Below are 57,627 nucleotides of genomic sequence, written 5' to 3'. Positions count from 1 at the left end.
AGGCGGGGTGGGTCCGGTTGCGAGGGCGTGAGCGCCATCGATGGCGCGACCGAGCCACAGGGACGTATTTACGGCGTCCCCCGCAACCGGACCCACCCCGCCATCCCACGGGAAGCCCGCTGTTGCAGTTGCAGTTGACGTTGCTTGAGGCGGGTGCAGGGCGCAGCCCTGCCGATACCCCTCCCCCCGGCCGGGCTGGCAGAATAGGCGTCTCTGCCGTTATCCGAAGCCGACGATGCGCCTCTCCCAGTTCCACCTGCACACCACCAAGGAAACCCCCAGCGACGCCGAGCTGACCAGCCACCGGCTGATGCTGCGCGCGGGCATGATCCGCAAGCTGGCATCGGGCCTGTACACCTGGTCGCCGCTGGGCCTGCGCGTGCTGCGCAAGGTCGAGCGCATCGTGCGCGAGGAAATGGACCGCGCCGGTGCCGTGGAATTCCAGATCCCGACCATCCAGCCGAAGGAACTGTGGGAGCAGACCGGGCGCTGGCAGAAGTTCGGCCCGCAGCTGCTGAAGATCAAGGACCGCAAGGACCAGGTGTTCTGCTACAGCCCGACCGCCGAAGAAGCCGCCTGCGACTTCGCGCGCAGCGAGCTGTCCAGCTACAAGCAGCTGCCGGTGAACTTCTACCAGGTGCAGACCAAGTTCCGCGACGAGATCCGTCCGCGCTTCGGCGTGATGCGTTCGCGCGAGTTCCTGATGAAGGACGCCTATTCGTTCCACCTGCACGATGAGTGCCTGGTGCGCGAGTACGAGAACATGAAGTCGGCCTACAGCCGTATCTTCACCCGCCTCGGCCTGGACTTCCGCATGGTGCAGGCCGACTCCGGCGCGATCGGCGGTGATGCCTCGCAGGAGTTCCACGTCATCGCCGATTCCGGCGAAGACGCGCTGGTGTTCTCCACCGGTTCGGACTACGCGGCCAACATGGAAGCGGCGATCGCTGCCGATCCGGCACCGCGTGCGGCCGCCAGCGAAGCCATGCGCAAGGTCGATACCCCCACCCAGAAGACCTGCGAGGATGTCGCGGCGCTGCTCGGCATCGACCTGCAGCGCACGGTGAAATCGGTGGCGCTGATCGCCGGCGAAGGCAAGGCACAGCAGTTCGTGCTGCTGCTGGTACGCGGCGACCATGAGGTCAACGAGATCAAGCTGGCCAAGGTTGCCGGCCTGGACGAGCAGCGCTTCGCCAGTGAGGCGGAAATCGCCGAGCACCTGGGCAGCGTGCCGGGCTTCCTCGGCCCGGTCGCCCCGGCCAAGGCCATCCGCGTGGTGGCCGATCGCGAAGTGGCGGCGATGTCCGACTTCGTCGTCGGCGCCAACGAAGCCGGTTTCCACCTGGCTGGCGTCAACTGGGGCCGCGACCTGCCGGAACCGGAAGTGGCCGACATCCGCAACGTGCGTGCCGGTGACCGCGCGCTGGACGGTGGTGAACTGAAGATCGCCCGTGGCATCGAAGTCGGCCACGTGTTCCAGCTCGGCCGCAAGTATGCCGAAGCGCTGGATGCCACCGTTCTGGACGAGAACGGCAAGGCCGCGGTGATGGCGATGGGCTGCTATGGCATCGGTATCTCGCGCGTGGTGGCTGCCGCGATCGAACAGAACCATGACGATGCCGGCATCATCTGGCCGGACGCGATGGCGCCGTGGCAGGTGGTGGTGTGCGTGATCAATCCGAAGGGCGACGCCGCCGTGGCCGACGCCGCGGCCAACCTGCTGCAGGAGCTGCGCGATGCGGGCCTGGACGCGGCACTCGACGACCGTGGCCTGCGCCCGGGCGCAATGTTCGCCGACATGGAACTGATCGGCATCCCGCACCGCGTGGTGGTCAGCGAACGTGGCCTGGCCGCCGGCACCTACGAGTACCGTTCGCGCCGCGCCAGCGAAGCGGAAAGCCTGGACAAGGCCACCCTGCTGCAGCGCCTGCAGGGTTGATCAGGAAAAGACCGGGGCATGCCCCGGTCTTTTTTTTGCCTGACGCCCATTTGAGCAATATTGCAGCGGACATAATCCGGTCAAAATCGACGCAATGCAGCCGGGATGCTGCCAGGCCATGACCGGTCTGCATTTGTGCTGGGATTAATTCATCTTTATTCTGTCCCGCGACGCCAGGGACTGGCTCGTCCCGTCCACTTATTAGTTTCCGGAGTAACCGTAAATGAGCATTGACCTGACCGGCCTGTCGGCACGCGAGCTGGGCGCCCTGATCCGCACCGCCAAGAAACAGCAGACCATCGTCGCCAAGCGCCGGCCGATCACCAAGGTCCGGGCACAGCTGACCAAGCTGGCCAAGACCGAGGGTTACACCATCGAGGAACTGTTCGGCGACGCCCCGGCCCCGCGCGCGCGCAAGGTGGCCAAGGTTGCCAAGGTACCGTCGAAGACCGCTGGCCGCAAGCTGGGCAAGGTTGCGCCGAAGTACCGCAACCCGGCCAATCCGAAGGAAACCTGGACCGGCCGTGGCAAGCAGCCGCGCTGGATGGCCGAGCTGACCGCCAAGGGCAACAAGAAGCCGGAAGATTTCCTGATCAAGAAGGCCTGAGGCCGGATCGGGATGCAATGAAAAACGTCGGCGAAAGCCGGCGTTTTTCATTCCCCGGAAAGAAAAGGTGTGTGGACCAACGGTCCACACCCACAGGAAGCAGCCCAGAGGGCGATTACAGGGTTTTGCGGGCCGGCATCAGCAGGTTGCCGAACAGCAGGCCAGCGACCAGCGCCATCACCACGTTGAGCACGGTGAGGAACACGCTCTGGCCGGCGCCCACGTCCTGCTGCTGGACCAGGGTCAGCACGCCGCGCAGGCTGGTGCTGCCGGGCACCATCATGATGATGCCGGGCAGGCGGATGATTGCGCCCGGGCGGCCGACGAGGCGGCCGAACAGATTGCCACCGGCGGTCAGCAGCATCGCCGACAGGAAGATGCCAGCCGGCGCTCCCCAGGCGTGGCCACCGAACTTGGAGATCGCATAACCAGCGACCGAGGCCGCGATCACCCACGGATAATCGCGGCGGTTGGCCTTGAACAGCATCGCGAAGGCAAACGCCGCGGTCAGCAGTGAGCCCCACTCCACCCACGGCCCCTGCGGCCGCGTGGCGCGGATCACCGGATCGAGGCCGAGCACATCGGCCAGGGTCACCGCGATCATCGCGCCGACGCTGAGCTTCATGATGGTGGTCAGCGCGCCGGCAAAGCGCGCGGTACCCGACACCCAGTGCTGGCTGGCCAGTTCATTGACCGCATTGGTCAGCGACATGCCGGGCAGCAGCACCACCAGCGAGGCGATGATCACCGTGTTGAGATTGAGCGCGCCGATGAAGGACGCGACCAGGGTGGCGACCAGGCCGGCCAGCAGCGCGGCCAGTGCCTCGGCGGCTTCGCGGGTGGCCGGGCGACGGTCGGTGACCATGCCGAGCAGGCCGATCATCAGGCCGATGACACCGGCGGTGGCAATGTCCAGCCACGGCAGCTTCCACATGCCGGCCACACCGGCCGCGCCGAGGGTGAACGAAAGGATGGTGCGCAGCTTGCCGCGCCGGCCCGGATCCTTGTCCAGCTGGCGCAGCGCGGTGTGGCCCTGGGCGATGCTCATCCGCCCGTTGGCCACTTCCTCGGCGATATGGTCGGCCACGCTGAGCTTGTGCAGGTCGTTCTCGCCGGGGGCCAGGCGGATCACGCGGGTGATGTCACTGGAGCCGATCGCCTGCGCAGGGTCGCTGAAGCTGAGGATGATACCGGTGGGATTCGACCACGGTTCACAATCCAGATCGAGCTGGCGGGCCAGTGCCACCACTGCCGTTTCCAGGCGCTGGGCCGTTGTGCCGTAGCTGTGCAGGCGTCCGGCGATCTCGGAAACGAAGGCCACGCGCTGCGCGTAGGTGGCCTGGGGCGTGGGGATCGTGTGAGCGTCTGCGGACATGCGCCGTAGTATTACCTAGGCTGGGCCTTACCGGAGAAATTCATCCGAGTTCGACGCGATGCCCAATACAGAACGGTTATGCTGCGACCCGAATGGCCCAAGTGACCCCGAACCACGCCCCCCAGCTCGAACAGGATGCCCATGACCCGGGCGTGATCCGCCTGTCCGGCACCTGGACCTTGAAGACCGCGCTGGCCGCGGCCGAAGTCCTGCGCGGCGTTCCCGACACGCTGACCGGCATCGATGCCACCGCCATCGAGAAGATGGATTCGGCCGGCGTGCTGCAGGTGCTGCGCGTGGCCCATCGCGCCGACCTCGGTGAGGACGCACTGAAGTTCCGCCCGGACCACCAGGCGCTGGTGTGCACCATCGAGGAAGTGGCCGACGACCGGCCCAAGCCCAAGCGCGACTTCGGCGTGCTGGCTGCACTGGAACGGCTGGGTGTCAGCGTCCATGCCACCGGCCACAACATCAAGGCGCTGTGCAGTTTCCTCGGCGAGAACCTGGTCAAGGCCGCGCGCCTGGTCAAGGAACCCCGCCGTTTCCGCCTGACCGCCACCGTGCACCAGATGGAGCAGGTCGGGCTGGATGCGGTACCGCTGGTGGCACTGCTGTCCTACCTGGTCGGCGCGGTGATCGCCTTCCTCGGCTCGACCATCCTGCGCGATTTCGGCGCCGAGATTTACGTGGTCGAGCTGGTCAACATCGCCTTCCTGCGCGAGTTCGCGGTGCTGCTGACCGCGATCGTGCTGGCCGGCCGCACCGCCAGCGCCTTCACCGCGCAGATCGGTGCGATGAAGGCGCGCGAGGAAATCGATGCGATGCGCACTCTGGGCCTGGACCCGATCGACCTGCTGGTGCTGCCACGGCTGCTGGCGCTGCTGGTCACCCTGCCCCTGCTGACCTTCATCGCGATGGTCGCCGGCCTGGCCGGCGGCATCACGGTGGGTGCATTCGACCTGGATATTCCGCCGCAGATGTACATCGCGCGCATGCACGAGACGATGGAAGTGCGGCACATGCTGGTCGGCCTGTCGAAGGCGCCGGTGTTCGCGCTGGTGATCGGCCTGATCGGCTGCCTGGAAGGACTGAAGGTCGAAGGCACGGCGCAGTCGGTCGGCGAACGCACCACCTCCAGCGTGGTGCAGACCATCTCGCTGGTGATCATCATCGACGCCTTCGCGGCGTTGTGGTTCATGCACATGGACTGGTGACATGAGCACGCATCCGACGCCCGAAGAAATTCCCATGCAGGACGACAACGGCCACGAGCTGGCCATCCGCGTGCGCGGGCTGGTCAACCGCTTCGGCAGCCAGACCGTGCATGAAGACCTGGACCTGGACGTGCGCCGCGGCGAGATCCTGGGTGTGGTGGGTGGTTCGGGTACCGGCAAATCGGTGCTGATGCGTTCGATCCTCGGCCTGCGCGTGCCCGATGCCGGGCAGATCGAAGTGCTCGGCCGCGACGCGCGTGCCGACGATGCCGAGAGCCGCCTGCACATCGAGCGCAACACCGGTGTGCTGTTCCAGGACGGTGCCCTGTTCTCCTCGCTGACCGTGGGCGAGAACGTGCAGGTGCCACTGAAGGAGCACCATCGCGAACTGCCCGAGCGCTGGCACTACGAGCTGGCGCTGCTGAAGGTGAAGCTGGCCGGCCTGCCCGCCGATGCGATCAACAAGCTGCCCTCGCAGTTGTCTGGTGGCATGCGCAAGCGCGCCGGCCTGGCCCGAGCGCTGGCGCTGGATCCGCCGCTGCTGTTCCTGGACGAACCGACCGCAGGCCTCGACCCGATCGGTGCGGCTGCATTTGACCGCCTGATCAAGACCCTGCAGGAAGCGCTGGGACTGACCGTGTTCCTGATCACCCACGACCTGGACACGCTGTACGCGATCTGCGACCGGGTCGCGGTGATCGCCGACCGCAGGGTGGTGGCCAACGCGCCCTTGCCTGACATCGAGAAACTGGATCATCCGTGGATCCAGGAATACTTCCACGGACCCCGCGCGCGTGCCGCGCGTGGCGAACAGATCGAGAGTGCCTGAGCCATGGAAACCAAAGCCAACTACGTGCTGATCGGCGCGTTCACCCTGATCACCGGCCTGGCCCTGCTGGCCTTCGGCCTGTGGGCCGCCAAGTACTCTTCCGACCGCACCTGGCAGGAATACCGCGTGGTGTTCCGCGAAGCGGTGACCGGGCTGTCGGTGGGCAGCCCGGTGCAGTACAACGGCATCGCGGTGGGCTCGATCACCGAACTGAACCTGGTACCGGACGACCCGCGCCAGGTGGTCGCGCGCATCCGCCTGAACTCCAACACGCCGGTCAAGACCGATACCCGCGCCAAGCTGGCGATCACCAGCCTGACCGGCCCGTCGATCATCCAGCTCAGCGGTGGCACGCCACAGTCGCCGGCGCTGACCACGGTCAACAAGGACCCGGCGCCGATCATCCCGACCACGCCGTCGGCGCTGCAGAACATCACCGACGTCGCCAACCGCATCGTCGAGCGCATGGACCAGATCCTCAGCGACCGCAACGTGGCTTCGATCAACGCGACACTGGCCAACCTGGAAACCATCAGCGGTGGTCTGGCCGACCGTGACCAGGGCACGCAGGCGCTGCTGCTCAGCGCGCGCGACGCCGCGCGCAGCCTGGACACCACGCTGAAGACCACCAACGGCACCATCGAGCGCCTGGACAAGAACCTGGTGCAGCAGCTGCCGGGCATCATCGACAAGCTCGACGGCACTCTGGCCAAGCTTGATTCGGCCGCCGGCAACGCCGATTCGATCCTTGGCGAGAACCGCGCTGCCATCAACAGCTTCGCCAACGATGGCCTCGGCCAGCTGGGCCCGACGCTGACCGAACTGCGCGGCCTGATCCGCGACCTGCGCCGGGTCAGCGACCGCCTCGAGAACAACCCCGCGCGCTATCTGCTGGGCCGCGACGCACCGAAGGAGTTCGAACCCAAATGAGCCCGACCACCCTTCCGCGCCTGCTGCTGGCCGCTTCGATGGTCACCCTGCTGGGCGGCTGCTCCATTCTCGGCAGCAGCGAGAAAACCGCAGTGACGCTGTACTCGCCCTCGGTGCAGGTGAAGGCGGACCCGGCGTGGCCGCAGGCCAGCTGGCAGCTGGTACTGGCCAAGCCCAGCGCCGCGCGCATGGTCGACAGTCCGCGCATCAACGTGCGGCCGACGCCGTCGCAGCTGGAGATCTACAAGGGCGCCAGCTGGGCGCAGCCGGCTACCGACATGATCGAGGACACGCTGCTGCGCGGCTTCGAGGATTCCAGCCGCATCCGCGGCGTGGCCCGCAGCACCGCCGGCATCCGCGCCGATTACAAGCTGTCCACCGACGTGCGCCGCTTCGAATCGGATTACCAGGGACAGGCCACGCCGACGGTGGTGATCGAGGTCAACGCCAAGCTGATCCACGTGGCCGACCAGCGCGTGGTCGCCGACCGCACCTTCCGCCAGGCGCAGCCGGTCGGCAGCACCGACGTACCGGCGGTGACCGCGGCCTTCGAGCGCGGCCTGCAGCAGCTGGCACAGGAGATGGTGGGCTGGACGCTGACCAGCGGGCAGGCCGACCAGCCGACCATCGCACACTGATCGATCAGCGCGGCGTGATCCAGCGGAACGTCAGGTTGATCCGCTCGCCCTGCACCCGCGCCATCTTCGGCAGCGCGTGCTGATAGAACTGCTGGGTCTGACCGGCCATCACCAGCAGATCGCCGTGGCCGAGCAGATACTCGGCCTTCCGCGCCGGGTCATCGCGCCGGCGCAGCAGGAAGCGCCGCGCCGTGCCCAGGCTCAACGAAGCAATCACCGGGGCCGACCCCAGCTCCGGCTCGTCATCGCTGTGCCAGCCCATGTAATCACCGCCGCCGCGATAGCGGTTCAGCAGCACGCTGTTGAAGCGGCCGAGGCCCTCCACCCGCAGGCGATCACGCATGGCCTGCAACGCGGGTGGCCAGGGATGCGGCACGAATTCAGCCCCGGAATAGCGGTAGCGCGCCTGCGGATCGCCGATCCAGCAGCTCAGCCGCGGCGAATCCACCCAGTTGCCGAACATGCGGATGCGGTGGACTTCCCAGAGGACTTCGGCCTGCAGCACGGACAGGAGCCGGTCTGCATCGGTCGCGGCCAGCCAGCCCGGCAGGTGCTGGACATCGGCATCGGGCAGGTCGTGAGGGAAAAGCATGGCGCTACCTGAGAATGGGGCGTCCCTGAGCCGGGCCGCCCCGGACCTTCAACCGCGAACGAACGCCACGCCCGTCTTTTCCTTCAACTCGTCATCGCTGACGCCCGGCGCCGCTTCCACCAGCAACAGGCCCTTGTCGGTGACGTCGAACACGGCCAGATCGGTGATGATGCGGTCGACCACGCCCACACCGGTCAGCGGCAGCGTGCATTCGGTCAGGATCTTGTGCTCGCCGTTCCTGGCGGTGTGCTCCATCAGCACCACCACGCGCTGCACGCCGGCCACCAGATCCATCGCGCCGCCCATGCCCTTGACCATCTTGCCGGGCACCATCCAATTGGCCAGGTCGCCCTTGTGGGTGACCTGCATGGCGCCGAGGATGGCCAGGTTGACGTGGCCGCCGCGGATCATCGCGAAGCTGTCGTGGCTGCCGAAGTAGCTGGCACCGGCGCGTGCGGTCACGGTCTGCTTGCCGGCGTTGATCAGGTCGGCATCGACTTCGGCATCGGTCGGGAACGGGCCGATACCGAGCAGGCCATTCTCCGACTGCAGCCATACGTCCACGCCTTCGGGGATGTGGTTGGCAACCAGGGTCGGCAGGCCGATGCCCAGGTTCACGTAGGCGCCATCAGTCAGTTCGCGGGCGGCGCGTGCCGCCATCTCATCGCGGGTCCACGCCATGTCAGTTGCCCTCCGCGCGGATGGTGCGCTGTTCGATACGCTTTTCTGGATGCGGGTTGTGCACGATGCGGTGCACGTAGATGCCCGGCAGGTGCACCTGGTCCGGATCGATGGCGCCGACCGGCACCACCTCTTCCACTTCCACGATGCAGACCTTGCCGGCCATCGCGCAGGCCGGGTTGAAGTTGCGCGCGGTCTTGCGGAACACCAGGTTGCCTGCTTCGTCGGCCTTCCACGCCTTGACCAGCGCGACATCGGCACGCAGCGCGGTCTCCATCACGTAGTGCTTGCCGTCGAACTCGCGGGTTTCCTTGCCCTCGGCCACCACGGTGCCGTAGCCGGTGGCAGTGAAGAACGCCGGGATGCCCGCGCCGCCGGCACGCAGGCGCTCGGCCAGGGTGCCCTGCGGATTGAATTCCAGCTCCAGCTCGCCAGCCAGGAACTGGCGCTCGAATTCCTTGTTCTCGCCCACGTAGGACGAAATCATCTTGCTGATCTGGCGGGTTTCCAGCAGCTGGCCCAGGCCGAAACCATCGACGCCGGCATTGTTGGAGATCACGGTCAGGCCCTTGGCGCCGCTGTCGCGCAGCGCGGCGATCAGTGCCTCGGGAATGCCACACAGGCCGAAGCCGCCCACGGCCAGCGTCTGGCCATCGGCGACCACCCCTTGCAGGGCCTCCGCCGCACTGGCGAAGCGCTTGCCGCGCTTGCCGGTGGAAGTCGATTGCTGCATTGCTGTACTGCCCTGCACGTTGAGGATGACCGCATTCTAGCTGGAGGGCGGCGAAGGGCCTGGATGCGCCGCAGCATTGACGGAGCACCAGGCGGGCATTGGGTAGAATGGGCGATTCCACGCAGAAGGGTGCTTCAGCGCCTACGCCCCTCGATCTACGATGACGCCGACCTTCACAGACGAAGACCTGTTCCGCTGGATCGACGAATGGACACTGCAGAAAAGCGAGCAGTGCCTGGGTGGCGTGCGCAACCGGCAACTTCGCGATGGCCTGCTGACGGCCGAGGTACAGGGTTCGGCCAGGCATCCCTACTACGTGGAGATCGATCTGACGGCCAGTACGCGCACCGCGCGCAGCCGCCTGCAGAGTGCCTGTTCCTGCCCCGTCGGCCGCACCTGCAAGCATGTGGCGGCGGTGCTGGTCTCGTACATGCTGGATTCGCTTGCCATGGACGACGAGAGTCCCCTGACCGAACAGGACCTGGCGCAACCGCCGCGTCCTGAACTGCTGGCGGAGCTTTCGCGTTGGCAGAGCGCGCGGATCCGGCCGGCCCAACCACGCCGGAACGGTGTCATCTTCGAACTGTCCACCTACAACCACCACCCCGCCGTGCTGGTCCGGCGCGTCAAGTACGGGGCCGATGGTGCGATCAGCACGGGCAAGTGGATGGATATCACCGCGGACCTGCTGCTGGATCCTCCGGCCTATCTCACGCCGACTGATCTGGCGGTGATGATCCAGCTACGCACCCAGCGGCAGCCCGCAACGAAGGACGAATGGATCGACTTCGCGGCCACCCTGCAGTTGATCGTCTCCAGCGGCCATGGCTGGGTCTCCTGCGGTACGCACGGCGACGTGCCGGCCCGGTCAGGAGCTCCACGCCGCGGCGAACTGGGCTGGACCGTTGGCATGACGCAGGGCGCGACGCTGCTGGAACCCACGTTGAGCGTGGAGGGCGGCGCCAGAGGCGTGGTCCTGGGCCGGAGTGCGTGCTATCTGGACCCGGTCACCGGCGAGGTCGGTCCGCTGCTGCTGGATGTCAGGGCCGAGGACGCCGACGCCTTCCTGAGCCTGCCCAATCTGTTACCCAACGAAGAAGCGGTGGTCGCACAGATGCTGCAACAGATCGACCCTGCCCTGCCGCGCCCCGGTGCAAGCGACACACTGCCCACCCTGCAGATCAGCGCGATGATCCCCGTGCTGCGCCTGCATACGATTGAGTTCCGGCCGGCGTGGCTCGGCCGCCGCGACCCGTCGCAATGGGCCGATATCGCGACCGTGGCCTTCGAGTACGACGAGCACGTGCGGTTCCTGGATGATCCGAGCCTGTTCGCACTCGATCCGGAGGGCCAGCTCGCCCTTCTGCCCCGTGACCTGGCTGAGGAATCACGGCGCGAGGCCGAGCTGCGCACGGTGGGACTGCATCGCGACACGGACCCGCGGGCGCCATTGGACGGCGCTGGCCCGCAGTTCCAGCTGCGCACCCATGACTGGACACGGTTCCTGCTGGACGATGTGCCGCGCCTGGAAGCCTTGGGCTGGAAGGTGGAGACGGACGACGATTTCCGCCATCGCATCACCCGGGTGGATGAGATCGACCTGGACATCCAGGCGGACCCGACGGATGCGGGCTGGTTCAACCTGGGTCTGGACATCCAGGTGGAAGGCCGCAACGTATCGATGGTTCCGCTGCTGCAGCAGGTGCTGCAGTCCGATCCCCGCTGGATGCGTGGCCAGCTGGACGCCATCGGCGACGACGAGAACGTCCTGTTGATGGCAGGCGACAACACCCGCCTGGCACTCCGGGCCGCACGACTGAAGCCGATCATGGCCCTGTTGGCGGACCTGTTCGCCCAGCGTGGCGCGCCGCTGCGCTTGTCAGCGCTTGACCGTGGCCGCCTGCAGGCACTGCAGGACACGGCGCGCCTGCAGTTCCGGGGCCGCAAGGATACCCAGGCGCTGGTGCAGCGGCTGATGCAGGCACCCGCACTGGGCGAAGTGCCGCCACCAGCGGGGCTGGTGGCAACGCTGCGTCCCTACCAGCTGGAGGGCCTGTCGTGGCTGCAGTACCTGCGCCAGCAGGGGCTGGGCGGGGTGCTGGCCGATGACATGGGGCTGGGCAAGACCCTGCAGACACTGGCGCATCTGCTGGTCGAGAAGGAAAGTGGCCGCCTGGACCGGCCGGCGCTGCTGGTGGTGCCGACCTCGCTGCTGCACAACTGGCAGAGCGAAGCGGCACGCTTCACCCCGGGCCTGCGCGTACTGACCCTGCACGGACCGGCACGTGAGGTGCTGTTCGAGGCGATCCCCGAGCACGATCTTGTACTGACCACTTATCCCCTGCTGTGGCGCGACGAGCAGGCGCTGCAGGCACATGCCTACCATCTGCTGATCCTCGACGAGGCCCAGCAGGTGAAGAATCCGAAATCGCGTGCGGCGGTCACCCTGCGCACGCTGCAGGCCCGCCATCGCCTGTGCCTGACCGGTACGCCGCTGGAAAACCATCTGGGCGAACTGTGGACGCAGTTCGATTTCCTGCTGCCCGGCCTGCTCGGCAGCGAGAAACAGTTCAACCAGCATTGGCGCCATCCGATCGAACGCGGCAGCGACCACCGCCGCGCCACGTTGCTGGCGCAGCGTCTGCGCCCCTTCATCCTGCGCCGGCGCAAGGACCAGGTCGCGTCAGAGCTTCCGCCCAAGACCCTCATTACCCGCGCGGTGGAGATGGAGGGTGGCCAGCGTGATCTCTATGAAACCGTGCGTGCCGCGATGGAAAAGCAGGTGCGCGAAGCCATCAGCGGCAGCGGGCTGGCGCGCAGCCATATCGTGGTGCTGGATGCCTTGCTGAAGCTGCGCCAGGTCTGCTGCGATCCGCGCCTGCTGCCGGGCGACGCCCCTGCACGCAATGCCGGCTCGGCCAAGCTGGAGCTGCTGCGCGACATGCTGCCGTCGATGGTCGAGGAAGGCCGGCGGATCCTGGTGTTCTCACAGTTCACCGGCATGCTGGCGCTGATCGCGCAGGCGCTGGAGGAGCTCGGGCTGGCCTATGTGACGCTGACCGGCGACACCCAGGACCGGGCCACGCCGGTGCAGCGTTTCATGCAGGGCGAGGTACCCGTGTTCCTGATCAGCCTGAAGGCGGGTGGCGTCGGGTTGAACCTGACTGCTGCAGACACCGTCATCCACTTCGATCCCTGGTGGAACCCGGCGGCCGAAAACCAGGCCAGTGACCGCGCCCATCGCATCGGCCAGCAGCAGCCGGTGTTCGTCTACCGGCTGATCGCCGCAGGCAGCATCGAAGAACGGATTGCCGAGCTGCAGGAACGCAAGGCCCTGCTGGCGGAATCGATTCTGGAAGGCGGCGGCAGCACGGGTCCACGCTTCAGTGAGGAAGACGTCCAGGCGCTGCTGGCGCCGTTGCCGGGCCTGCCGGCCAAGCGCACCCGCCGGCCAGGCCGACGATCGCCGCAGGCCTGATCCGTGGCGCCAGTCAGGTGGCGTTCTCCGATGGAAACGATTCCCAAACGGGACTGGGACTACAATTGAGGGCTGAGCTCACAAAGGATCTGATCGATGCCCCTGCCCGCCTTCAAGGCCTACGATATCCGCGGCCGCGTGCCGGAAGAACTGAACGAAGACCTGGCGCGCCGCATCGGCGTCGCCCTGGCTGCGCAGCTCGCTCCCGGCCCGGTGGTCCTCGGCCACGATGTGCGCCTGACCAGCCCGGCGCTGCAGGATGCACTGGCCGCAGGCCTGCGTGGTACCGGCCGTGAGGTGATCGACATCGGTCTGTGCGGTACCGAAGAGGTCTACTTCCAGACCGATCACCTCGGCGCAGCCGGCGGTGTGATGGTGACCGCCAGCCACAACCCGATGGACTACAACGGGATGAAGCTGGTCAAGGAGAACGCGCGCCCGATCAGCTCCGATACCGGCCTGTTCGCGATCTCCGATGCGGTCGCCGTCGATACGTCCGAGGCCCAGCCGCCACGCGCCGGGCAGACCGCCCAGCATGACAAGAGCGCCTATATCCAGCATCTGCTGAGCTACGTCGACGCCGCCAAGCTCAAGCCGCTGAAGCTGGTGGTCAATGCCGGCAACGGTGGTGCGGGCGCCATCGTCGACCTGCTGGCACCGCACCTGCCGTTCGAGTTCATCCGCATCTGCCACGAACCCGATGGCAGCTTCCCCAATGGCATTCCCAACCCGCTGCTGCCGGAAAACCGCGCCGCCACCGCCAATGCGGTGCGCGAACACGGCGCCGACTTCGGCATTGCCTGGGACGGTGACTTCGACCGCTGCTTCTTCTTCGACCATACCGGCCGCTTCATCGAGGGCTACTATCTGGTCGGCCTGCTGGCCAAGGCCATCCTGGCACGCAATCCCGGCGGCAAGATCGTGCATGACCCGCGGCTGGTCTGGAACACCGTGGAAATGGTTGAACAGGCAGGCGGCGTGCCGGTGCTGTGCAAGAGCGGCCACGCTTTCATCAAGGAAAAGATGCGCGCCGAAGATGCGGTGTACGGCGGCGAGATGAGCGCCCACCACTACTTCCGCGAATTCGCCTATGCCGACTCCGGCATGATCCCGTGGCTGCTGATCGCGCAGCTGATCTCCGAGAGCGGCCGCTCGCTGGCCGACTGGGTCGAAGACCGCATGGCGGCCTATCCCTGCAGCGGCGAGATCAACTTCAAGGTGGCCGATGCCAAGGCCGCCGTGGCCCGCGTGATGGAGCACTTCGCCGCGCGGTCGCCCGCGCTGGACCATACCGATGGCATCAGCGCCGATTTCGGCGACTGGCGCTTCAACCTGCGCAGTTCCAACACCGAGCCGCTGCTGCGCCTGAACGTTGAAGCCCGCGGCGACGCAGCGCTGATGCAGGCGCGCACCGACGAAATCTCCCGCCTTATCCAGCAGTAATCAAGGAAGATCATGAGCAACATCCAGCCCGTCATCCTGTCCGGTGGTTCCGGCACCCGCCTGTGGCCACTGTCGCGCGAGGCGTATCCGAAGCAGTTCCTGCCGCTGGCAGGCGAACTGACGATGCTGCAGGCCACCTGGCAGCGCGTCGCGCCCATTGCCACCCACGGCCCGTTGGTGATCGCCAACGAAGAACACCGCTTCGTCGCTGCCGAACAGCTGCAGCAGGTCGGCGCCGAGCCGGCTGCCATCATCCTGGAACCGGTTGGCCGCAATACGGCGCCGGCGATTGCGGTCGCAGCCCTGGAGGCCACCCGTGACGGTGCCGATGCGCTGCTGCTGGTGCTGCCCTCGGACCATGTAATCACCGATGAGGCTGCGTTCCGTGCAGTCGTGCAGGCTGCAGCCAGCGCTGCCGAGGCCGGCAAGCTGGTGACCTTCGGCATCGTGCCGACCGGTCCGGAGACCGGCTACGGCTATATCAAGGCCGCCAATGGGCAGGGCCTGCGTGCGGTCGAGCGTTTCGTCGAAAAGCCCGACCTGGACACCGCCACCGGCTATGTGGCCAGCGGCCAGTACTACTGGAACAGCGGCATGTTCCTGTTCAAGGCCTCGCGCTACCTGCAGGAACTGGAGCGCTTCCAGCCCGACATGCTGGCCAGCAGCCGCCAGGCCTGGCAGCAGGCCCGTCGCGATTCGGATTTCACCCGCCTCGACAAGGAGGCGTTCGCCACCGTTCCCTCCGATTCCATCGACTATGCCGTGATGGAAAAAACCGAAGACGCCGTGGTGATTCCGCTGGATGCCGGCTGGAACGACGTCGGTTCGTGGACCGCACTGCGCGATGTCTCGCATCAGGATGGCGATGGCAATGCGCACCAGGGCGACGTGATCGCGATCGACTGCCGCAACACCTATGCCTATGCACAGCGCCTGGTGGCACTGGTCGGCCTGGATGACGTGATCGTGGTCGAGACCGACGATGCGGTGCTGGTCGGCAAGGCCGACCGCATGCAGGAGGTCAAGACCGTAGTGGCGCAGCTGAAGGCCGACGGTCGCAGCGAGGCCACCTGGCATCGCAAGGTCTACCGCCCGTGGGGCGCCTACGATTCGATCGACAACGGCGAGCGTTTCCAGGTCAAGCGCATCACCGTCAAGCCCGGCGGTACGCTCAGCCTGCAGATGCATCACCATCGCGCCGAGCACTGGATCGTGGTCAGCGGCACCGCCGAGGTGACCCGCGGCGACGAGGTGATCCTGCTCAGCGAGAACCAGAGCACGTACATCCCGCTGGGCGTGACCCATCGCCTGCGAAACCCGGGCAAGCTGCCGCTGGAGCTGATCGAGGTGCAGTCCGGCAGTTACCTGGGGGAGGATGACATCGTGCGTTTCGAGGACACGTACGGGCGTAGTTGATCCGACGCCCTGCGGCGGGTGCCGACCGTTGGTCGGCACGTCGCCTACCGGGTCAGGCAATCTCCGCCATCACCCGCTTGAGGCCGTCCTGCCATGTCGGCAGCACGATGCCGAAATCCTGCTGCAGCTTGCGGTTGTCCAGCACCGACCAGGCCGGACGCTTGGCCGGGGTCGGGTATTCGGCACTGGGAATCGCCTCGACGGTCGGCACCTTCGCCAACACGCCGGTCGCCAGCGCTTCGGCGAAGATCGCCTCGGCGAACCCGTGCCAACTGGTCTGGCCGCTGGCCGTCAGATGCCAGGTGCCGGACAGCTGCCCCGGATGCTGCAGTGCCTGCGCGGTGACATCAGCGATCAGCGCAGCCGGTGTCGGCGTGCCGATCTGATCGGCTACCACACGCAACTGGTCGCGCTCGGCACCCACCCGCAGCATCGTGCGCAGGAAATTGGCGCCATGCGAGGCGTACACCCACGCCGTGCGGAAGATCAGATGGCGGCCACCGGCAGCGCGCACGGCCTCTTCGCCATCACGCTTGCTGGCGCCATACACACCCAATGGCGCGGTCGGCTCGTCTTCGCGGTAGGGCGCGCTGCCCTGGCCATCGAACACGTAGTCGGTGGAGTAATGCACGAAGGGCACGCCGTGCGCCGCACACCAGCGCGCGATCACGCCCGGCGCCTGCGTGTTGGCAGCGAAGGCGGCCTCGGCATCCTGCTCGGCGCGATCGACCGCCGTGTAGGCGGCCGCGTTCACCACTACCGACGGCTGGAGACGATCCAGAAGGGCCGGCAGAGTGTCAGGCTGGCCGAAATCAGCCACCTCGCAGGCGCTGCCATCAGGCAGCTGACCACTGCGGGTGGTGGCAACCACTTCACCCAGCAGCGTCAGCGCGCGCAGCAGCTCCTGGCCGACCTGGCCATTGCCGCCGAACACCAGAACGGTCATGGCACGTAGACCGGCAGACGATCTTCAGCGATGTCCTTCAGGAACGGCGCGTTCTCGTCCTTGGCCGACAAGGTCGGTGCGCTGACCGGCCAGTCCACCGCGATATCAGCATCGTTCCAGCGGATACCCGCATCCGCCTCCTTGACGTAGACATCGGTGCACAGGTAGCTGAACAGCGCACGTTCGGAGAGCACGGCAAACCCATGCGCGAAGCCTTCCGGAATCCAGAACTGCTTCCTGTTTTCCGCACTCAGCACCACCGCTTCCCACTGGCCGAAGGTCGGCGAGCCACGACGGATGTCCACGGCGACGTCATAGACCTCGCCCTCCAGCACGCTGACCAGCTTGCCCTGCGGGCGCGGCCACTGGTAATGCAGGCCACGCAGCACGCCCTGTGCGGACGTCGATACGTTGCTCTGCACGAAACGGTCCGGCAGGCCCAGCGCAGCGAAGCGCTCGGCATTCCAGGTTTCGAAGAAATAGCCACGCGCATCGCCAAACACGGCCGGCTCGATGATCTTGCAGCCGGGAAGCTTGGTTTCAATCACTTTCACGGAACGACTCCACGCAGGGCGAGCTTGTGCAGGTACTGGCCGTAGCCATTCTTGATCAGCGGTGCAGCCAACGCTTCCAGCTGTTCGGCGCTGATCCAGCCCTTGCCGAAGGCAATTTCTTCCGGGCAGCACACCTGCAGGCCCTGGCGGGTCTGGATGGTCTCGATGAAGTTGGAGGCTTCCAGCAGCGACTGGTGGGTGCCGGTATCCAGCCAGGCATAGCCACGGCCGAGCGCTTCCAGGTGCAGGTTGCCCTGGGCCAGGTAGCGCTTGTTGAGATCGGTGATCTCCAGTTCGCCACGCGGCGACGGCTTAAGTTCGGCCGCGTAATCGCTGGCGTTGCCGTCGTAGAAATACAGGCCGGTCACCGCATAGTTCGAGCGCGGGTTCTCCGGCTTCTCCACCAGGTCGATGACCTTGCCGCTGGTGTCGAACTCGGCCACGCCGTAACGTTCTGGATCATTGACCCAGTAGCCGAACACGGTCGAGCCATCCACGCGCTCGTCGGCGCGCTTGAGCACTTCGCGCAGGCCGTGGCCGTGGAAGATGTTGTCGCCCAGCACCAGGCAGCTCGGCTTGCCGGCCACGAAGTCGCGGCCGATCAGGTAGGCCTGGGCCAGGCCATCGGGGCTGGGCTGCACCGCGTACTGGATGTCCATGCCCCACTGCGAGCCGTCACCCAGCAGCTGCTGGAACAGGGCCTGCTCGTGCGGGGTGTTGATGATCAGCACTTCACGGATGCCCGCCAGCATCAGCACGCTGAGCGGGTAGTAGATCATCGGCTTGTCGTATACCGGCAGCAGCTGCTTGCTGACGCCCTTGGTGATCGGATACAGCCGGGTGCCGGAGCCGCCGGCGAGAATGATGCCCTTGCGCTGGGTCATGGTGTCTCCTGGGTTCAGGCCGCAGTGCCGATGCGCTGCAGGCGGTAGCTGCCGTCGAGCACGCCGTTGACCCAGTTCTGGTTGTCCAGGTACCAGTCGACGGTGAAGGCGATGCCCTGCTCGAAGGTGTAGGCCGGTTCCCAGCCCAGGTCGTTCTTCAGCTTCGACGCATCGATCGCGTAACGGCGGTCATGGCCCGGGCGGTCGGTGACGTAGGTGATCTGGCTGCTGCGCGGCAGGCCATCCTCACGCGGGCGGCGCGCATCGAGCAGCGCGCAGATGGCCTGCACCACTTCGATGTTCTGCTTTTCCGAGTTCCCGCCGACGTTGTAGGTCTCGCCGACCTGGCCCTTGGCCAGCACGGTGCGGATCGCCTCGCAGTGGTCGGACACGAACAGCCAGTCGCGCACCTGCTTGCCGTCGCCGTACACCGGCAGCGGCTCGCCGGCCAGCGCCTTGGCGATCACCAGCGGGATCAGCTTCTCGGGGAAGTGGTAGGGGCCGTAATTGTTCGAACAGTTGGTGGTCAGCACCGGCAGCCCATAGGTGTGGTGGAACGCACGTACCAGGTGATCCGACGCAGCCTTGGACGCCGAGTACGGCGAATTGGGCGCGTACTGGGTCGTTTCACTGAATTTGCCGGTCTCACCCAGCGTGCCGTACACCTCGTCGGTGGACACGTGCAGGAAACGGAACGCCGCGCCCTGTTCGGCCGGCAGCGCCTTCCAGTAGTCGCGGACCGCTTCCAGCAGGCCCAGGGTGCCCACAACATTGGTCTGGATGAAGGCGCCGGGACCATCGATGGAGCGGTCAACGTGGCTTTCGGCGGCGAAGTTCACCACGGCATCCGGCTGATGCTCGGCCAGCAGTCGGGCGACCAGTTCGCGGTCGCCGATGTCGCCTTGGACAAACAGGTGGTTCGGGTTGCCATCAAGGCTGGACAGGGTCTTCAGGTTGCCGGCGTAGGTCAGCACATCGAGGTTGATGACCTTGACGCCGCGCGCGACGGCCTCGAGAACGAAGTTACCGCCAATGAATCCGGCGCCGCCGGTGACAAGCCATGTGGGCACTACCTGTTCTCCTGATCGAAATTCATCCAAGGAGCGCCCACGGGCGCCCCAGCGCAGCGTGACAGGATACATCCCGATGGCCTTCACGACCGCCTGCGTGACGTGAACACGCGCTCGCGGGGTGCATTTTTTGCGGCGCCGCAACATAACCATACGCATTCGCATGGTCACCTCAAGCCAGCTAGAATCGGGGTCCCACCCCCGAACCGGTTGCTGCTCCAGGACCGGACGTTCTCCCCGTTATTGAAGGACCCCGTACCAGATGAAAATCCTCGTCGCGTACAAGCGCGTGGTGGACTACAACGTCCGCATTCAGGTCAAGCCGGACGGTTCCGGCGTGGTCACCGACGGCGTCAAGCTGTCCCCCAACCCCTTCGATGAAATCGCCCTGGAAGAAGCCCTGCGCCTGCGCGACAAGGGCATCGCCAGCGAAGTCGTGGTTGCCACCATCGCCCCGGCCGACGCTCAGGCGCACCTGCGCAACGGCCTGGCCATGGGCGCCAACCGTGCCATCCACGTCGTCACCGACCAGGCCATCCAGCCGCTGACCGCGTCGCGCACCCTGCTCAAGCTGATCGAAAAGGAGCAGCCGGATCTGGTGATCCTCGGCAAGCAGGCCATCGACGACGACGCCAACCAGACTGGCCAGATGCTGGCCACGCTGTGGGGCCGCCCGCAGGCGACCTTCGCCAGCAAGCTGGAGATTGCCGATGGCAAGGCCACGGTGACCCGTGAAGTCGATGCCGGCCTGGAAACGCTGGAAGTGGATCTGCCGGCCGTGGTCACCACCGATCTGCGCCTGAACGAACCGCGCTTCATCAAGCTGCCGGACATCATGAAGGCCAAGGCCAAGCCGCTGGAGACCCTGCAGCTGGCCGACCTCGGCGTTGAAGCCGCCGACACCTTCAAGACCACCCAGTACGCCGCGCCGTCCAAGCGCAGCAAGGGTGTGATGGTCAAGGACGCGGCCGAACTGGTTGCCGCACTCAAGCAGAAGGGGTTGCTGTAATGAGCAGGATTCTCGTCATCGCCGAGCACCACGACGGCAAGCTCAATGCCGCCACCGCCAAGACCGTCAGCGCCGCCGCCGCCATCAGCGGTGCCAGCATCGACGTGCTGGTGCTGGCTGCCGACCCGGCCGCCGTGGCCGCTGAAGCCGCGAAGATCGCTGGGGTCGCCAAGGTCCTGACCGTCGCCAACGCGGCCAACGCGCAGGCCATCGCCCAGGTGCTGGCGCCGCAGATCGCACAGCTGGCCAAGGGCTACACCCACGTATTCGGCCCGTCGACCACCTTCGGCAAGGACCTGATGCCGTGCGTGGCCGCCCTGCTCGGCGTCAACCAGGTCTCCGACCTGATGAGCGTTGAAGGCAGCCACAGCTTCAAGCGCCCGATCTACGCCGGCAACGCGATCATCACCGTGGAAGCGCCGGCCGACCAGATCGTGGTCGCCACCGTGCGTGCCGCCTCGTGGCCGGAAGCCGCCCAGGGTGGCAATGCCGCCGTTGAAGCAGCAAGCGTCGACGCTGCCCTGCCGACCCACACCCGCTTCGTCGGCCTGGCCGCCGGTGCCAGCGACCGTCCGGACCTGCAGAGCGCCAAGCGCGTGGTCTCCGGTGGCCGTGGTGTCGGTTCGGAAGAGAACTTCAAGGTCATCTTCCAGCTGGCCGACAAGCTCGGTGCTGCCGTCGGTGCCTCGCGTGCCGCCGTTGACGCCGGCTACGTGCCCAGCGACCTGCAGGTCGGCCAGACCGGCAAGATCATCGCGCCGGAACTGTACGTGGCCGTTGGCATCAGTGGTGCGATCCAGCACCTGACCGGCATCAAGGATGCTGGCACGATTGTCGCGATCAACAAGGACGGCGACGCGCCGATCTTCGAGATTGCCGATATCGGCCTGGTGGGGGATCTGTTTGCGATCCTGCCGGAGCTGGAAGCGGCACTGGGCTGAGCAACGCACGAATACCTGCTGTTGAAAGTCAGGCCCCCGGCTGAAGCGACTGCTTTGCCGGGGGCTTCTTGCTTGAGGGACAGATGATTTCACGGGATTGCTACAATCATGAACGAAGCCTGCAGTTCATGACCCTATTTGTAAATGCGGTGGCGGCCATCGGGCGATCGGGCGATCGGGCGATCGGCAGCATCGAATCCCGGCCCGCACGACCACCCAACGAGCTGTGTCGCCGCTGAACACACCACGGCGATACACTGAGTTGGCAGGGGCAGCGCGCGGCCCGCGTGGAACCAGTCGGTGAAGCTATAATTGGCGACTGCCGGCACTGATCGTCGCGCGGTCGGAATGCTGGGGCACGCGCGCCCTCATACCCCCGCAGCTGGGCGATGCGGTGCCATTCATGTGCCGAGGCAGGGCGCGCAAGGGACTTCAGTACGCCATGACAGATGCGACGTCGCACTCAGTGTTGATCGGGCCAGACAAGGAACTCCGCCCGGAGATTTCGGTGGTGGCGCCGGTCTATGGCTGCAAGGGCTGCCTGGAAGACCTGGTCGACCAAGTACAGGCAGCGGTGGCGACACTGGGCGTGGAATTCGAAATGATCCTGGTCGATGACGCCAGCCCGGACGGGGCCTGGCCTCGCATCACCGAACTGGCCGCGACCCGCCCCTGGCTGCGCGGGCTTCGCCTTTCGCGCAACTTCGGACAGCATTCGGCCATTTCTGCAGGCATCGAACATGCGGCCGGCCGCTGGACCGTGGTAATGGACTGCGACCTGCAGGACGTGCCAGCGGAGATTCCGGCGCTGTACCGCAAGGCCAACGACGAACAGCTTGATGTCGTTTTCGCCCAACGCGTCGAGCGCCAGGATGCGCCGCTGAAGCGCTTTTCCTCCTGGGCCTTCTTCAGCGTGCTCGGCTGGCTGACCGGAGTTCCGCAGGATCCCAGCACCGCCAATTTCGGCATCTACCACCGCAAGGTCATCCAAGCAGTCTGCCAGATGCCCGAACGCGACCGCTCGTTCCCGCTGATGGTCAAGTGGGCCGGTTTCCGCACCGGCAAGCTGCCCGTACAGCACCAGGCCCGCGCCGAGGGTGAAACCTCGTACACCCTGCGCAAGCTGCTGGCCCTGTCCACCAACATCGCGCTGGGCTATTCGGAAAAACCGCTGCGCATGGTCGCCGGCACCGGCATCGCCTGTTCGCTGGTGGCCTTCGTACTGGTGGCCATGAGCCTGCTGCGCTGGTGGGATGGCGACATCGAAGTAGCCGGCTACACCTCCATCATCGGCTCGGTGTGGCTGATCGGCGGCCTGGTGATGTTCTGCCTGGGCGTGGTCGGCCTGTATGTGGGCCAGGTGTTCCGCAACGTGCAGAAGCGGCCTTACTACATCGTCGCCGATGCGGTGAACGATGCACAGGAAGCCCGATGAACCTGCACATCGACAACGGCGAAGGACGGATCACCGCGCGCCTGACCCCCTGGGACGAGCGCGCCCTGGGCTTCGTCACCGCAGAGGTGACCGTACTGGACGTCGCCACCTTGGCACATGCAGCGCCATTGCTGGTCGAACTCGAGCGTTGGTGCGCCACCCACTCGGTGCGCTACCTGTTCGGCCGCATCGATGCCACACAACCGGTGGCCAAGGCGGTCCTGCTCCAGCACGGATTCGCCTTCGTTGAGACCTCATTGACCGTTTCGCGCAGCGGCTTCGCCAACCTGCCCCAGGTTCCGCGCGGCATGCTGCCGACGCTGCGTCCCGCGACCGCTGGCGATGTGGCCGAGCTGCGGCAGATTGCCGCCACCGACTTCGCGCACGGCCGCTTCCTGGAAGATCCCGCCATCGATCCTCAGCGGGCCGCGGTACGCACCGCCAACTGGATCGAAGACATGGTCACCGGGGGCCTGGCCTACGTGGCCGAATCGCGCGGCCGCGTCATCGGCTTCCATGCCGAACGTGTTGCTGCAGACCGCAGCAACTGCGAACTGCTGTTGACCGGCGCTTCAGGCCCTTACGCCATGCTGGCCCTCCCGTTGTGGATCACCGCGCTCGAGTCGTTGGGCGCGCGTGGCATCCCGCACTGTACGACCCTCGTTTCCGCCGCGAATACGGGCATCATCAATCTGTATGCCCGGCTTGGCTTCCACTTCAACAGCACCCTGTTTGGGTTCAGGAAATTCCTATGAACGATACCGTTACCGAAGATCAGGTCGTTGCCGTATTCGCCCGCGTGCTGGGCATCGCCGCCGACAGCGTGAGCGACGATCTGCGTTACAACACCATCCCGCAGTGGGATTCGATCGCCCATATGTCGGTGGTCGCCGCACTGGAAGAAGCCTTTGGCGTGATGATCGACATGGATGAAGTGATCGACATGAGCTCGGTGGGCAAAGCGCGCGAAATCCTGCGCAAGCACGGCGCAGCCGTTTGAGCATGGCCGGCGCCGCACCCGTCATCCTGGTCACCGGAGCATCGCGCGGCATCGGTCGCGAGATCGCCCTGCAGCAGGCCTCGCGGCAGGCGCAGCTGGTACTGGTGGCCCGCGATGAAGAGGCACTGGCGGGGCTGGATGCACAGATCCAGGCGCTGGGTGCGCCGGCTGCGCTCTGTGCCGCGCTCGACCTGACCGACGCCGATGCCATCGCGGGGCTGTTCAAGCAGATCTTCGCCCGCTTCGGCCGGCTGGACGGGCTGGTCAACAATGCAGGTGTGCTGCACGAGGGCCTGCTCGGCATGATCCGTTCCGAGGACATCGACCAGGTCCTGGCTGTCAACGTCAAAGCACCGCTGATGGCGATGCAGTACGCCTCGCGGCTGATGGCGCGTGCCGGCAAGGGCAGCGTCGTCAATCTGGTCTCGATCATGGGTGTCAATGGTGCCGCCGGGCTCAGCCTGTACGCTGCCAGCAAGGCTGCACTGGTCGGCGCCACCCGCTCGGCCTCGAAGGAACTGGCCCCACGCGGCATCCGCGTCAACGCGGTCTCGCCGGGTTTCATCGATACCGACATGACGCGTGGCATGCCGGAGGCCGCGCACGCCAAGCGTGTCGCGTCCATTGCGATGGGGCGCGCCGGCACCCCTGCAGAGGTGGCCGAACTGGTTGGCTTCCTGCTCAGTGATGCTTCCGCCTATGTCACCGGGCAGGTAATTGGCATCGACGGACAAATGGTGGTCTGAATGCCGTTCTGGAACCTTGAACAACACGGGTCGCGGATCGCGCTGATCGATGGCGGGCAGACGCTGGACTTCGCGTCGCTGGCCCGCCTTTCCGACCAGCACGCCGCGCGGCTGCCCGAAAGACGCGGCATGGGTTTGCTGTGCATGCCCAGCCATACCGAGGCCGTGGCGCTTTACCTGGGCGCTCTGCGCAGCGGGCGTCAGGTTCCGTTGCTGCTGCAACCCGACACCGATCCGGAGCTGCTGGCGGCGCTGGTGGCGCATTACCAGCCTGACTGGGTCGCCGCCGCGGTTCCGGCGCCGGATGGCTACCAGACCGTGCACCAGGGCCAGGCGCTGGCCTTGCATCTGCGCGGCGCTGGCCTGGCCAACGAGGTACCGCACGCCGATCTGGCGCTGCTGCTGAGCACCTCCGGCAGTACCGGCTCGTCAAAACTGGTGCGATTGTCCGCTACGGGCCTGGACACCAATGCCAATGCCATTGTCCAGTACCTGGGCCTGCGTGCCGATGATCGTGCGATCACTACGCTGCCGCTTGCTTACTCGTTCGGCATGTCGATCCTCAACAGCCACCTTGCCGCTGGCGGCTCAGTGGTGCTGAGCGATGACAGCCTGATGACCCGCGAGTTCTGGGACAGCGCCCGTCGCCATGGCATCACCTCGTTGTCCGGCGTTCCGGCCACCTTCGAGATACTGCGGCGCATGGGCCTGGCCCGCCTGCAGCTGCCCAGCCTGCGCATGCTGACCCAGGCCGGTGGTCGCCTGCGCGATGAGCTGGTCGCCCATTTCGCCGAATCCAGCCAGGCCCATGGCCTGGAGTTCTTCGTGATGTACGGCCAGACAGAGGCCTCTCCGCGCATCAGCTATGTTCCGGCTGCACGCATCATCAACAAGGTCGGCAGCATCGGCGTGCCGGTTCCTGGAGGCCGCATGGAAGTGGATGCCGCGAGCGGCGAACTGGTCTATTCCGGCCCGAACGTGATGATGGGCTATGCCACCACGCGTGCCGACCTGGCCAAGGGTGACGAGCTGAAGGGAGTGCTGCACACCGGCGACCTGGCCCGCGTCGACGAGGACGGTTTCCATTACATCACCGGGCGCGCCAAGCGCTTCCTGAAGATCTCCGGCAACCGGGTCAACCTCGACGAAGTCGAGGCCATGCTGTCGGCAGTGCTGAGACAGCAGATCGTATGCTCGGGCAGCGATGACGATCTGGTGGCCTTCAGCCACGGTGCCCAGGTCGCCGAGCAGGCGCAGGTACGCCAGCTGGTGCAGGAACGCTACAAGCTGTTCGGTGGCCACGTCCGTACCCTCCACCTGGATGCGCTGCCCCTGATGGCCAGCGGCAAGGTGGATTACCAGAGTCTCCGGCAGATGGCCGGACAAGGAGCTGCAAGGTGACCCTGCCTGCCACGCCGGCTGCCAACGCGGCCGCTGCCCTGGATGTCGATGTCTTCGGCCTGGACCGCAGCCAGAAGCGTGCCTGGCTGCTGGACGGCCTCAATCGCCTGACCCGCCACCATCAAGCGCGGTGCGCGCCGTATGCCGGCATCCTCGACGGCCTGTGGCCGGCCGACGACGCGGCCAGCCTGGAACAGGTACCGTGGCTGCCGGTACGCATGTTCAAGCTGCTGGACCTCAAGAGCATCGACGACGACAAGGTGTCGCGCACACTGGTGTCCAGTGGCACCACCGGCGCTGCGGTTTCCCGCATCTTCCTCGATGCCGACACCGCGCGCGCGCAGACCCGCGCACTGACCCGCATCTTCTCCCATTTCGCGGGTAGCAGGCGCCTGCGCATGCTGGTGGTCGACGACTCCAGCTTCCTGCGTGATCGCAGCCGCTTCAACGCGCGCGCCGCAGGCATCCTCGGCTTCTCCAATTTCGGCCGTGACCATCTGTATCTGCTGGACGAAGATCTGCAGCCTGACTGGGATGCGCTGCAGCAATGGCTGCAGACCCATCCCGATGAACCCGTACTGCTGTTCGGCTTCACCTTCATTGTCTGGCAATCGTTCGTGCAGGCCGCGCGCCAGGCGGGCAGGCAGATCCGTTTCCCGGCCGGCAGCATGCTGGTCCACGGCGGTGGCTGGAAGAAGATGGACGAGCAGAAGGTCGACAACGCCGCCTACAAGGCCGCACTGTCGGAAACCTTCAGCATCGAACGCGTCCACAACTACTACGGCATGGTCGAGCAGGTCGGCTCGATCTTCTTCGAATGCGAGCATGGGCATCTGCACGCCCCGGCCTACGCCGATGTGATCGTGCGCGACCTGCAGGATCTGGCGCCGGTGCCGCATGGCACCACCGGCGCGATCCAGGTCCTGAGCCTGTTGCCGGAAAGCTATCCGGGCCACAGCCTGCTCACCGAAGACCTCGGCGTGATCCATGGTGAGGACGACTGCGCGTGCGGCCGTCCCGGCAAGTACTTCGCCGTACTCGGCCGCATCAAGAACGTGGAAATCCGCGGTTGCAGCGACACCCGCACGGTACCCAACGCATGACCAGACTGCTCTTCTCCATCCACCCCGACGCCTCGCTGGACGCCGAACTGGAGCGCTTGGCGGCGCTGCCTCCCCTGTTGCCGTTCAGCGCGCCACTGCGCGAGTTCGTGGCGGATTTCTCCCGTCGCGTGTTCACCCTGCCGCAGCTGCGCCAGCATCCCGAGCTGGCCACACTGGGCCACTGGTTCCGCGGCGCAGCCGTCAACCAGCTGTCGCAGCGGACCGGCACACGGGCGACCGAGCTGGATCTGGCACGTGGCCTGGTCTTCCATCTTGCTCCGGCCAACGTGGATGTCCTGTTCGCGTACGCCTGGCTGATGTCGGTGCTGTCAGGCAACACCAATGTGGCCCGCCTGTCGCAGAAGCAGAGCACCCAGCGCGATGCGCTGGTCTCGATCCTGCACGACATGCAGCATGAAGGCCTGCATCCGCAGGTGCTGGAACGCGCAGTACTGCTGACGTATCCGCATGACGATGCGATCACCACGGCCATCTCCCGTCACTGCCATGCGCGTATCATCTGGGGCGGCGACGCAACGGTCGCCAAGATCCGTTCACTGCCGATCGCGCCACTGGCTCTCGAGCTGGCCTTCCCGGACCGGTTCGGCGTGGCGGTCATGCGCGCAGCCACGCTGGTCGGAGCCAACGATGCCGATCTTCAGGAACTGGCCCACCGCTTCTGCAACGACGTGCTCTGGTTCGGCCAGCAGGCCTGCTCTTCGCCGCGCACCCTGTACTGGGTTGGTGATGAGGCAGAGACCGCAGCGGCCAAGGCTCGTTTCTGGCCGATGGTACGCGCCCAGGCCTCCAGCCTGGACGACGAGCCCGCAGCGCTGATGGCCCGGGTGACCGATGCCAACCTGCTGGCGGCCACCGGGCATGGCGTGCATTCCGCCGATGCCATCGGCCTGTATCCGCTGCGCCTGGAAGCCTCGCGTGCCGATGGTGCGATCCGCGAGATCCAGTCTGGCCACGGCCTGGTGGTGGAGATCGAGCTACCCACGCTGGATGCGTTGGCGCCACAGCTCGACGACCGCGACCAGACACTTGTCCAGCATGGCTTCACGACGTCGGACCTGCGCGGCTTCCTGTGCGGCCTCCGCAATCGTGCCATCGACCGCGTCGTACCATTCGGCCGCGCCCTGGACTTCCATCCGGTCTGGGACGGCACCGACCTGCTCGATGTGCTTACCCGCAAGATCACCCTGCCTGCGACCTGATCCGATGAGCTACGTTTTCATTGCCCTGACCATCCTGCTGACCGTCTACGGCCAGCTCATGCTGAAGTGGCAGGTCAGCCTCAATCCCGGGGCGACCATAGACGGCCTGAACCCGCGCGCGGTCATCACCCTGCTGCTCAATCCCTGGGTGATCAGCGCCTTCGCAGCGGCTTTCGGCGCTTCGCTGTGCTGGATGGCGGCCATCGGCCGGATGCCGCTGAGCAAGGCCTATCCCTTCACAGCATTGAGTTTCCCGCTGGTGGCAACCCTTGCGGTATGGCTCTTCCGCGAGTCCTTCGACTCGCATAAGATCGCCGGCACCGCCTTGATCATCCTGGGCGTCATCGTCCTGTCTCGCTCCGGAGCCTGAACCATGTCGCAGAAGACCGATGGGTTGCACGCAGTGCTATCACACCCAGCGGTCTACGACCTGCTGCAGAACCTGTTGGGGGCCCGCCGCTCCCGCGCCCGGCTGATCCGCGATCACATACGGCCGCGTGCCGGTGACCGGATTCTGGACATCGGCTGCGGCACGGGTGAGCTTTTCAGCCAGATGCCCGACGGCCTGCATTACGTCGGCTTCGATCTCTCCGAAGCCTACATCCAGGCAGCCCGCCAGCGCTTTGATGGACGTGCACGCTTCGAGTGCATGGACGTGGCCGACTACCAGCTGGCCGGTGGCGAGCAGCAGCAGGCCGATCTGGTACTGGCCATCGGCATTCTCCACCACCTCGACGACGACCGCGCCCGCGCACTGATGCGTACAGCGCGCGCTGCGCTCAAGCCCGGTGGCCGCTTCATCTCCCTTGACGGTACCTATGTCGAAGGCCAATCAGCCATCGCGCACGCGTTGATCGCGCGTGACCGCGGGCAGAGCATCCGCACCCCCGACGCCTATCGGGCCTTGGCCGAAGCCGAATTTTCGACGGTATCGGGCCGGGTCAGGGGCGATATGCTCTACGTACCCTATACCCACTACATCATGGAATGCGTGCGCTGAGCTGCGGCCCAGTCACGTTCAGGAGCAACAGTGATTCCGTTCAACAAGCCGTACATGACCGGCCAGGAGCTGGTCAACATCACCCACGCCCACGCCAATGGCCATCTCAGTGGCGACGGCCCGTTCACCAAGCAGTGCCACGCCTGGCTCAACGCGCGCACCGGTGCCAGTGCTTCGCTGCTGACCCACTCGTGCACAGCCGCATTGGAAATGGCGGCTCTGCTGCTGGATCTGGAAGACGGCGACGAAGTGATCATGCCGTCCTACACGTTTGTCTCGACCTCCAATGCCTTCGTGCTTCGTGGCGCGGTGCCGGTGTTCGTGGACATCCGCGCCGACACGCTGAACATCGACGAGACCCTGATCGAAGCGGCAATCACGCCTCGCACCAAGGCCATCTGCGTAGTGCACTACGCCGGTGTGGCTTGCGAAATGGACGAGATTCTCGCCATCGCCTCCCGGCACGGCCTGGCCGTGGTCGAAGACGCTGCGCAAGGCATCATGTCCACCTACAAGGGGCGCCCGCTGGGCACCATCGGCGACCTCGGCGCGCTGAGCTTCCACGAGACCAAGAACATCATTTCCGGCGAAGGTGGTGCGCTGCTGTGCCGCGACCACACCCACGCCGAACGTGCCGAGATCATCCGTGAGAAGGGCACCAACCGCAGCCGCTTTTTCCGTGGGCAGGTCGACAAGTACACCTGGGTGGATGTGGGCTCTTCCTTCCTCCCCGGCGAGATCACCGCTGCCTTCCTGGCCGCGCAGATGGATGCTGCCGAAGACATCACTGCGCGTCGCCTGGCCATCTGGGACCGCTATCACGCCTGGGCAGCACCGCATGAGGCTGCAGGTCGCCTGGTACGACCAACCATTCCGGCGCACACCACCCACAACGCGCATATGTACTACATGCTGCTGCCGTCACTGGATGCGCGTACCCACTTCATCCAGTCTCTGCGCGAACAGGGCGTGCAGGCCGTTTTCCATTACATCCCCCTGCATTCGTCGCCGGCGGGCCTCAGCCATGGCCGCGCGGGTTCGTCGATGCAGGTCACCGATGAGCTCAGCGAGCGCTTGGTACGCATGCCACTGTGGATCGGCGTGGAGCAGCACTTGGATGCGATCCTGGCGGCGGCTGACCGTGTACTGATGGGTTGACCATGCAGAGCCGTACTCCTGTCCTGGACGCCTGGATCAACTGGCGTACGCTGACCGTACTGCTGTTGGCAATGCCTGCCTTCATCAATGCTGCTGCCTACATCTCCTACGCCGGCATTCCGTTTGTCACCTCGGATGGTTGGTACTTCGTCGATGCGTTCCTGCAGAAGCACTATCACGCAGGGCTGTCGCTGCAGGACTTCTATGTCAAGCGAAGTGCCGACGACCACGCCCAGCCCGTACAGAAGCTCCTGCTGCTCTGGAATGCAGAGGCGTTCAATCTGGACTTCGTCATCGAGTCCTACATGGGGCTCGCGATTGCAGCTACCGCATGGTTGCTGATGTTGCATGTCATGGCGATGGACAATCGCGGCAACAGGCCCGGGATCTGGTGGCTGCTGCCTGCAGTCGCGAGCGCGGCCAGCTTCGTGTCCCTTAGCGGGGGGATGGTGTTCAACTGGTCACTGGTGACCCTGGGCTATCTGGGGCCGCTGGCCGCTACGGCCCTGGCGGTGGCGGCGTGGACAGGCGTGGAGAAGAAGCGATGGTGGCCTTTGGTTACCGTTGCCGCCCTCGTTGCATTCACCCAGGACGGGACCGCAGTCATCTGCGCGATCAGCGTCATCTGCGCACTGCTGCTTCGTGAGAAGAAGCAGCGCGGCACGACCCTGCGCCCGACGGCAATCGCTGTCGTCATCGTGGCCGGCTGGATCGTGGCCTACAAGCTGGCCAGCAGCCTGTATCTGCACTCGGGGCTGCCCGTCCTGGCCACTGGGGGGCAAGGAGTGAGCGCGCTCCTCGACATGGGCGTTGATCCGATTGCGCGGATGATGCTGACGATCGCTGCCCTGTCGGTGTCCGACCTGCCGCCGCTGCAGCTGCACTTCCCCGGCCGCGGCGAGTTGCTACACCTGGTGCTCGGTGCCGTGGTCATCGCTTCGCATGCATGGTTCTGGTGGCGCGCCGTCCGTGATCGATGGAACAACACCCAGTTTCTGGCCGTCGTGCTGATGCTGTTCTGTTACGGTGCAGTGGCAGGCATCGTCATCACGCGCGTGTCCATGTTCGGGCCCGGCTACGCCTCCCAGCAACGTTACCTGATGCTGTACCAGCTGGGCACGGTCGCCATCGCACTTCTGTCGGCTGGCAGCAACTGGCGCACATGGGGTCTTGTGCAGAAGGGCCTCGTCTCGATCGGCCTGCTTGCCCTGATCGCCGCCCAGCTGCCTCTTAGCAGAGTGACCTGGAGTGACGCTCCCTACGTGCAGGTGTACGGCAACAACCTCGGACGACAGATGATCCTGCTGGGTTCCAATCCCCAGGCCAAGCTGGCCGCGTGCGCACCGACGCTGGTCATATGCGAGGCAGAAAACGGGGAACGCATCCGCTCGATCACGCTGCTGCGCGACCATCATCTCAACGCCTACTCGGCCGAGATGCTGAGCCGTTACTCCATGGAGGCGATCGCTGCCCCCACCGGTCCGATGGAAGTCGTCACGCCCGCGGACGACGCCTCGAAAAAATGAATGATTCAGCCTTCTGGCGGGCAGACTGAATCCACTGCCGGCTGGATGTACATCAACTGCCGGGAAGTCGTTTCGTCCAGCACTTCGATGCGATCTCCTGCATGCAGGACTTCAGTGAAGGACGCGGCACCCGCGGTACTGCCGGCGGCAAGATCGGTGCGTTCTCCATCGGTCCGAAGCAACTGGATGCGCACCCCGGTGGCATCCAGCCCGGCAGGCAGGTTCCAACGCAGCTCTCCCGCCTCCGCCCCGTCCCCGCACGCCGTGCGGGCCGGGACAAGACAGACCGCGCACCCCTCGCCGGCCTGCGCGTCCAGCACCTGGTAGGCCACGGCCGTTACGTCTGCCGGGGAACGCTGGCAGGCAGACAACATCAGCACCATGGCTGCGATCGACAATCCATTCATGGTGCGCATGCCGGCTCCTGCGGAAATAGCGCCATTCTATCCATGCTGCGGCGACCTCGCTGGGTGCGCCTGAACGCGGCAGCGGCGAGGGCCAACAAGGCCCGCGTGTTCTGGGATAATTCCATGATCGAAGAACTTCTGGGATGGCGATGAGCTCCGTAAAGCGAGAAGAACCGATGAATGACGCGCGCAAGAAGGTACTGGTCGTTTTCGGTACGCGTCCGGAGGCTATCAAGATGGCCCCCGTCGTAGAGGCCCTGCGCAATGCGCCCGGCATCGAGCCTATCGTTGCGGTCACTGCCCAGCACAGGCAGATGCTGGACCAGGTGCTCGAGCTTTTCGAGATCCGGCCCGACGAAGACCTGGATGTGATGGAGCCGGGCCAGACCCTGCAAGGCCTGTTCAGCAAGATTCTGATGGGCATGTGCGACGTCATCGCGCGGCGCAAGCCCGATCTGGTCCTGGTCCATGGCGATACCAGCACGACGCTGGCTTCCGCATTGGCAGCGTTCTACAACCGGGTTCCCGTAGGCCATGTCGAGGCGGGGCTGCGCACGGGCGACCTCTACGCACCGTGGCCTGAAGAAGCCAATCGCTGCCTGACCGCTCCGTTGACGTCCATGCACTTTGCACCCACCCAGCGTGCCCGCGACAATCTGCGTCGCGAGAACATCGACGATGGGCGGATCCTGGTCACCGGCAATACCGTCATCGATGCACTCCTGCAGGTGACGAACCGCATCGAGCACGACGACGCCCTGCGCGAAAGCCTCGCGGCACGTTTCCCGTTCCTGGATCCTTCCAGGAAACTGATTCTGGTCACCGGCCACCGTCGGGAAAATTTCGGTGATGGATTCGAGCAGATTTGCCAGGCACTTCGCACCCTTGCAGACCGCGGCGATACACAGATCGTCTACCCGGTTCACCTGAATCCGAATGTCCAGGAGCCGGTCAACCGATTCCTCGGCAATCATCCGGCGATCACCCTGATCGAACCGCAGGACTATCTGCCCTTCGTGTACCTCATGTCCCAGGCCTATCTGCTGATTACCGACTCAGGCGGTGTCCAGGAGGAAGCCCCGTCGCTGGGCAAGCCGGTGCTGGTGATGCGGGATGTGACCGAACGCCCGGAAGCCGTCGAAGCCGGGACCGTAGTCCTGGTCGGTACCGATGCGGCGCGCATCGTGGCCGAGGCAAGTCGCCTGATCGATGATCCAACGGCCTACCAGCAGTTCTCGCGCAGTCACAATCCCTACGGCGACGGCACCGCCGCCCAACGCATCGCCGACGCCATCAGCAACAGCTGAAGTGCAGAAGAAAAAGGGGGCTGCGCCATGCGCAGCCCCCTTTTCCGTTATCCGCAACGATGCGGGAAACGCCGGTTACGACCGATAGCCGTGGGGCGACCACTTGCCCCACTTCGCCTCGTACAACGCCTTGTTCTTCTCAAACAGAGCCTGTTTGGCCTCGGCCTTGAGCTTGTTGAAACTGGCGGAAAGATGGTGGTGCACGAACACGTCCTCCGCGCACAACCGCACCAGCCCTGCCTGCTCCAGCCGACGGCAGTAGTCGTCGTCCTCGAAGAAGCCCACGCCGAACTGCTCATCCAGGCCGCCAACCATGGTGTAGGCCTGCCGCGAAATCATCACGCAGAAGAAGGCACTGGTCGCGATCTCGAAACTCCGCCCGGCATTTGCCCGAGTGTACCGGCCCGCCAGCTCCACCATCTGTTCCATTGATTCGTAGCTGATCTGGATCTTGGCTTCGTTGCCGATGTTGTTGGTCACCGGCCCCACGAGACCCGCATCCGCGCGACGGCGGAGCTGGTTACGCAGGGTACGCAGCCAGCCCGGCGTCACATAGGTGTCGTTGTTCAGCACGACCAGGTAGTCGCCCCGGGCAACATCCAGGCCTACGTTGTTGCCTGCCGAGAAACCAAGGTTGCTCTGATTGGCGATGAAACGCCGGTTGGCCGCGCCCTGCTCCCACTCCGCCAGGTACGCGGGACTGTCATCGCTGGAGGCGTTGTCAACGACAATGATCTCGACGTTCTCATAGTCCGTGTTGACCTCCAGGCTGTGCAGGCACTGCTTGGTGTAGTCCAGGTTGTTGTAGGTCAGCACGACGATGCTGATCAGCGGTTCGCTGATCGAGGAGAGCGCATCATCCAGGGCCTCAGCACGGTGCAGCCAGGTTTGCCGGGCCGCGAATGCCTGGCGCGACGCCAGCAGGCTGTCATCATCGGCTTCCGCCAGTGCGAGGCGGACCTGCTCCAGGTATCCCTCGTGGTCACCTGCCAGGCGCACCAGCCCTTCAAACTGGGCCAGCTCCGGCAGATCCACTGAAACGACCGCCTTACCCGCACTGAGATACTCGTACACCTTGACCGGATTGGTCGCCAGGGTCAGGGGAATGACCTTGAAAGGCAGGAGGCAGACGTCGAATGCATGGAGCCAGTACGGCAGTTCGGCATACGGCACCTCGCCGACGAAACGCACGTTGTCGATACCCTGCAGGCTGGCGGCAACGTTGGCCGTGTCACGACCGATCATCAGGACAAGCGCATCCGAGTTGTCCAGGGCAACCCGGCGCAACAGCTCTGCATCAAACCACTCTGCAATGGCACCGTAGTAGCCAATGATCCGTCGGCCCTTCGCATCGGCGAAGACCTTGGCCGGCGGAGTGCAGAAATGAGCGTACTCGGTGGCATTGCGCACCATCACGATGTTGCGCGCGCGCGGGCTGAGCTCGTCGTGCAACCACTGGGAAGTAACGACCAGCAGGTCCGCCCTCTCGATCAGCTGGCGCTCGCCCTCCATGATGCTGGCAGCGTTGTCTTCGAAACCGCCATGGTGGTCCATGCAGTCATAGACAAGCTTAGCGTTAGGAAGGCACTGCGCCGGCTGCAGCCAGTATGGGTGCTGCACGAACGACATGCAGCGAACCGACCGGGTCCATCCCAGCAACGCAGACAGACTGGACTGGATCGCAGCCACCTGCTCATTGCCAGGCATTGCGTGATAGATCTGCGGCGCAGTGGCCAGGTTGAGATTCACCTGGAACAGGCGACCGCTGTCATCCAACGGCTCGACTTTGAAACCCGCTTCGGAGGCGTCGACGAAATTGTTGGATATGTAAAAGACCCGGTGCCCCTTGGCAGCCAGCGCCATTGCCAGATGCTGGGGACGCTGGACGCGGAAGTTCCAGTCAATCACAGCCCAGACAAACACGTCAGTGGAGTTGGCGTCGGCGGCAGCGAGGGTCGGCAGGTGGGAGTAATCGACGAAGCCAAGCGGATCGCCCACGGTCACCTTCGGAGAAGGCGAGATGATCTGCGCCAGCCGCGCGCGATCCGACGGATCCAGGCGTCCGTTGCGCAGCGTCCGGATACCGAAGCGCGTGGCTGCCTGCACCGAGCGCGGGGCATGCTTGCCGATGTTTCGAAGCTCCTGCATGGGGCTGGAGAGAAAACGCCGGATGACACGCATCGGCCGGGTGATACGCCAGGACGTGCTCCGGTGGAGTGCATCCAGTTCCTGGTCCATGGCCAGCAGGCGCAACCGCAGTCGCTGCAATTGCACGTCGGCCGGCTGTTCGTCATCCGTGCCTGCAAGCGCGTCCAGCTTCGCACCTGCCGGGGCCCCCATCAGATTGACGATCTCCGCTCCCAGTCGGAGCGTCGCACCCACGCTCTGATCGGCCTCGACACGCGCCGCCGATGCCTGTGCGAGTAGCGCCTCGGTATCAGCCAACAGGCCGGCTCGAATGTTCCGATCCTCCTGCAGTACATTCCTCACCTGCACCAGATCAGCATGTGCATCGTTGAGACGATCCAGCAAGGTGCTGCCGACCAGCAGGGGCTGCAGCGCCTGCAGCGCAGACTCCAGGATCCGCGCATCGCGCGCTTCGCGTGCCACCTGCTCGTGGCTCCACGCTGGCCCGGTGGACTGTGCGGTCAGGTCGCGCACCAGCAGCCACTTGTCCAGATCCACACGCAGCTGATCCAGTGCCTGCACCTGCTCCGGTGCAGCGGGCACGTGGCTGCGCAACGTGCCCAAGTCGCCATTGAGCTGCAGCGCAAGCTGCGTTGCCGAAGCGAGAAGCGGACGCAACGGGCTGGGGGGTTCTGTACCCAGCTGCAGATCCTGCAGGGTCAGTGACTGCTCACCCAGCCAGGTGGGGTCGGCCCAGACCAGCAGCACCTGCTCGCCCGGCCAGAAGCAAGGGTGATCATTCCGCGTATCGCGGACACTGGCATGCACCAGCACCTTGCCGTCGATCTGTTGCGGAATGTTCTCCGGCATGAAGGAGGCATGGTGCTCTTCAATGCGATGCCGCTCGCGATAGGGCAGCATCAGGACGATGCAGTGCCGGGCACGCGCAGCAACCGTGCCGAGTACCTTCCACGGCTCGTGGAAGTGTTCCAGCGTGTTGGAGCTGAAGACCACGTCGAAGGCGGGCGCATCCGCCTGTGCGGTGGATGCAAGCCAATCGTCGCTGATGAAACTCAAGCCTGGGAAGCGCTGCCGTGCGTCGGCAATCGCAACGGCAGAGAAGTCGACCCCGGTGAACATCGCGCCGGGAACGCTCTGCGCTACTTCCTGGGTACCGTCTCCCAGTGCGCAGCCCCAGTCGCACCAAGTCAGGCGGCGCTGGCTACTGGCACGCACCAGCCAGGCGGGAAGCATCTGCACGGCAAGCGCGCCAAAGAAGCGTGACTGTTCGCGTCCACCGAGATCTTCCCAATCCTCACCGAAACGACCGTTCCAGTAATTCTTGGAATTGATTACGTCATCAGACACGGAGCAACTCCTTGAACACATGCTCGATTTTGGGTTGGTAAATGCCGAAGTGGCGAACCGGGCTGATCACCGAGAAGTACCGCACACCTTCGATGTACTCGTAGTACTCCACAACCGGCCCCGTGCGCTTCTCGACTGCAGCGACAAGGAAGTACTTACCTTCAACCAATCCGTTCTCGAAGGCAAACTCGATCTCCACCTCGGCCCCCGCTGACCAATGCGCCGGCGGCGTGCTGCTGCTGTCGTCGGTACTGGATACGACGATGTCATGTCCTCTCAGATCCTTGATGGAGAACGCGACCCGGAACGACTCCGGCGCGTAATCAGGAGGCAACAGGACCCGGATCCCGATGCGGCAGCGCTGGCCCCATTCGAGCAGTTCGCAGTCGCGTTGATCACCCGCGGCCAGGGTCACGGCGCGGATCAGGCCGATCTGCTGCCCCCAGTGCGCCAGGGGCTTTTCCTTGTGAACCGTCGGTACGTCGGGAGCTGCCGTGTCCTGCACGCCAGCGTCCCCGCCTGCACTGCTTCCCTCTTCATCGTGCGCATCGACGCCCACCGCTGGATGCAGCGCCTCGGGATCATCCTGGAAGATGGACTCCATGTACCGGGAGCTGACCTGCAGCACCGGCCCCAGCTCTTTCATCCCGCCGCGCTCTAGCCAGAGAGCCCGCTGGCACAGCGTGCGCACGGCCGCCACGTCATGGCTGACGAAAAGAACAGAGGCGCCATCGTCCTGGATGGCCCGGATACGCTTCATGCAGCGCGCCTGGAAGCGCGCATCACCCACAGCGAGGGCTTCATCAACCACGAGGATGTCCGCATCCACGGACGTCGCCACCGAAAACGCCAAGCGGACAAACATACCGCTGGAATAGGTCTTGGTCGGCTCATCGATGTACGCACCGATGTCGGCAAACGCACAGATGTCGTCGAAGCGGCTCTCGATCTCCGCGGTTTCCAGGCCGAGAAGGCGACCATTGAGGAAAACGTTCTCCCGGCCCGTGAACTCCGGGTTGAAGCCAGCCCCCAGCTCCAGCAGCGCTGCGATCCGGCCACGCACTTGGACGTGCCCCTCGGTCGGGGTCAGCGTGCCGCACAGCATCTGCAGCATCGTGCTCTTGCCCGAGCCGTTGCGCCCCATCACACCCAGCGCTTCACCGGGCGGAACCTCGAAGCTGACACCACGCAATGCCCAGACTTCCTTGCTGTGCTTGGCAGGTGCCATGCATAGGCCGCGACGCACCGGATCCGACATCAACTGCATCAGCCGGTCAACCGGCTTGGCAAACATGTCATATCGCTTGCCCAAGCCCTCCACCCTGATCAGCGCGTCAGATGACATCGGCAAAACCCCTACGCACGTACTGGAACACGGACAGCCCAAACAGCATGATCAGCAGACCCACAAGGTACTGCCACAGCAGAAGCCCCATGTCCGGCCAGTGGCCGAATATCAGCGTATCGCGCACCCCATCCATGACGCCCGTGATGGGATTCAGCTCGACGATATGACGGAAGGAGGCAGGAACCGCGGTAATCGGATAGAACACCGGCGACAGGAACAGCAGCATCGTCGTGACCAGCGGCATGATCTGCCCCAGGTCGCGCAGATAGACACCCAACGCGGAGAACAGCCAGGTGCAGCCAAGGGTCGCCAGCAGCAATGGCATCATCACGACCGGGAAGGCGATGGCAGTGACCGGGACGCTGCCCTTCAGCAGGAGCATGGCGATCAGCAGCACCAACAGGCTGACCAGCATGTGGAACAGCGCGGACAACGCGGTCGACACGGGCAGTACTTCCAACGGGAACACCACCTTCTTCACGAACTGCCCATTGGCCGTGATCAGGCCCGGCGCCTTGTTCAGGCATTCGGAAAAGAAGCCATAGACCACCAGTCCCGAGAACAGGATCAGCGCGAACTCCGAAGTCAACGGCGCGTCACTGTGCGTGCCTGTCCAGCGCGAGCGGAAAATGACGCCGAACACGAACGTGTACACGCCCAGCATGAGCACTGGATAGAAAAACGACCAGGCGAGACCGATCACCGAGCCTTTGTAGCGTGCGAATACATCCCGCTTGGCCATTTCCCAGGCCAGGCTTGCGCGGGTGGCCAATGAACGCTCCGACGTGGCGGGCGCATGGGTCACTGCAGCGCCCTTTCCAGATCCACCTGCAGATCCCCCAGATCCTCCACGCCCACGCTCAGCCTTACCAGCGCATCACTGATCCCCAGCTGCTCGCGCCGCGCGACCGGGATCGAGGCATGCGTCATCACCGCCGGATGGTTCACCAGGCTTTCCACGCCGCCCAGCGACTCGGCCAGAGTGAACAGTTCGGTCTTCTCGCAGAAGCGCTTGGCCGCCTCGAAACCGCCCTTGAGCACGATCGAAACGATGCCGCCGTAACCGGCCATCTGCTTGCCGGCCAGCTCATGCTGCGGGTGCGAGGCCAGGCCCGGGTAGATCACTTTTTCCACGGCCGGGTGCTTCTCCAGCCACTGTGCCAGCGCCAGCGCATTGGCGCAGTGTGCCTTCATGCGCAGCGGCAGGGTCTTCAGGCCACGCAGGGCCAGGAAGCTGTCGAACGGGCCCTGCACACCACCCACCGAGTTCTGCAGGAAGGCCATCTGCTCGGCCAGTTCGGCGTTGTCGCCGACCACGACCATGCCGCCGACCATGTCCGAGTGGCCATTGAGATACTTGGTGGCCGAATGCAGGACCAGGTCCGCACCCAGTTCCAGCGGACGCTGCAGCATCGGCGAGGCGAAGGTGTTGTCGACGACGACGATCAGGCCATGGCGCTTGGCGATGGCAGCGACCGCAGCGATGTCGACGATCTTCAGCATCGGGTTGGTCGGGGTCTCGATCCACACCATCTTCGTCTTCGGCGTGATCGCGGCCTCGAACGCGGCCAGATCGGTCAGGTCGACGAAGCTGAAGTCCAGCCCGGCGGTGCGGCGACGCACGCGCTCGAACAGACGGAAGCTGCCGCCGTAGATATCGTCCATTGCCACCACATGGCTGCCGGCGTCCAGCAGCTCGATCACGGTCGAGCTGGCCGCCATGCCCGAAGCGAAGGCAAAGCCGCGGGTGCCGCCTTCCAGCGACGCCACGCAACGCTCATAGGCGAAGCGGGTCGGGTTGTGGGTACGCGAGTACTCGAAGCCCTGATGCTCGCCCGGGCTGGACTGGGCGTAGGTCGAGGTGGCGTAGATCGGCGGCATCACCGCGCCGGTGCTGGGGTCGGGCGACTGGCCACCGTGGATGGCCAGGGTAGCCAGGGCCAGGGCGCGATCCTGGGAAGTTGCGTTGGACATGTTCTTTCCTGAGGGGCGCCGACGCACGGCGCCATCGAAGGTGCGGAAGTCTACCAGCGCGGCCTTAACGACCTTTGACGCGGATAAACCAGGATTCAGCAGTGAACGTCGGCGATCAGCGGCTTACTGCACGCGACGGCGCAGATAGTTCAGCAGGTCGATACGGGTGATCAGGCCCAGGAAGGCGTCGCCGTCCATCACGATCGCCACCTGGCCGCGGTCGAACACCGGCAGCAGCGCCTCGATCGGCGACTTCACGTCCAGCCGGTCCAGCTTGCTGACCATCGCGGTGGCGACGGTGTCGCGGAAGCGTGCCTCATCGCCATAGACGTGCAGCAACACGTCGCTCTCGTCGACGATGCCGACCAGCTGCTCGCCGTCCATCACCGGCAGCTGCGATACGTCGTACAGCTTCATGCGCTGGTAGGCGGTGGTCAGCAGGTCGTTCGGACCGATCACCACGGTGTCGCGCTGGCCGTACGGGCGCAGGATCAGGTCGCGCAGGTCGCCGTGCTGCGGGCGCTGCAGGAAACCGTTGTCCAGCATCCAGTAGTCGTTGTACATCTTCGACAGGTACTTGTTGCCGGTATCCGGCACCAGCACCAGCACCTTCTTCGGCGTGGTCTGCTCCTTGCAGTACTTCAGGCCGGCGGCCAGCAGGGTGCCGGTGGACGAACCACCCAGGATGCCTTCCTTGCCCAGCAGCTCGCGTGCGGTGTGGAAGCTCTCGGCATCGCTGATGGCATAAGCCTTCTTGACGCGGCTGAAATCGGAGATCGACGGCAGGAAGTCCTCGCCGATGCCTTCCACCAGCCAGCTGCCCGACTTGTCGTTCAGATTGCCGTCGTTGATGTACTCGGCCAGGATCGAGCCGACCGGGTCGGCCAGCACCAGCTCGGTCTTCGGCGACAGCTTGGCGAAGGCGCGCGACAGGCCGGTCATGGTGCCGGAGCTGCCGCAGCCGAACACGATGGCATCGAGGTCGCCGCCCATCTGTTCGAGGATTTCCGGGCCGGTACCGAATTCATGCGCGGCCGGATTGTCCGGGTTGCCGAACTGGTTGATGAAGTAGGCGCCCGGGGTCTGCTCGGCGATGGTCTTGGCCAGGTCCTGGTAGTACTCCGGATGGCCCTTGGCCACGTCCGAGCGCGTCAGGCGCACTTCGGCGCCCATCGCCTTCAGATTGAAGATCTTTTCCCGGCTCATCTTGTCGGGAACGACCAGAATGAGCTTATAGCCCTTCTGCTGGGCCACCAGCGCCAGGCCCAGGCCGGTGTTGCCAGCCGTGCCCTCGACCAGGGTGGCACCGGGCTTCAGGTCGCCGCGCTTTTCCGCCGCCTCGATCATCGACAGGCCGATGCGATCCTTGATCGATCCGCCCGGGTTGGCGCTCTCCAACTTCAGGTAGAGCTCGCAGACGCCGGTGTCCAGGCGCTGGGCCTTGACGATCGGGGTCTGGCCGATGAGTTCGAGGACGGAAGAATGGATGGGCATTCGGAGGACTTTCGGTTCGCGCCGCACAGGGCCGGACCGATGATTATCCGACGGATGGCGATGAAAGTCAGGTCGGCAGGGCCGCAGCCCGTCCACCGTAAAAAAGAGATGCGGACGGCCCCGGATCGACGAGGAGACCGGTACCGCCCGCATCGGTGAGTTGTGCCTGCAGGCCAAGGCACCACGGCCTGTGGTGCCTTGGCGCGGCCGCCTCATCGGCGGTGCCGCGATGCCGGGGCAGGAGCGCCCGGCGGGGCCATCGATGGCCGGGTCACGCCGTTCCGGGCGTGACGGGGTGCGTCAATGCGTCAAAGCGTGGGGGACGTCATTGGGAGCGGTGTTTCGTACATTCGCAGAAGTCGTTGCTTGGCCAGCAGCTTCTCGCGCTTCATGCGACCCAGGGTGACATCATCGATCGGGAGTACACCCAACTCCGCGTCCATGCACTTCTTGTTCAACTTGCGGTGCTGGTCATGGAGTGCCCTGAACTCCGGATCACGCGCGCGACGGGCGTCGATCTCGCTCTGGGGCTGATCTTCAAACATGATGGACCTCCTTCGACAGATACACGAACGCCCCGGCTGCAAGGCACGGGGCGTTGTTCATGGAGGAGCGCCGGTCGATGGCCACCTGGACGCCTGCAACGACCTGCGGCACTGGCCTGCGCACGTCGATCTGCTGCGGTTCGCGCCCTGTTTGCATCGGCCCGGCCCTCCCATCGTCCGGTCCGCGGCATTGCGTCCCGGACGATTGACCCTACGCCTGCTCAAGGCGGGGTACAAGACCCCTGCGGCAAAAAGACCGAACCCCGCCGGGGCGGGGTTCAGGCTGAATGCTCATCGCAACGAAAAACAAACAATATCAAGCAATTACGGGGCGATGATGACCTCGGCCGAGCGTGCCCGGGTGGACGCCGCCTTCTTGCCGCTGAGCTGGATCCGGTTGCTCGCGACACCTGCCGCGACCAGGGCATCGCGCAGGGCCTCGGCACGCTTCTGACCGACCCCGTTGGCGCTGTCATAGGCCTCGATGCGCAGGCGGCCCTTCTTGCCGATGTTCAGGTACTCGGCCAGCGCCTTGGCCTGGTTGCGGGCCCCACCGGACAGGCTGGAGGCGCCAGCGGCGAATGCGTCACCATTGAAGGTGAAGACCTCACCACGGCCATCGAACTTCGAGCCCGGCAGCTTCTGCCCGGATACCAGCTCGGCTTCCTCGCGGGCCAGCTTGGCAGCGTTCTGCTGGGCAGCGCTGAGGCGCTGCTGCTGCTTGCCGGCCACACTAGTCAGGGCATTCTCGGCATCCTGGCGGGCCAGGGTCTCGGCCTCGGCGGCCTGGCGCAGGCGCTCAGCCTCCTCGGCCTGCATCTGCGCCTGCATGCGCAGCTGCTCGGCCTCCTGGCGGGCACGGGCGGCATCGCGGCGGCTGGCCTCGATCAGCAGATCACTGCGGGTGCGCTCGAGGCGATCGACCTCACGCGCGGCCAGTGCGGCACGCACGGCAGTCTCGGCAATCTCCACCCGGCGCTCGGCCAGGTAGGTGGCCAGCTCCTGGTCGCGGCGCTTGGCCTTGTCCAGGGTGGCGATGGCCTGTTGGGCCTGCATGCGCTCGAAGGCGCCCAGCTCAGCCGTGTCGGGATTGGCCTGGATGGCCATCAGACGCTGGCTCAGCTGCGCCACCATCGGGTTGTCGGCGGCCAGGGCCAGGGTCGGCAGCGCCAGCAGCGCAGCCAGGGTTGTGGCAGTCATCGGCTTCACCGGCGGTCCTCCCCGGTCGACAGCTGGCGCTGCAGCTGGTTGACCTCGTTGCGGCGCAACTGCAGCTGCGCGGTGACGGTGGCTTCCTCGCTGCGGGCGCGGGCCAGGTCGGCATCGGCAGCGGCGCGCAGGGCGATCGCCGGAGCGTTCTTGCGCTCGCGGCGGTCGCCGGCAGCACGCTGGGCCTGTTCCAGCCCCTGCCGGGCCAGCCCGATCAGGTCCGGGGCGTACTGGTCGGCGTCGGCCTGGGTGGCCTTGTCGACCGCCTGCCGGGCCTGAGCCAGTTCCAGTGCGCCGTCCTGCGCCCAGGCGGGGGCAGACAGTGCGAATGCAAACGCCATCACATACAGGCCATGGCGCATTCGTGCGAAGCTAAGTCGTTTCATTGGGGAGGCCGTACCGGTTGTCGGTTCACGGCCATTGTCGTCAAGCCGACACCGTGCTGGCAACGGGCGTCGGCCGTTTCGTTGGGGAAAATTCGCAATGGATATCGGCTACTTCCTGAAGCTGATGACCGAAAAGAACGCTTCGGACATGTTCCTGACCACCGGAGCACCGGTCTACATCAAGATCGAGGGGAAGCTTTATCCGCTGGGCAACACCGGCCTGCCGCCGGGCATGGTCAAGAAGATCGCCTACTCGCTGATGGACGAAGGCCAGGTGCCGCAGTTCGAGCGCGAGCTGGAGCTCAACATGGCCATCGCCCTGCCCGATGCCGGGCGCTTCCGCGTCAACGTGTTCAAGCAGCGCGGCGAAGTGGGCATGGTCATCCGCGCCATCCGCAGCCGCATCCCGAGCATCGAGGAGCTGAACCTGCCGCAGGTGCTGAAGGACGTCATCATGACCCCGCGCGGGCTGGTGCTGGTGGTGGGGTCCACCGGTTCCGGCAAGTCCACCTCGCTGGCGTCGATGATCGACCACCGCAACAGCACCACCACCGGTCACATCCTCACCATCGAGGACCCGATCGAGTACCTGCACAAGCACAAGATGTCGATCGTCAACCAGCGCGAGGTCGGACTGGACACCCATGCCTTCCACAACGCGCTGAAGAACGCGATGCGTGAAGCGCCGGACGTGATCCTGATCGGCGAGATCCTGGATGCGGAAACGATGGAGGCGGCGATCGCCTTCGCCGAAACCGGCCACCTGTGCCTGGCCACCCTGCACTCCAACAACGCCGACCAGACCATCGAGCGCATCCTCAACTTCTTCCCTGAAAGCGCGCACAAGAACGTGCTGATGAACCTGGCGCTGAACCTGCGTGCGGTGATCAGCCAGCGCCTGGTGAAGAACAAGGAGGGCCGTCGCCTGCCGGCCACCGAGGTGCTGATCAACACGCCGATGATCCGCGACCTGCTGCGCCGCGGCCAGGTGCACGAGATCAAGGCCGCGATGGAAGGCTCGCTGGAGGAAGGCATGGAGAGTTTCGACCAGTGCCTGTTCCGTCTGGCCAAGGCCGGCATCATCGAGCAGGAGGAAGCGCTGCGCGCGGCCGACTCGCGCGATGGCCTGGCCCTGAAGTTCCGCCTGTCCGAAGGCAGCAGCGGCGAGCACGACCCGTACGCGGATTTCTCAGCCGGGCAGCCAAGCATCACTCACGGGTTCTGACCGCACGAAAAAGGGGACGGAGGGGATTAAGTCGTAAGTGCATTTACGACTTAATCCCCTCCGTCCCCTTTTCCTGAAGAATTCAGGGGCGGTCTCATCCAATGAGACCCCTCATCCGTAGGTTTCCTCAATGGAAACCATCCGCAAGCTGGCCATTCTGGCCGATGCCGCCAAGTACGATGCCTCCTGCGCCTCCAGCGGCTCGGGCAAGCGCGATTCGCGCGTCAGTGGCGGTATCGGCAGCACCGAGGGCATGGGCATCTGTCACAGCTACACGCCCGATGGCCGCTGCGTTTCGTTGCTGAAGATCCTGCTGACCAACTTCTGCATCTACGACTGCGCCTATTGCGTGAACCGCGTCTCCAGCAACGTGCCCCGCGCACGTTTCAGCGTGGACGAGGTGGTCACACTCACCCTGGACTTCTACAAGCGCAACTACATCGAGGGCCTGTTCCTGTCCAGCGGCATCATCCGCAATGCGGACTACACCATGGAACAGATGGTGGAAGTGGCCCGGCAGCTGCGCGAAGAACACCGCTACGCCGGCTACATCCACCTCAAGACCATTCCCGAGGCCTCGCCGGAGCTGCTGGCCAGTGCCGGGCGCTATGCCGACCGCCTGTCCATCAACGTGGAACTGCCGACCGAAGCCGGCCTGAGCGCCTTGGCGCCGGAGAAGACGGTGCATTCGATACGCGGCGCGATGGGCGAACTACGCTGGCGCATCGAGGAAGCCAAGGAGGCGCGCAAAGCCCCCGCAGCGGTGGCGCCGAGGGCCAGCCGCAGTCCACGCCCTCCCCGTTTCGCACCCGCCGGGCAGAGCACGCAGATGATCGTCGGCGCGGACGGGGCCAACGACCAACAGATCCTGGCCAGCGCCGATGCGCTGTACGGCAACTACCGCATGCGCCGGGTGTACTACTCCGCGTTCAGCCCGATTCCGGACGCCAGCCGGCAGCTGCCACTGCAACCGCCTCCGCTGCAGCGCGAACATCGCCTCTACCAGGCCGACTGGTTGCTGCGCTTCTACGGGTACGGCGTGGATGAGATTACCGATACCACCCAGGACGGCATGCTCGACCTGGATATCGACCCGAAAATGGCTTGGGCGATCCGTCACCCCGAGCGCTTTCCTGTGGATCTCAACCGCGCGCCGAAGGAAATGCTGCTTCGCGTACCCGGGCTGGGCGTGCGCAACGTGAAACGGGTGCTGATGGCACGCCGCCACGGTCGCCTGCGGGTTGCCGATGTAGCACGCCTGAAGGCACCGATGAGCAAACTGCTTCCGTTTGTGCAGCTGGCTGACCACCATCCACGCAAATCGCTGGACGATCCGGCGGCGCTGCGCGCGCAGTTGGCCCCACCGCCTCGTCAGGGATCGCTGTTTGATGCACCGCCCGCCGCCTGACGCGCAGCGCTGGTCGCTGCGGGTGGACCCGCAGTGGTCGCTGCAGGCCTGGCGCGATGCTGCGCGCGAAGCGTTGCTGCGAGGCGTGGCCCCTCCTCAGCTGGACTGGCTGGAAGGGAGCGAAACGTCCTTGCTGGATGCGCCGGCCGTGCAGCGGGCGCCGATGCTGGCCGATGCCAGTGCACCCAACGTGCCCCGCGATTTCCTGGAACTGGCGGCCACCTGCCTGTGCCATCACGACCCCCAGCGACTGGCCTTGCTGTATCGCCTGCTGTGGCGCATCGTCCATGGCGAGCGTTCGGTGCTGAGCAACCCCGCCGACGCCGATGTCCTGCGCGCAACGGCGCTCGCCCAGGCCGTCCGCCGTGACACGCACAAGATGAAGGCATTCGTGCGCTTCCGCGAGGTGCCTGGCCAGCCTGATGCGTTCATCGCCTGGTTTGAGCCACAGCACCACATTGTCGACCGGGTCGCGCCCTTCTTCGCGCGCCGCTTCACCGGCATGCGCTGGGCGATCCTCACGCCTTCGCGCAGCGTCGCATGGGATGGGCAGGCGCTTGCCTTCGGCCCCGGCGCACGGCGCGAGGATGCCCCGGCCGAGGATGCGCGCGAATCACTGTGGCAGACCTACTACGCCAACATCTTCAATCCGGCGCGACTCAATACACGGATGATGATGCAGGAGATGCCGGCAAAGTACTGGCGCCACCTGCCGGAGGCCCAGCTGCTGCCACGCCTGGTGCGCGATGCGGCCGACCGCGTGCAGAAGATGCATGACCGTCCCGCGCAGGCGCCGCAACGCAGGATCCCCCTGCGTGCAGGTGTTGCGATGCCAGCAGCGGATGCCAGCAGTCTGGAGAATCTACGCGGACAGGCCAGCACCTGCCGCCAGTGCCCGCTGTGGGAGCAGTCCACGCAGACCGTGTTCGGGCAGGGGCCTGCAGACGCCCGCATGATGCTGATCGGGGAACAACCTGGCGACACCGAGGATCTGCGCGGACAGCCGTTCATGGGTCCTGCCGGTCAGCTGCTGGACCGTGCGCTGACCGAATTGGGAATCGATCGCGTGGGGCTGTACCTCACCAACGCCGTGAAGCACTTCCATCATGAACGGCGTGGCAAGGTTCGACTGCACAAGCGACCGGAAAGCCGGCACATCCAGGCCTGCCGCCCTTGGCTGATGGGTGAGATCGCGCGCGTGCGGCCCCAGGTGATCGTGTGCCTCGGCGCGACAGCGGCAGCCTCGGTGTTTGGTCGTGGGTTCGACCTCTCACGCGACCGCGGACGCTGGCACACCCTCGAGGACGGCACCCGCGGCTATGCCACGGTGCACCCGGCATGGGTATTGCGGCAGACCGACGATGCGCGCCGCGAGGATGCCTATCGGCTGTTCCGCGATGATCTGCAGCGGATACATGAAGTCGCTGAGGATGGGAATGCAGGGCACCTGTAGCCGGACATCTCCGTAGCGAAGCCTCTCCCACTGTGGTCTTCGGTGGAATCTACTGGACAGATGGCCGGATCAGCGTCACCTCGACGTAGTCCGCCCCGGCCTCCGCCGTTCTGTCCAATCGAAGGTACACCACTCCTTCGTGCGGGCTGGCAAGGGATGCTTCGACCCATCGAACAGTCTGCCGCCCCATGCTTCCCGAAGCAATACCCACGCCATTGGAGTACAGCGTGTATGAGACCGGCGACTCCGGACGTTCTTCGAACTTGAAAGGGAACGTCGATCCGCTGACATAGAATCCAACCGACGTGGAGTCCGATCTGACAGGAATGGAAAGCACGGCGCAGGCGCTTCCGTCCTTGAAATCGATCCGTGCGCGCTTTTCATCCAGCGACAGGACGGCATCGGAGCGCTGGCACGCACCCGTTGCGCTGGCTCCCACCGGCAGAAGCCTGACACCCTTCATGACGTCTGCCGCCGAGGGCAGAACGGCGGACACCAGGGTAACCAGCAGATAGACGACAACGATCCCTACTCCGCCCACCAGATAACGACGACCGTTGCCCCTGGGGCCATCCGCATTGTCACGGGCGAACACAGACATCGCAGCGAGCAGCGACAACGCCGGCGCAATCACTACGCTGTACCTGGCCTGAGACTCACCCGCACCGATTACCATCAGTGCGAATGCACCCACGAAGATGAGGCAGGCCAGCGAAAGACCCTCATGCTTCGTCTTCAATACCCCCACCACGGACAAGCTCAGACCTGCGAACACGACCAGACCCAGCCACGGAAACAGCGTGGAATCGAACGGGATATCACTGAGCACGCCATTGTTCAGAGAATCCGGGTTGCCAGGTGGATAGTTGAAGGCAGACAGGCCGTAGTAGCCGGAACCTGCAAAAACAACCTGTGATTTTCTGAACAGATAACCGGGCCAATCCCAGAAACCCGACGAAAACTCCGTGGACACCTTGTAGGCCATGTTGGCGAACCGGGCTGATTCTGGCGTCGCGGTCCAGAAGTGCTCTGCCCACCTGTAGTTCACCGCAAAGTTCTGGTCAGAACTGAAGTCGATGGAGGAAAGCGCGCGCAGCGGCTCGACCAGATCGGGCAAGCCTGTCGGATTTACCTTGTTGAAAGCAGCAGTCATCGCGAACAAGCAGATGATCGACGCCATCGGCAATGTCACCAAGGCCAACCGTCGCTGCGCAATACTTCTGCACAGGGCCCATAGCAGCAATGCAACGACGAAGATCGTGCCGATCGATCTCAGCTGGTTTCCCAGGAACGCGATGGCGGCAATGGCCACCGCCGAGAACAGGGCGACGGGCCACCGGCCCTCGAGCCCGGGAATGAGCAGGAGGAATGCGGCGATGGCCAGGACCGCGGCGTTGTCCGTGGTTATCAGGGTCGTCGTGAACCAATACTCTGGATACAGTGCGAGCAAGAGCGTGGCAAGCGCCGCCGCTCTGCCGCCATGATTTCGCCTGACGCCGAAGTACCACAGTAAAAGCGTCGCGCAGTGCAGGCCGATGTTGCTGACCTTGAACCACACGTAGCCCTCGCCGAAGATGCGCCCAACAAGCGTGGAATAGAAGTACGAACGCAGCCAGTAGGTGCTGTTGTCGGCAAGGTACGCGGACTGACATTTATCCAGCCACTGCACCATCGACGATGTTGCGGCGACACCACAGCGGTAGTAGACGCCGAAATCACTCGGCTGGCTCGAGCTGAACGCGAATCCCCACACACCCGTGGCACAGCAGGCAAGGATCGGTATCAGGATGTTCCAGCGGTCGTGGCCCAGCGGTACACGCGATCTGTAAGCCAGGACTGCCATGACCACGACCGCCACATAGCCCGCCAGCACGCCGTAGCCACCCAGTCCAACGCCAACGGTGAAGGCCGCCAGTGCGCCGACCAGCAGCATTCCCAACCCCCAGCTCTGCACGAGCGCGGGCAGCACCGCCAACAGCCTATTCATTGATTTTCCTTGCCAGTCGCCGGTTATACCGGCGGTGTGCGACGCGCCGGAATGGCGATTCTACCTACGCGCGGGTTTGCCGCTGCATCCTCCCCGGTATCGAGATGGATGCGCGGGCAGGACAGGCAGGGACCGACGATCAGCCTGCGTCGGGCTGGTTTTCCGGGCGTGCGCGGTCGAAGGCGTCCAGTGCCTGGCAGGCAGCTTCGATACGGCGCAGGGTCGGGTACGGCGCCAGGTCCAGGCCGAAGCGATGCGCGTTGTACAGCTGCGGCAGCAGACAGATATCGGCCAGCCCAGGGCGGTCGCCGTGGCAGAACGTGCCCGTCGCGCTGCTGTTGGCCAGCATTGCCTCCATGGCAGCGAAACCCTCGGCGATCCAGTGCAGGGTCCACTGCGTGCGGGCGTCGGCCGGCAGCTGCAGGGTGCGCTCCAGGTACTGCATCACCCGCAGGTTGTTGATCGGGTGGATATCGCAGGCCACCAGCTGGGCCAGCGCACGCACCCGCGCACGGCCGGCAGCATCAGCTGGCAGCAGCGGCACCTGCGGGAAGCGCTCATCCAGATACTCCAGGATCGCCAGCGACTGGGTCAGTGCATGCCCGTCATGCAGCAGGGTTGGCACCAGCTGCTGCGGATTGAGCGCGCGATAGGCGTCCAGGTGCTGTTCGCCGCCCTCGCGCACCAGGTGCACCGGCCGCGCGTCCCAGGCCAGGCTCTTCAGCTCCAGGCCGATGCGCACGCGGTAGGCGGCGCTGGATCGCCAGTAGGTGTACAGCACGATGCCGTCGTCGACCGGGATCTCCATCGCCGCCTCTCTGCTCAGGGCCTGGTCGCCTGTTCGATGCGCTGCTCGATCGCACCGAAGATGCTGTTGCCGGCGGCATCGAGCATCTCGATGCGGACCACGTCGCCGAAGGACATGAACGGCGTGCTCGGCTTGCCGTCGCGCAGGGTCTCCACCACGCGCTGCTCGGCGAAGCACGAGGCACCCTTGCTGGTGTCTTCGTTGGCGATGGTGCCCGAGCCAACAATGGTGCCGGCGCTGAGCGGACGGGTCTTGGCCGCATGCGCGACCAGCTGGGCGAAGTTGAACTGCATGTCCACGCCCGCTTCCGGCGCACCGAACCACTGGCCGTTGATGTGGGTCAGCAGCGGCAGGTGCACCTTGCTGTCCTGCCACGCGGCGCCCAGCTCGTCGGGGGTGACGAACACCGGCGACAGCGCCGAGCGCGGCTTGGACTGCAGGAAACCGAAGCCCTTGGCCAGCTCGCCCGGAATCAGGTTGCGCAGCGAGACATCGTTGACCAGGCCGACCAGCTGGATATGGCCTGCGGTCTGTTCCGGGGTGGCGGCCATCGGCACGTCGTCGGTGATCACCACGATCTCTGCTTCCAGGTCGATGCCGTAGTCCTCGCTGACCACCTTCACCGCGTCGCGCGGACCGTAGAAACCGGCGCTGGTCGCCTGGTACATCAGCGGGTCGGTGTAGAAGCTCTCCGGCACCTCGGCGCCACGGGCGCGGCGCACGCGCTCGACATGTGGCAGGTAGGCGCTGCCATCGACGAACTCATAGGCGCGCGGCATCGGCGCGGCCAGCGCCTGCGGGTCCAGGTCGAACACGCCATCGGCGTCGCCCGCGTTGAGCGATTCGTACAGGGCGTTCAGGCGCGGCGCGATGTGGCTCCAGTCCTCCAGGGCCTGCTGCAGGGTGGCGGCAATGCCGGTGGCGCGCACGCCGTGGCGCAGGTCACGCGAGACGACGATCAGGGTGCCGTCGCGGCCGCCTTCCTTCAAAGAACCAAGCTTCATGGGTGGGTGTCCGGAGTCGTGGGCAAACAAGTTTCAAGTGTAATCAAATCTGCGTCGACGCCAAGCTGCAGCGCGGCATCGGCCCACCCTACCGTAGTGGGGGGTTCGGCAGGGCTTGCAGCCCTGCATCTGCTTCAAGCCAGGGCAACGTCAACAGCAACAGCCGGCTCTGGGTTGTCTGTGAGCTGGGCGGGACGGTGTGGGTGGGCAGGACACGCCGTAAACCCGTCCCTGGGGGCTCGATGGCGCCATCCATGGCGCCAACGGTCCTGCCCACCCACACCGTCCCACCCCTGACAATTTCCCGATGACGGATCGAACATCCACATCATTCATCGTCGAAATCCGTCAGATATCGAAATTGATCGAATGAGATTCGACAGATCGCGGAAAACTCTCGAAGGCGGGGTGGGTCCGGTTGCGGGGGCGTGAGCCGCATGGGCCCGAGGCATGCCTCGGGCGGGTTGGGCAGGAGGCCCAACCCGGGTCTTGCCGTGTACGCAGGACAGCGCACACGAGCAAGCGGCGACCGAGCTTACATGGGTGAGGGCGCTTTGCTTGCGAAGCACCGCTTCGCAAGCACCCGAACGCACAGCCGCCAGCGGCTGGGCCGGGCCCCGGAGGGGTACTTGCAGCGCCCCCCGCAACCGGACCCACCCCGCCATCCCTCAGGAAACCGGCTTTTGACGTTGACGTTGACGTTGCTTCGGCCTCTGCGGGTGCAGGGCGCAGCCCTGCAGAGAGCCCCCCCCTACCTGAACAGGCCTTTTTGCGTGAAGTCTCAAACATCGTTTAGACTTGCAGGGTCTGCAGCGGCCGTCCGTTTCCCTCCGGGACCGCCGGCGACCAGGGTCCGCCCTCTTCGCCCGCCCCCACTCCGACGCCGTTCGTCACGCATTCCAGCCTGCGCTTCGTGCCGGCTGCACCCAATTCTCGCAGCGCGGTTCACGGGAACGCTCCGAGTCAGCCGATCAGTTTGATCTGCCCCCGTCTGTCCGTTCGGACAGGCGTTTCTTGTACTTGGAGCAATCTCAATGTCTTTTGAATCGCTGGGCCTGGCGCCCTTCCTGCTGCGTGCGCTTGCCGAGCAGGGCTACGAAAACCCGACCCCGATCCAGCAGCAGGCGATCCCGCTGGCGCTGGCCGGCCGCGACCTGCTGGCCGGTGCACAGACCGGTACCGGCAAGACCGCTGCCTTTGGCCTGCCGCTGCTGCAGCACCTGGGCACCGCCTCGCAGGAAGTCCGCAGCGGCCCGCGCAAGCCGCGCGCGCTGATCCTGGCCCCGACCCGCGAGCTGGCCACTCAGGTGCATGACAGCCTGCGCGGCTACAGCAAGTACCTGCGCATCCCCAGCGCCTGCATCTACGGCGGCGTCGGCATGGGCAACCAGCTGGACATCCTGCGCCGTGGCGTGGACCTGCTGGTGGCCTGCCCGGGCCGCCTGATCGACCACCTCGAGCGTCGCAGCATCGACCTGTCCGGCATTGAACTGCTGGTGCTGGACGAAGCCGACCGCATGCTCGACATGGGCTTCCTGCCGTCGATCAAGCGCATCCTGGCCAAGCTGCCGAAGCAGAACCGCCAGACCCTGCTGTTCTCGGCCACCTTCGAGGACAACATCCGCCAGCTGGCGCTGGAGTTCATGCGCAACCCGGAACAGATCCAGGTGACGCCGAAGAACACCGTGGCCGAAACCATCACCCATCGCGTGCACCCGGTCGATGCCGGCCGCAAGCGCGACCTGCTGCTGCACCTGCTGGCGCAGGACAGCCGCGAGCAGACCCTGGTGTTCGCCCGCACCAAACACGGCAGCGACAAGCTGGCCACGTTCCTGGAAAAGTCCGGCATCAAGACCGCGGCGATCCACGGCAACAAGAGCCAGGGCCAGCGCCTGCGTGCGCTGGGCGACTTCAAGGCCGGCCGCGTGACCGTGCTGGTGGCCACCGATATCGCCGCGCGCGGCATCGACATCAACGAGCTGCCGAAGGTGATCAACTTCGACCTGCCGATGGTGGCCGAAGATTATGTGCACCGCATCGGCCGCACCGGCCGCAACGGCGCAACCGGCCAGGCGATCTCGCTGGTGGCGCAGGATGAAGTGAAGCTGCTGCGCGCGATCGTGCGCCTGCTGGGCCGCGACATGGACATCCGCGATGTGCCGGGCTTCGAGCTGCAGACGCCGATCCGCTGGGGCAACAGCGCGCCGGGCAAGGCCGAGCACGAAACCGGTGAGCGCGCACCGCGCAAGAACCACGCGCGCCGTCCGCACGGCGATGCACCGCGCCATGCACATGCCGGCCCGAAGAAGGCCGGCGGTGGCCGTCGCGAGGGCGGTGGCAATGGCCAGCAGCGTGCAGGCGCAGGCGCCGGTCAGGGCCAGCGTCGTGGCGGTGGTGGCAATGGTGGTGGCCGTGGCCGCGGCCAGGGTGGCGGCGGCGGTCGCGCCAGCTGATCCCAGCTGACATGGAGGGTGCTTCCCGCTGCGCGGGGGCTATCGAGGGACGGCGCTGACGCGCCGTCCTTTTTTTTGTTGCGGGCTACCGGGTGATAAAGCACGCGGTGGCAGTACCGAGGGCGAATGGGCATGGGGGCAGCGCAGAACACGCTGTAAATACGTCCATGTAAGCTCGATGGCGCCATCCATGGCGCCAACGGTTCTGCGCTGCCCCCATGCCCATCCGCTTCAAGCATTGCCTGCGCCTTCTTCTCCCGCCGGGTAGCCGGGAGAAGAAAGATCAAATTCAAATTCAAATTCAAATTCAAATTCAAAGGCAAAAGCCGAAGTCGCAATTCCTGGCTTTGCTTTTGCTTTTGCCCTTGCTCCCGCCTTGGGGTTCGATGCGTCCGCGCCCGCAGGAAACTGTCGAGGGGAGGCCGGGCGGGCTGCGCAGGACCGTGAGGCGCATGGATGCGCCGATCGAGCTTACACGGACGTATTTACAGCGTGTCCTGCGCAGCCCGCCCGGCCTCCCCACCCATATATCAACTGAAGCGCTTGCAGCCTCAACCCCGCGCTTTACTCGGATTCACCAGACTTCCGAAGAAGATCGCGTTGACCAGCAGTCGATCCGTCCCGTGCCAGTACTTGCGATGCGCCGGATCATCGGCGAACAGCACCACGTTGCCCTGCCCTTGCGCCGACACCAGCAGCCACGCGCTGCCTGCCACCCTCGCGCGGTTGCGCTCGGACAGATAGCCATTCACCCGCGGCGGCGTGTCGATGCGCACCACCGTCGAGAACGGGTTCGTGCTCGGCTGCAACGTTACCGTGTTCTCCTTGTTGATCGCCAGCTGCCGGCGCGGCACACCGAATGCCAGCGGATGGCTGGTATCCACATCAGCGCTGAGGATGTTGCCGCTGACGCGCTCGATCGCAGCAATGTCACGCTGGTCGCCGAACGCGCGGCGGCTCTCGTCAGCGGTTTCTTCGTCCTTGCCAAGCTTCTCGCCGTCGGCCAGCTTCTGTTCGATTGCCCACTTCGAGGCACTGCCGTAGGTCACCAGCGAACCACCGGCCTGCACCCAGCGCTTCAGTGCAGCCACCGCCGTGGCATCGACGCCGGCATAGGTCCCGCCGGACAACACGATGGTGGTGTAGCGGTCCAACGGCACTTTGCCCAGCTGCTGCGGATCCAGCTTGCTGGCCGGCAACCGCAGCTGCTGGTCCAACAGGAACCACGCCGATCCGATTTCGGTGGCGGCCACGCCCTCGCCCATCACCAGTGCCACCGCAGGCTTGCGCAGCGCCTTGACGCCGTCACTGCCGAGGTCGATGCCTTCGCGGCTGCGGCCACTGGACAGCGCGTGCACCTGCACACCTGCCTCGCGTGCGGCGGATGTCACCGCCTCAAGCAGCGCCGCACCCTGCAGCGACTGCCCAGTGACCGGAATGACCAGGCTGCCGGCGGCGAAGCTGACCTCGCCCTGCGCGGTCGCGGTGGTGAACGGCTGGAATGCCGCGCGTGCATTCACGCCCTTGCCCTGCAGCGCGGCCAGCGCGCGCCCGGCATTGTAGTCGCGCCAGTCAATCGCGTAGGCGAATCCAGCCTGGCCCCCCAGCACCACGCCCGGCTCGGCCGGCAGCGCGGTCACCCGTGGGCCACCATCGATACGGCTGCGGCTACCGGCGAAGGCCACACCGTAGGCCGGTGCAATCGCGTAGCTGGTGCTGCCGTAGAACACATCGCCCTTGATCGGCGGCGTCTCGGCAAAGATCGAATGCACCAGGCGGAACTGCGCCTGCTGCACCGGCACCACGTAGGCGCTGCCGGCATCGAAGCGCTGACCATCGACACTGACGTCACGATCCAGCGCGCGCACCTCGATGCGATGCAGCAGCAACAGTTCCAGCAAACGACGGGTCAATGCGGGGTCATGCGCATCGCCGAACACGAAGCTCTTCACCGGCTGCTGTGCGGCCTGCTTCAACGCGCTCTGGAAGAACTGCTTCTGCAGGTCGAACAGGCCGCTGCGCTCGGCTACCGCGCCGCGCACCGTGCCCAGCCCGGTAGCCACCTGGTTGCGGATGGTGAACGGGAACGTCAGCAGACCATTCACCGACTCCTGCACGCGGCCCCGCGAGCTGGCCTGCTCGACGGTAACGCCGACAGCGCCATGGAAGTCCGGGTAGGTGGAGCCGTAGACCGGCGAGAAGTTGTCGAAGTTCTCGCCGGTGTAGTACAGCGAGCCCAGCGCATCCAGCGCCTGCGCGTGGTACTTGGCCAGGGTCTTGTTGAATTCGTACGACGCCGCCGGAATCAGCGGGCTGTGCATACTCTTCGGCGACGGTTCGAAGTAATAGGTGCTGTCCTTGCCCATCTCGTGGAAATCAATCTGCACGTTCGGGTACCACTGGTGGAACACCTCCACCTTCGGCCGTGAGTCCTGCTGGGTCAGGGCCAGCCAGTCGCGGTTGAGATCGGTGAAGTAGTGGTTGGTGCGGCCCTGCGGGAACGGCTCGACGTGTTCCTTGTCGGCCGGGTCGGCCGAAGCCGGATCGGAGGCCCACGCGTTGTGCCAGTTGGCGGCACGATCACGGCCGTCCGGGTTCTGCGCCGGGTCGAACAGCACCACCGCCTGCTGCAGCCACTGCTGGGTTTCGGCACTGTGGTTGGCCACCAGGTAGTACGCCGTCAGCATCGCCGCTTCGGCACTGGAGGTCTCGTTGCCATGCACGCTGTAGCCCAGCCACACCACCACCGGGCTGTCACCGGCGGCGCTGCGCGGCTGCGCCGGATCGGCCAGGGTCGCGTGCTGCTGGCGGATCTGTTCCAGCCGCGCGTGGTTGCCTGCAGCAGTGACGGTGGCGATCAGCAGCGGGCGACCTTCATAGCTGCGGCCGATCTCGCGCACGCTGATCTTGTCCGAGCGTTTCGCAAGTTCCTGGAAGTACGCCACCAGCTGGTCGTGCCGGGTGTAACGGCTGCCGATCGGGTAGCCGAGGAACTGCTCCGGCGTGGGCACCGCTGCATCGAACGCCGCTGCGTCGGTGACCTGCGGGAAGAAGTACGCGCTCTGTGCCTGCGCCGGCTGCGGCGAGGACAGTGCGGTGGCGGCGGCAAGCAGCAACGGAAGAACGGCACGACGATGCAAGGACACGATGACTCCCCTGGAACACAACGGCAGACAGTCGCGGGGGGGGGGGGGGGGGGGGGGCGCGCGCCCGCGCGGGGGGGGGGGCGCGGGGGGCGGGCCCACCAGGCGGCAGG

At 65.3% G+C, this 57,627-nt stretch carries 48 protein-coding genes; 27 read left to right on the top strand and 21 right to left on the bottom strand.

Translation table 11 applies throughout. The annotated features are described in order from the left end of the window. The first annotated feature begins 235 nt into the window (after positions 1-235). Both V3B64_RS12835 and V3B64_RS12830 read left to right on the top strand, forming a co-directional pair. Positions 236-1,939: a proline--tRNA ligase gene (locus V3B64_RS12835; protein WP_032128001.1), complete on the top strand. Its 1,704-nt coding sequence runs from the start codon at positions 236-238 to the stop codon at positions 1,937-1,939. A 223-nt stretch (positions 1,940-2,162) separates the two neighbouring features. Further along, entirely contained in the window at positions 2,163-2,546 is a 384-nt protein-coding gene (locus tag V3B64_RS12830; protein ID WP_329914232.1) for an H-NS histone family protein, read from the top strand. Between the two features lie 115 nt (positions 2,547-2,661). Here the strand turns inward: V3B64_RS12830 and V3B64_RS12825 are convergent, their stop codons facing one another. Beyond that, complete coding sequence (locus tag V3B64_RS12825; RefSeq protein ID WP_049398420.1) at positions 2,662-3,921, bottom strand: threonine/serine exporter family protein; 1,260 nt, start codon at positions 3,919-3,921, stop codon at positions 2,662-2,664. Between the two features lie 92 nt (positions 3,922-4,013). Between V3B64_RS12825 and V3B64_RS12820 the strand changes: the two genes are divergently transcribed. From V3B64_RS12820 to V3B64_RS12805, 4 genes are read left to right on the top strand one after another with little or no spacing between them, the layout of a single operon-like run. Beyond that, positions 4,014-5,135 (top strand): ABC transporter permease, encoded by a 1,122-nt coding sequence (locus V3B64_RS12820; protein WP_032127999.1) that lies wholly within the window; start codon positions 4,014-4,016, stop codon positions 5,133-5,135. A gap of 1 nt (position 5,136) precedes the next feature. Further along, positions 5,137-5,964: an ABC transporter ATP-binding protein gene (locus V3B64_RS12815; protein WP_329914231.1), complete on the top strand. Its 828-nt coding sequence runs from the start codon at positions 5,137-5,139 to the stop codon at positions 5,962-5,964. A gap of 3 nt (positions 5,965-5,967) precedes the next feature. Beyond that, on the top strand, positions 5,968-6,894 hold the full coding sequence (locus V3B64_RS12810; RefSeq protein ID WP_014035909.1) for an MlaD family protein: 927 nt from the start codon (positions 5,968-5,970) through the stop codon (positions 6,892-6,894). Beyond that, positions 6,891-7,532, top strand: a complete 642-nt coding sequence (locus V3B64_RS12805) for an ABC-type transport auxiliary lipoprotein family protein (RefSeq protein ID WP_329914230.1) — start codon at positions 6,891-6,893, stop codon at positions 7,530-7,532. The genes V3B64_RS12810 and V3B64_RS12805 overlap by 4 nt, the downstream gene beginning before the upstream one ends. A 4-nt stretch (positions 7,533-7,536) precedes the next feature. On the opposite strand, the gene V3B64_RS12800 is transcribed toward V3B64_RS12805, so the two are convergent. The 3 genes from V3B64_RS12800 to V3B64_RS12790 are packed head-to-tail and all read right to left on the bottom strand — an operon-like array spanning position 7,537 to position 9,538. After that, positions 7,537-8,124 (bottom strand): alpha-ketoglutarate-dependent dioxygenase AlkB, encoded by a 588-nt coding sequence (locus tag V3B64_RS12800; RefSeq protein WP_329914229.1) that lies wholly within the window; start codon positions 8,122-8,124, stop codon positions 7,537-7,539. Positions 8,125-8,172: 48 nt separating this feature from the next. Continuing rightward, positions 8,173-8,805 carry a CoA transferase subunit B gene (locus tag V3B64_RS12795; RefSeq protein ID WP_329914228.1) on the bottom strand — a complete coding sequence of 211 codons (633 nt, stop codon included), beginning with the start codon at positions 8,803-8,805 and terminating at the stop codon, positions 8,173-8,175. A gap of 1 nt (position 8,806) precedes the next feature. Then, on the bottom strand, positions 8,807-9,538 hold the full coding sequence (locus V3B64_RS12790) for a CoA transferase subunit A (RefSeq protein ID WP_329914227.1): 732 nt from the start codon (positions 9,536-9,538) through the stop codon (positions 8,807-8,809). 160 nt (positions 9,539-9,698) lie between these two features. Here V3B64_RS12790 and V3B64_RS12785 point away from each other — a divergent pair, with 160 nt between their 5' ends. The 3 genes from V3B64_RS12785 (at position 9,699) to V3B64_RS12775 (ending at position 15,875) form a co-directional block, all read left to right on the top strand. Continuing rightward, on the top strand, positions 9,699-13,016 hold the full coding sequence (locus V3B64_RS12785) for a DEAD/DEAH box helicase (protein WP_329914226.1): 3,318 nt from the start codon (positions 9,699-9,701) through the stop codon (positions 13,014-13,016). 96 nt (positions 13,017-13,112) lie between these two features. Then, entirely contained in the window at positions 13,113-14,459 is a 1,347-nt protein-coding gene (locus tag V3B64_RS12780) for a phosphomannomutase/phosphoglucomutase (RefSeq protein ID WP_049398412.1), read from the top strand. 12 nt (positions 14,460-14,471) lie between these two features. Beyond that, entirely contained in the window at positions 14,472-15,875 is a 1,404-nt protein-coding gene (locus V3B64_RS12775; protein WP_032127990.1) for a mannose-1-phosphate guanylyltransferase/mannose-6-phosphate isomerase, read from the top strand. A 52-nt stretch (positions 15,876-15,927) separates the two neighbouring features. On the opposite strand, the gene rfbD is transcribed toward V3B64_RS12775, so the two are convergent. Genes rfbD through rfbB form a run of 4 tightly spaced genes read right to left on the bottom strand, consistent with a single transcriptional unit; the run spans position 15,928 to position 19,329 of the window. Next, positions 15,928-16,821, bottom strand: coding sequence for a dTDP-4-dehydrorhamnose reductase (rfbD, locus tag V3B64_RS12770; RefSeq protein WP_329914225.1), 894 nt, complete (start codon positions 16,819-16,821; stop codon positions 15,928-15,930). Continuing rightward, a complete protein-coding gene (gene rfbC, locus V3B64_RS12765; protein ID WP_100437838.1) occupies positions 16,818-17,375 on the bottom strand; it encodes a dTDP-4-dehydrorhamnose 3,5-epimerase in 558 nt (185 codons plus the stop codon). Before rfbC ends, rfbD begins: the two co-directional genes overlap by 4 nt. Beyond that, positions 17,372-18,259 (bottom strand): glucose-1-phosphate thymidylyltransferase RfbA, encoded by an 888-nt coding sequence (gene rfbA, locus V3B64_RS12760; RefSeq protein WP_100437837.1) that lies wholly within the window; start codon positions 18,257-18,259, stop codon positions 17,372-17,374. The genes rfbC and rfbA overlap by 4 nt, the downstream gene beginning before the upstream one ends. 14 nt (positions 18,260-18,273) lie before the next feature. Further along, positions 18,274-19,329, bottom strand: coding sequence for a dTDP-glucose 4,6-dehydratase (gene rfbB / locus V3B64_RS12755; protein ID WP_121504836.1), 1,056 nt, complete (start codon positions 19,327-19,329; stop codon positions 18,274-18,276). Between the two features lie 262 nt (positions 19,330-19,591). Between rfbB and V3B64_RS12750 the strand changes: the two genes are divergently transcribed. From V3B64_RS12750 to V3B64_RS12690, 13 genes are all read left to right on the top strand, one after another. Then, a complete protein-coding gene (locus tag V3B64_RS12750) occupies positions 19,592-20,338 on the top strand; it encodes an electron transfer flavoprotein subunit beta/FixA family protein (RefSeq protein ID WP_012509979.1) in 747 nt (248 codons plus the stop codon). Further along, the gene (locus V3B64_RS12745) at positions 20,338-21,279 is read left to right on the top strand and encodes an electron transfer flavoprotein subunit alpha/FixB family protein (protein WP_121504834.1); all 942 of its coding nucleotides are present in this window, start codon (positions 20,338-20,340) and stop codon (positions 21,277-21,279) included. Before V3B64_RS12750 ends, V3B64_RS12745 begins: the two co-directional genes overlap by 1 nt. A gap of 442 nt (positions 21,280-21,721) precedes the next feature. Next, the gene (locus tag V3B64_RS12740) at positions 21,722-22,714 is read left to right on the top strand and encodes a glycosyltransferase family 2 protein (protein ID WP_329914224.1); all 993 of its coding nucleotides are present in this window, start codon (positions 21,722-21,724) and stop codon (positions 22,712-22,714) included. Continuing rightward, positions 22,711-23,469 (top strand): hypothetical protein, encoded by a 759-nt coding sequence (locus V3B64_RS12735; RefSeq protein ID WP_121504832.1) that lies wholly within the window; start codon positions 22,711-22,713, stop codon positions 23,467-23,469. The genes V3B64_RS12740 and V3B64_RS12735 overlap by 4 nt, the downstream gene beginning before the upstream one ends. Beyond that, positions 23,466-23,714: an acyl carrier protein gene (locus V3B64_RS12730; RefSeq protein WP_010480664.1), complete on the top strand. Its 249-nt coding sequence runs from the start codon at positions 23,466-23,468 to the stop codon at positions 23,712-23,714. Before V3B64_RS12735 ends, V3B64_RS12730 begins: the two co-directional genes overlap by 4 nt. Positions 23,715-23,716: 2 nt before the next feature. Beyond that, complete coding sequence (locus V3B64_RS12725) at positions 23,717-24,460, top strand: SDR family NAD(P)-dependent oxidoreductase (RefSeq protein ID WP_329914223.1); 744 nt, start codon at positions 23,717-23,719, stop codon at positions 24,458-24,460. After that, positions 24,461-25,861 carry an AMP-binding protein gene (locus tag V3B64_RS12720; protein WP_121504830.1) on the top strand — a complete coding sequence of 467 codons (1,401 nt, stop codon included), beginning with the start codon at positions 24,461-24,463 and terminating at the stop codon, positions 25,859-25,861. It abuts the gene before it with no gap. Beyond that, complete coding sequence (locus V3B64_RS12715) at positions 25,858-26,964, top strand: acyl-protein synthetase (RefSeq protein WP_121504829.1); 1,107 nt, start codon at positions 25,858-25,860, stop codon at positions 26,962-26,964. Before V3B64_RS12720 ends, V3B64_RS12715 begins: the two co-directional genes overlap by 4 nt. After that, the gene (locus V3B64_RS12710; RefSeq protein WP_121504828.1) at positions 26,961-28,184 is read left to right on the top strand and encodes an acyl-CoA reductase; all 1,224 of its coding nucleotides are present in this window, start codon (positions 26,961-26,963) and stop codon (positions 28,182-28,184) included. The genes V3B64_RS12715 and V3B64_RS12710 overlap by 4 nt, the downstream gene beginning before the upstream one ends. A 4-nt stretch (positions 28,185-28,188) precedes the next feature. Then, complete coding sequence (locus V3B64_RS12705; protein ID WP_010480655.1) at positions 28,189-28,554, top strand: EamA family transporter; 366 nt, start codon at positions 28,189-28,191, stop codon at positions 28,552-28,554. Between the two features lie 3 nt (positions 28,555-28,557). Continuing rightward, complete coding sequence (locus V3B64_RS12700; protein WP_329914222.1) at positions 28,558-29,184, top strand: class I SAM-dependent methyltransferase; 627 nt, start codon at positions 28,558-28,560, stop codon at positions 29,182-29,184. Between the two features lie 30 nt (positions 29,185-29,214). After that, a complete protein-coding gene (rffA, locus tag V3B64_RS12695; protein WP_121504826.1) occupies positions 29,215-30,342 on the top strand; it encodes a dTDP-4-amino-4,6-dideoxygalactose transaminase in 1,128 nt (375 codons plus the stop codon). A 2-nt stretch (positions 30,343-30,344) separates the two neighbouring features. Then, positions 30,345-31,868, top strand: coding sequence for a hypothetical protein (locus V3B64_RS12690; RefSeq protein WP_121504825.1), 1,524 nt, complete (start codon positions 30,345-30,347; stop codon positions 31,866-31,868). A 5-nt stretch (positions 31,869-31,873) separates the two neighbouring features. On the opposite strand, the gene V3B64_RS12685 is transcribed toward V3B64_RS12690, so the two are convergent. Beyond that, positions 31,874-32,284: a hypothetical protein gene (locus V3B64_RS12685; protein WP_329914221.1), complete on the bottom strand. Its 411-nt coding sequence runs from the start codon at positions 32,282-32,284 to the stop codon at positions 31,874-31,876. 167 nt (positions 32,285-32,451) lie between these two features. On the opposite strand from V3B64_RS12685, the gene wecB reads away from it, so the two are divergent. Further along, positions 32,452-33,582, top strand: a complete 1,131-nt coding sequence (gene wecB / locus V3B64_RS12680; RefSeq protein ID WP_121504823.1) for a UDP-N-acetylglucosamine 2-epimerase (non-hydrolyzing) — start codon at positions 32,452-32,454, stop codon at positions 33,580-33,582. Positions 33,583-33,657: 75 nt separating this feature from the next. Here wecB and V3B64_RS12675 read toward each other — a convergent pair whose 3' ends face one another. The 8 genes from V3B64_RS12675 to V3B64_RS12640 all read right to left on the bottom strand — a co-directional run bounded on the left by V3B64_RS12675 (position 33,658) and on the right by V3B64_RS12640 (position 44,009). Beyond that, on the bottom strand, positions 33,658-37,077 hold the full coding sequence (locus V3B64_RS12675) for a glycosyltransferase (RefSeq protein WP_329914220.1): 3,420 nt from the start codon (positions 37,075-37,077) through the stop codon (positions 33,658-33,660). After that, the gene (locus tag V3B64_RS12670) at positions 37,070-38,422 is read right to left on the bottom strand and encodes an ABC transporter ATP-binding protein (protein WP_329914219.1); all 1,353 of its coding nucleotides are present in this window, start codon (positions 38,420-38,422) and stop codon (positions 37,070-37,072) included. The genes V3B64_RS12675 and V3B64_RS12670 overlap by 8 nt, the downstream gene beginning before the upstream one ends. After that, a complete protein-coding gene (locus V3B64_RS12665) occupies positions 38,412-39,230 on the bottom strand; it encodes an ABC transporter permease (RefSeq protein ID WP_317218011.1) in 819 nt (272 codons plus the stop codon). Before V3B64_RS12665 ends, V3B64_RS12670 begins: the two co-directional genes overlap by 11 nt. Then, positions 39,227-40,399: a cystathionine gamma-synthase gene (locus V3B64_RS12660; protein WP_121504820.1), complete on the bottom strand. Its 1,173-nt coding sequence runs from the start codon at positions 40,397-40,399 to the stop codon at positions 39,227-39,229. The genes V3B64_RS12665 and V3B64_RS12660 overlap by 4 nt, the downstream gene beginning before the upstream one ends. A 123-nt stretch (positions 40,400-40,522) precedes the next feature. Further along, positions 40,523-41,893 (bottom strand): pyridoxal-phosphate dependent enzyme, encoded by a 1,371-nt coding sequence (locus V3B64_RS12655; RefSeq protein ID WP_049461332.1) that lies wholly within the window; start codon positions 41,891-41,893, stop codon positions 40,523-40,525. 308 nt (positions 41,894-42,201) lie between these two features. After that, on the bottom strand, positions 42,202-42,438 hold the full coding sequence (locus V3B64_RS12650) for a YdcH family protein (protein ID WP_004154075.1): 237 nt from the start codon (positions 42,436-42,438) through the stop codon (positions 42,202-42,204). Between the two features lie 324 nt (positions 42,439-42,762). Continuing rightward, positions 42,763-43,647, bottom strand: a complete 885-nt coding sequence (locus V3B64_RS12645; RefSeq protein WP_100437815.1) for an OmpA family protein — start codon at positions 43,645-43,647, stop codon at positions 42,763-42,765. Beyond that, positions 43,644-44,009 (bottom strand): DUF4398 domain-containing protein, encoded by a 366-nt coding sequence (locus V3B64_RS12640; RefSeq protein WP_049398394.1) that lies wholly within the window; start codon positions 44,007-44,009, stop codon positions 43,644-43,646. Before V3B64_RS12640 ends, V3B64_RS12645 begins: the two co-directional genes overlap by 4 nt. Before the next feature lie 121 nt (positions 44,010-44,130). On the opposite strand from V3B64_RS12640, the gene V3B64_RS12635 reads away from it, so the two are divergent. The 3 genes from V3B64_RS12635 to V3B64_RS12625 all read left to right on the top strand — a co-directional run bounded on the left by V3B64_RS12635 (position 44,131) and on the right by V3B64_RS12625 (position 48,119). Beyond that, on the top strand, positions 44,131-45,258 hold the full coding sequence (locus V3B64_RS12635; protein WP_032127971.1) for a PilT/PilU family type 4a pilus ATPase: 1,128 nt from the start codon (positions 44,131-44,133) through the stop codon (positions 45,256-45,258). 130 nt (positions 45,259-45,388) lie between these two features. Further along, complete coding sequence (locus V3B64_RS12630) at positions 45,389-46,666, top strand: putative DNA modification/repair radical SAM protein (RefSeq protein ID WP_329914218.1); 1,278 nt, start codon at positions 45,389-45,391, stop codon at positions 46,664-46,666. Beyond that, a complete protein-coding gene (locus tag V3B64_RS12625; RefSeq protein ID WP_329914217.1) occupies positions 46,647-48,119 on the top strand; it encodes a UdgX family uracil-DNA binding protein in 1,473 nt (490 codons plus the stop codon). Before V3B64_RS12630 ends, V3B64_RS12625 begins: the two co-directional genes overlap by 20 nt. Before the next feature lie 49 nt (positions 48,120-48,168). Here the strand turns inward: V3B64_RS12625 and V3B64_RS12620 are convergent, their stop codons facing one another. The 3 genes from V3B64_RS12620 to V3B64_RS12610 form a co-directional block, all read right to left on the bottom strand. Continuing rightward, positions 48,169-50,106, bottom strand: a complete 1,938-nt coding sequence (locus tag V3B64_RS12620; RefSeq protein WP_121504816.1) for a hypothetical protein — start codon at positions 50,104-50,106, stop codon at positions 48,169-48,171. Positions 50,107-50,245: 139 nt separating this feature from the next. Continuing rightward, positions 50,246-50,914, bottom strand: a complete 669-nt coding sequence (gene maiA, locus V3B64_RS12615) for a maleylacetoacetate isomerase (RefSeq protein ID WP_329914216.1) — start codon at positions 50,912-50,914, stop codon at positions 50,246-50,248. A gap of 14 nt (positions 50,915-50,928) precedes the next feature. Continuing rightward, the gene (locus tag V3B64_RS12610; protein ID WP_329914215.1) at positions 50,929-51,918 is read right to left on the bottom strand and encodes a fumarylacetoacetate hydrolase family protein; all 990 of its coding nucleotides are present in this window, start codon (positions 51,916-51,918) and stop codon (positions 50,929-50,931) included. A gap of 1,034 nt (positions 51,919-52,952) precedes the next feature. On the opposite strand from V3B64_RS12610, the gene V3B64_RS12605 reads away from it, so the two are divergent. Continuing rightward, complete coding sequence (locus V3B64_RS12605; protein ID WP_329914214.1) at positions 52,953-54,371, top strand: DEAD/DEAH box helicase; 1,419 nt, start codon at positions 52,953-52,955, stop codon at positions 54,369-54,371. A gap of 551 nt (positions 54,372-54,922) precedes the next feature. Here V3B64_RS12605 and V3B64_RS12600 read toward each other — a convergent pair. Beyond that, positions 54,923-57,517 (bottom strand): M14 family zinc carboxypeptidase, encoded by a 2,595-nt coding sequence (locus V3B64_RS12600; RefSeq protein WP_329914213.1) that lies wholly within the window; start codon positions 57,515-57,517, stop codon positions 54,923-54,925. Positions 57,518-57,627: the final 110 nt, after the last annotated feature.

It is taken from the genome of Stenotrophomonas sp. SMYL86 (assembly GCF_036320025.1).
Lineage (GTDB): Bacteria > Pseudomonadota > Gammaproteobacteria > Xanthomonadales > Xanthomonadaceae > Stenotrophomonas > Stenotrophomonas maltophilia_A.
This window is presented reverse-complemented; position numbering and strand designations above follow the sequence as displayed.

Excerpts from the sequence above, each read along its gene's own strand:
- V3B64_RS12735 (WP_121504832.1), top strand. The coding sequence starts at position 22,711 with ATGAACCTGCACATCGACAACGGCGAAGGACGGATCACCGCGCGCCTG.
- V3B64_RS12650 (WP_004154075.1), bottom strand. The coding sequence starts at position 42,438 with ATGTTTGAAGATCAGCCCCAGAGCGAGATCGACGCCCGTCGCGCGCGT.
- V3B64_RS12660 (WP_121504820.1), bottom strand. The coding sequence starts at position 40,399 with ATGTCCAACGCAACTTCCCAGGATCGCGCCCTGGCCCTGGCTACCCTG.
- V3B64_RS12815 (WP_329914231.1), top strand. The coding sequence starts at position 5,137 with ATGAGCACGCATCCGACGCCCGAAGAAATTCCCATGCAGGACGACAAC.
- V3B64_RS12610 (WP_329914215.1), bottom strand. The coding sequence starts at position 51,918 with ATGAAGCTTGGTTCTTTGAAGGAAGGCGGCCGCGACGGCACCCTGATC.
- V3B64_RS12825 (WP_049398420.1), bottom strand. The coding sequence starts at position 3,921 with ATGTCCGCAGACGCTCACACGATCCCCACGCCCCAGGCCACCTACGCG.
- V3B64_RS12725 (WP_329914223.1), top strand. The coding sequence starts at position 23,717 with ATGGCCGGCGCCGCACCCGTCATCCTGGTCACCGGAGCATCGCGCGGC.
- V3B64_RS12630 (WP_329914218.1), top strand. The coding sequence starts at position 45,389 with ATGGAAACCATCCGCAAGCTGGCCATTCTGGCCGATGCCGCCAAGTAC.
- V3B64_RS12670 (WP_329914219.1), bottom strand. The coding sequence starts at position 38,422 with ATGTCATCTGACGCGCTGATCAGGGTGGAGGGCTTGGGCAAGCGATAT.
- V3B64_RS12800 (WP_329914229.1), bottom strand. The coding sequence starts at position 8,124 with ATGCTTTTCCCTCACGACCTGCCCGATGCCGATGTCCAGCACCTGCCG.
- V3B64_RS12750 (WP_012509979.1), top strand. The coding sequence starts at position 19,592 with ATGAAAATCCTCGTCGCGTACAAGCGCGTGGTGGACTACAACGTCCGC.
- V3B64_RS12620 (WP_121504816.1), bottom strand. The coding sequence starts at position 50,106 with ATGAATAGGCTGTTGGCGGTGCTGCCCGCGCTCGTGCAGAGCTGGGGG.
- V3B64_RS12700 (WP_329914222.1), top strand. The coding sequence starts at position 28,558 with ATGTCGCAGAAGACCGATGGGTTGCACGCAGTGCTATCACACCCAGCG.
- V3B64_RS12790 (WP_329914227.1), bottom strand. The coding sequence starts at position 9,538 with ATGCAGCAATCGACTTCCACCGGCAAGCGCGGCAAGCGCTTCGCCAGT.
- V3B64_RS12685 (WP_329914221.1), bottom strand. The coding sequence starts at position 32,284 with ATGCGCACCATGAATGGATTGTCGATCGCAGCCATGGTGCTGATGTTG.
- V3B64_RS12605 (WP_329914214.1), top strand. The coding sequence starts at position 52,953 with ATGTCTTTTGAATCGCTGGGCCTGGCGCCCTTCCTGCTGCGTGCGCTT.
- V3B64_RS12775 (WP_032127990.1), top strand. The coding sequence starts at position 14,472 with ATGAGCAACATCCAGCCCGTCATCCTGTCCGGTGGTTCCGGCACCCGC.
- V3B64_RS12745 (WP_121504834.1), top strand. The coding sequence starts at position 20,338 with ATGAGCAGGATTCTCGTCATCGCCGAGCACCACGACGGCAAGCTCAAT.
- rfbA (WP_100437837.1), bottom strand. The coding sequence starts at position 18,259 with ATGACCCAGCGCAAGGGCATCATTCTCGCCGGCGGCTCCGGCACCCGG.
- V3B64_RS12740 (WP_329914224.1), top strand. The coding sequence starts at position 21,722 with ATGACAGATGCGACGTCGCACTCAGTGTTGATCGGGCCAGACAAGGAA.
- V3B64_RS12835 (WP_032128001.1), top strand. The coding sequence starts at position 236 with ATGCGCCTCTCCCAGTTCCACCTGCACACCACCAAGGAAACCCCCAGC.
- V3B64_RS12795 (WP_329914228.1), bottom strand. The coding sequence starts at position 8,805 with ATGGCGTGGACCCGCGATGAGATGGCGGCACGCGCCGCCCGCGAACTG.
- V3B64_RS12625 (WP_329914217.1), top strand. The coding sequence starts at position 46,647 with ATGCACCGCCCGCCGCCTGACGCGCAGCGCTGGTCGCTGCGGGTGGAC.
- maiA (WP_329914216.1), bottom strand. The coding sequence starts at position 50,914 with ATGGAGATCCCGGTCGACGACGGCATCGTGCTGTACACCTACTGGCGA.
- V3B64_RS12690 (WP_121504825.1), top strand. The coding sequence starts at position 30,345 with ATGCAGAGCCGTACTCCTGTCCTGGACGCCTGGATCAACTGGCGTACG.
- V3B64_RS12635 (WP_032127971.1), top strand. The coding sequence starts at position 44,131 with ATGGATATCGGCTACTTCCTGAAGCTGATGACCGAAAAGAACGCTTCG.
- V3B64_RS12830 (WP_329914232.1), top strand. The coding sequence starts at position 2,163 with ATGAGCATTGACCTGACCGGCCTGTCGGCACGCGAGCTGGGCGCCCTG.
- V3B64_RS12655 (WP_049461332.1), bottom strand. The coding sequence starts at position 41,893 with ATGCCCATCCATTCTTCCGTCCTCGAACTCATCGGCCAGACCCCGATC.
- V3B64_RS12710 (WP_121504828.1), top strand. The coding sequence starts at position 26,961 with ATGACCAGACTGCTCTTCTCCATCCACCCCGACGCCTCGCTGGACGCC.
- rfbD (WP_329914225.1), bottom strand. The coding sequence starts at position 16,821 with ATGACCGTTCTGGTGTTCGGCGGCAATGGCCAGGTCGGCCAGGAGCTG.
- V3B64_RS12730 (WP_010480664.1), top strand. The coding sequence starts at position 23,466 with ATGAACGATACCGTTACCGAAGATCAGGTCGTTGCCGTATTCGCCCGC.
- V3B64_RS12705 (WP_010480655.1), top strand. The coding sequence starts at position 28,189 with ATGAGCTACGTTTTCATTGCCCTGACCATCCTGCTGACCGTCTACGGC.
- V3B64_RS12640 (WP_049398394.1), bottom strand. The coding sequence starts at position 44,009 with ATGCGCCATGGCCTGTATGTGATGGCGTTTGCATTCGCACTGTCTGCC.
- V3B64_RS12780 (WP_049398412.1), top strand. The coding sequence starts at position 13,113 with ATGCCCCTGCCCGCCTTCAAGGCCTACGATATCCGCGGCCGCGTGCCG.
- V3B64_RS12810 (WP_014035909.1), top strand. The coding sequence starts at position 5,968 with ATGGAAACCAAAGCCAACTACGTGCTGATCGGCGCGTTCACCCTGATC.
- V3B64_RS12720 (WP_121504830.1), top strand. The coding sequence starts at position 24,461 with ATGCCGTTCTGGAACCTTGAACAACACGGGTCGCGGATCGCGCTGATC.
- V3B64_RS12820 (WP_032127999.1), top strand. The coding sequence starts at position 4,014 with ATGGCCCAAGTGACCCCGAACCACGCCCCCCAGCTCGAACAGGATGCC.
- V3B64_RS12805 (WP_329914230.1), top strand. The coding sequence starts at position 6,891 with ATGAGCCCGACCACCCTTCCGCGCCTGCTGCTGGCCGCTTCGATGGTC.
- V3B64_RS12785 (WP_329914226.1), top strand. The coding sequence starts at position 9,699 with ATGACGCCGACCTTCACAGACGAAGACCTGTTCCGCTGGATCGACGAA.
- wecB (WP_121504823.1), top strand. The coding sequence starts at position 32,452 with ATGAATGACGCGCGCAAGAAGGTACTGGTCGTTTTCGGTACGCGTCCG.